At 73.6% G+C, this 57,671-nt stretch carries 50 protein-coding genes, 1 tRNA gene and 1 pseudogene (2 of these 52 running past the window's edge); 24 read left to right on the top strand and 28 right to left on the bottom strand.

Annotated features, from left to right (window positions below; translation table 11 throughout):
* A protein-coding gene (locus ELR47_RS12340; RefSeq protein WP_130650172.1) for an SWIM zinc finger family protein crosses the window boundary here: on the top strand, positions 1–355 show its end. 617 nt of this gene lie to the left of the window's left edge; only the last 355 of its 972 coding nucleotides appear in the window; its start codon lies beyond the left edge, outside the window; its stop codon occupies positions 353–355.
* On the opposite strand, the gene ELR47_RS12335 is transcribed toward ELR47_RS12340, so the two are convergent.
* Positions 337–2,154: an acyclic terpene utilization AtuA family protein gene (locus ELR47_RS12335; RefSeq protein WP_130650171.1), complete on the bottom strand. Its 1,818-nt coding sequence runs from the start codon at positions 2,152–2,154 to the stop codon at positions 337–339. The genes ELR47_RS12340 and ELR47_RS12335 overlap by 19 nt on opposite strands.
* 493 nt (positions 2,155–2,647) lie before the next feature.
* Positions 2,648–3,901, bottom strand: coding sequence for a S1C family serine protease (locus ELR47_RS12330; protein WP_130650170.1), 1,254 nt, complete (start codon positions 3,899–3,901; stop codon positions 2,648–2,650).
* A 228-nt stretch (positions 3,902–4,129) separates the two neighbouring features.
* Here ELR47_RS12330 and ELR47_RS12325 point away from each other — a divergent pair, with 228 nt between their 5' ends.
* The 3 genes from ELR47_RS12325 to ELR47_RS12315 all read left to right on the top strand — a co-directional run bounded on the left by ELR47_RS12325 (position 4,130) and on the right by ELR47_RS12315 (position 7,767).
* Positions 4,130–4,891, top strand: a complete 762-nt coding sequence (locus ELR47_RS12325) for a response regulator transcription factor (protein ID WP_130650169.1) — start codon at positions 4,130–4,132, stop codon at positions 4,889–4,891.
* Entirely contained in the window at positions 4,888–6,279 is a 1,392-nt protein-coding gene (locus ELR47_RS12320) for a sensor histidine kinase (RefSeq protein ID WP_130650168.1), read from the top strand. The genes ELR47_RS12325 and ELR47_RS12320 overlap by 4 nt, the downstream gene beginning before the upstream one ends.
* Positions 6,280–6,396: 117 nt before the next feature.
* Positions 6,397–7,767: a murein hydrolase activator EnvC family protein gene (locus tag ELR47_RS12315; RefSeq protein WP_130650167.1), complete on the top strand. Its 1,371-nt coding sequence runs from the start codon at positions 6,397–6,399 to the stop codon at positions 7,765–7,767.
* Between the two features lie 143 nt (positions 7,768–7,910).
* Here the strand turns inward: ELR47_RS12315 and yczE are convergent, their stop codons facing one another.
* From yczE to ELR47_RS12300, 3 genes are read right to left on the bottom strand one after another with little or no spacing between them, the layout of a single operon-like run.
* Positions 7,911–8,549, bottom strand: coding sequence for a membrane protein YczE (gene yczE / locus ELR47_RS12310; protein ID WP_130650166.1), 639 nt, complete (start codon positions 8,547–8,549; stop codon positions 7,911–7,913).
* 9 nt (positions 8,550–8,558) lie between these two features.
* On the bottom strand, positions 8,559–9,383 hold the full coding sequence (locus tag ELR47_RS12305; protein ID WP_165404042.1) for a GNAT family N-acetyltransferase: 825 nt from the start codon (positions 9,381–9,383) through the stop codon (positions 8,559–8,561).
* Positions 9,384–9,408: 25 nt separating this feature from the next.
* Positions 9,409–10,284 (bottom strand): dihydrodipicolinate synthase family protein, encoded by an 876-nt coding sequence (locus ELR47_RS12300; protein WP_130650164.1) that lies wholly within the window; start codon positions 10,282–10,284, stop codon positions 9,409–9,411.
* A 111-nt stretch (positions 10,285–10,395) separates the two neighbouring features.
* On the opposite strand from ELR47_RS12300, the gene ELR47_RS12295 reads away from it, so the two are divergent.
* Positions 10,396–11,661: an extracellular solute-binding protein gene (locus tag ELR47_RS12295; protein ID WP_130650163.1), complete on the top strand. Its 1,266-nt coding sequence runs from the start codon at positions 10,396–10,398 to the stop codon at positions 11,659–11,661.
* 53 nt (positions 11,662–11,714) lie between these two features.
* Positions 11,715–13,343 (top strand): annotated as a pseudogene (locus ELR47_RS19250) (sensor histidine kinase); the annotation flags it as partial.
* Between the two features lie 15 nt (positions 13,344–13,358).
* Here the strand turns inward: ELR47_RS19250 and ELR47_RS12285 are convergent.
* The 3 genes from ELR47_RS12285 to ELR47_RS12275 all read right to left on the bottom strand — a co-directional run bounded on the left by ELR47_RS12285 (position 13,359) and on the right by ELR47_RS12275 (position 16,420).
* Positions 13,359–14,042 (bottom strand): response regulator, encoded by a 684-nt coding sequence (locus tag ELR47_RS12285; RefSeq protein WP_130650161.1) that lies wholly within the window; start codon positions 14,040–14,042, stop codon positions 13,359–13,361.
* A gap of 297 nt (positions 14,043–14,339) precedes the next feature.
* A complete protein-coding gene (locus ELR47_RS12280) occupies positions 14,340–15,146 on the bottom strand; it encodes an SURF1 family protein (RefSeq protein WP_130650160.1) in 807 nt (268 codons plus the stop codon).
* Positions 15,147–15,202: 56 nt separating this feature from the next.
* Positions 15,203–16,420, bottom strand: coding sequence for an IS110 family RNA-guided transposase (locus ELR47_RS12275; RefSeq protein WP_130650159.1), 1,218 nt, complete (start codon positions 16,418–16,420; stop codon positions 15,203–15,205).
* Between the two features lie 252 nt (positions 16,421–16,672).
* On the opposite strand from ELR47_RS12275, the gene ELR47_RS12270 reads away from it, so the two are divergent.
* Entirely contained in the window at positions 16,673–17,587 is a 915-nt protein-coding gene (locus ELR47_RS12270) for an acetamidase/formamidase family protein (RefSeq protein ID WP_130650158.1), read from the top strand.
* A gap of 84 nt (positions 17,588–17,671) precedes the next feature.
* On the opposite strand, the gene ELR47_RS12265 is transcribed toward ELR47_RS12270, so the two are convergent.
* Positions 17,672–19,372 carry a glycerol-3-phosphate dehydrogenase/oxidase gene (locus ELR47_RS12265; protein ID WP_130650157.1) on the bottom strand — a complete coding sequence of 567 codons (1,701 nt, stop codon included), beginning with the start codon at positions 19,370–19,372 and terminating at the stop codon, positions 17,672–17,674.
* 142 nt (positions 19,373–19,514) lie between these two features.
* Here ELR47_RS12265 and ELR47_RS12260 point away from each other — a divergent pair, with 142 nt between their 5' ends.
* Positions 19,515–20,321 carry an alpha/beta hydrolase family protein gene (locus ELR47_RS12260; RefSeq protein WP_130650156.1) on the top strand — a complete coding sequence of 269 codons (807 nt, stop codon included), beginning with the start codon at positions 19,515–19,517 and terminating at the stop codon, positions 20,319–20,321.
* Positions 20,322–20,339: 18 nt separating this feature from the next.
* Here the strand turns inward: ELR47_RS12260 and ELR47_RS12255 are convergent, their stop codons facing one another.
* Entirely contained in the window at positions 20,340–21,182 is an 843-nt protein-coding gene (locus ELR47_RS12255; protein ID WP_130650155.1) for a PhzF family phenazine biosynthesis protein, read from the bottom strand.
* Positions 21,183–21,440: 258 nt separating this feature from the next.
* Between ELR47_RS12255 and ELR47_RS12250 the strand changes: the two genes are divergently transcribed.
* The 3 genes from ELR47_RS12250 to ELR47_RS12240 are packed head-to-tail and all read left to right on the top strand — an operon-like array spanning position 21,441 to position 25,822.
* Complete coding sequence (locus tag ELR47_RS12250) at positions 21,441–23,261, top strand: N-acetylglutaminylglutamine amidotransferase (protein ID WP_130650154.1); 1,821 nt, start codon at positions 21,441–21,443, stop codon at positions 23,259–23,261.
* 22 nt (positions 23,262–23,283) lie between these two features.
* The gene (gene ngg / locus ELR47_RS12245; RefSeq protein ID WP_130650153.1) at positions 23,284–25,146 is read left to right on the top strand and encodes an N-acetylglutaminylglutamine synthetase; all 1,863 of its coding nucleotides are present in this window, start codon (positions 23,284–23,286) and stop codon (positions 25,144–25,146) included.
* A gap of 40 nt (positions 25,147–25,186) precedes the next feature.
* Positions 25,187–25,822: a hypothetical protein gene (locus ELR47_RS12240; RefSeq protein WP_130650152.1), complete on the top strand. Its 636-nt coding sequence runs from the start codon at positions 25,187–25,189 to the stop codon at positions 25,820–25,822.
* A gap of 73 nt (positions 25,823–25,895) precedes the next feature.
* On the opposite strand, the gene ELR47_RS12235 is transcribed toward ELR47_RS12240, so the two are convergent.
* The 12 genes from ELR47_RS12235 to ELR47_RS12180 form a co-directional block, all read right to left on the bottom strand.
* A complete protein-coding gene (locus ELR47_RS12235) occupies positions 25,896–26,090 on the bottom strand; it encodes a hypothetical protein (protein ID WP_130650151.1) in 195 nt (64 codons plus the stop codon).
* 144 nt (positions 26,091–26,234) lie between these two features.
* A complete protein-coding gene (locus ELR47_RS12230; protein ID WP_130650150.1) occupies positions 26,235–27,083 on the bottom strand; it encodes a rhomboid family intramembrane serine protease in 849 nt (282 codons plus the stop codon).
* Positions 27,084–27,165: 82 nt separating this feature from the next.
* Positions 27,166–28,206 (bottom strand): SIS domain-containing protein, encoded by a 1,041-nt coding sequence (locus tag ELR47_RS12225; protein ID WP_130650149.1) that lies wholly within the window; start codon positions 28,204–28,206, stop codon positions 27,166–27,168.
* Positions 28,203–29,315: an N-acetylglucosamine-6-phosphate deacetylase gene (nagA, locus tag ELR47_RS12220; RefSeq protein WP_130650148.1), complete on the bottom strand. Its 1,113-nt coding sequence runs from the start codon at positions 29,313–29,315 to the stop codon at positions 28,203–28,205. Before nagA ends, ELR47_RS12225 begins: the two co-directional genes overlap by 4 nt.
* Positions 29,316–29,334: 19 nt before the next feature.
* Positions 29,335–30,546 carry an anhydro-N-acetylmuramic acid kinase gene (locus tag ELR47_RS12215; RefSeq protein ID WP_130650147.1) on the bottom strand — a complete coding sequence of 404 codons (1,212 nt, stop codon included), beginning with the start codon at positions 30,544–30,546 and terminating at the stop codon, positions 29,335–29,337.
* A complete protein-coding gene (gene murQ, locus ELR47_RS12210) occupies positions 30,546–31,451 on the bottom strand; it encodes an N-acetylmuramic acid 6-phosphate etherase (protein WP_130650146.1) in 906 nt (301 codons plus the stop codon). Before murQ ends, ELR47_RS12215 begins: the two co-directional genes overlap by 1 nt.
* A complete protein-coding gene (locus ELR47_RS12205) occupies positions 31,444–32,391 on the bottom strand; it encodes a hypothetical protein (RefSeq protein ID WP_130650145.1) in 948 nt (315 codons plus the stop codon). Before ELR47_RS12205 ends, murQ begins: the two co-directional genes overlap by 8 nt.
* 131 nt (positions 32,392–32,522) lie before the next feature.
* The gene (locus tag ELR47_RS12200; protein WP_130650144.1) at positions 32,523–33,410 is read right to left on the bottom strand and encodes a carbohydrate ABC transporter permease; all 888 of its coding nucleotides are present in this window, start codon (positions 33,408–33,410) and stop codon (positions 32,523–32,525) included.
* Complete coding sequence (locus ELR47_RS12195) at positions 33,410–34,453, bottom strand: carbohydrate ABC transporter permease (RefSeq protein ID WP_130650143.1); 1,044 nt, start codon at positions 34,451–34,453, stop codon at positions 33,410–33,412. The genes ELR47_RS12200 and ELR47_RS12195 overlap by 1 nt, the downstream gene beginning before the upstream one ends.
* On the bottom strand, positions 34,453–35,745 hold the full coding sequence (locus ELR47_RS12190; protein WP_130650142.1) for a sugar ABC transporter substrate-binding protein: 1,293 nt from the start codon (positions 35,743–35,745) through the stop codon (positions 34,453–34,455). Before ELR47_RS12190 ends, ELR47_RS12195 begins: the two co-directional genes overlap by 1 nt.
* Positions 35,742–36,770: an N-acetylglucosamine kinase gene (locus tag ELR47_RS12185; protein ID WP_165404041.1), complete on the bottom strand. Its 1,029-nt coding sequence runs from the start codon at positions 36,768–36,770 to the stop codon at positions 35,742–35,744. The genes ELR47_RS12190 and ELR47_RS12185 overlap by 4 nt, the downstream gene beginning before the upstream one ends.
* A complete protein-coding gene (locus tag ELR47_RS12180) occupies positions 36,767–37,528 on the bottom strand; it encodes a GntR family transcriptional regulator (protein ID WP_130650140.1) in 762 nt (253 codons plus the stop codon). Before ELR47_RS12180 ends, ELR47_RS12185 begins: the two co-directional genes overlap by 4 nt.
* 298 nt (positions 37,529–37,826) lie before the next feature.
* On the opposite strand from ELR47_RS12180, the gene ELR47_RS12175 reads away from it, so the two are divergent.
* From ELR47_RS12175 to ELR47_RS12130, 10 genes are all read left to right on the top strand, one after another.
* Positions 37,827–38,033, top strand: a complete 207-nt coding sequence (locus ELR47_RS12175; RefSeq protein ID WP_130650139.1) for a carboxypeptidase-like regulatory domain-containing protein — start codon at positions 37,827–37,829, stop codon at positions 38,031–38,033.
* Between the two features lie 127 nt (positions 38,034–38,160).
* A complete protein-coding gene (locus ELR47_RS12170) occupies positions 38,161–39,036 on the top strand; it encodes an NAD-dependent protein deacetylase (RefSeq protein WP_130650138.1) in 876 nt (291 codons plus the stop codon).
* A gap of 75 nt (positions 39,037–39,111) precedes the next feature.
* Entirely contained in the window at positions 39,112–40,323 is a 1,212-nt protein-coding gene (locus ELR47_RS12165) for an osmoprotectant NAGGN system M42 family peptidase (RefSeq protein ID WP_130650137.1), read from the top strand.
* A gap of 107 nt (positions 40,324–40,430) precedes the next feature.
* A complete protein-coding gene (locus ELR47_RS12160) occupies positions 40,431–41,678 on the top strand; it encodes a DNA recombination protein RmuC (protein ID WP_130650136.1) in 1,248 nt (415 codons plus the stop codon).
* Positions 41,653–42,423, top strand: a complete 771-nt coding sequence (locus ELR47_RS12155; RefSeq protein WP_130650135.1) for a 5-formyltetrahydrofolate cyclo-ligase — start codon at positions 41,653–41,655, stop codon at positions 42,421–42,423. The genes ELR47_RS12160 and ELR47_RS12155 overlap by 26 nt, the downstream gene beginning before the upstream one ends.
* Before the next feature lie 102 nt (positions 42,424–42,525).
* Positions 42,526–43,866 carry a sensor histidine kinase gene (locus ELR47_RS12150; RefSeq protein ID WP_205745232.1) on the top strand — a complete coding sequence of 447 codons (1,341 nt, stop codon included), beginning with the start codon at positions 42,526–42,528 and terminating at the stop codon, positions 43,864–43,866.
* Positions 43,863–44,537, top strand: coding sequence for a response regulator (locus ELR47_RS12145; RefSeq protein ID WP_130650134.1), 675 nt, complete (start codon positions 43,863–43,865; stop codon positions 44,535–44,537). Before ELR47_RS12150 ends, ELR47_RS12145 begins: the two co-directional genes overlap by 4 nt.
* A 179-nt stretch (positions 44,538–44,716) precedes the next feature.
* A complete protein-coding gene (locus ELR47_RS12140; protein WP_130650133.1) occupies positions 44,717–45,532 on the top strand; it encodes an ABC transporter ATP-binding protein in 816 nt (271 codons plus the stop codon).
* Positions 45,532–48,111: an ABC transporter permease gene (locus ELR47_RS12135; RefSeq protein WP_130650132.1), complete on the top strand. Its 2,580-nt coding sequence runs from the start codon at positions 45,532–45,534 to the stop codon at positions 48,109–48,111. Before ELR47_RS12140 ends, ELR47_RS12135 begins: the two co-directional genes overlap by 1 nt.
* 91 nt (positions 48,112–48,202) lie before the next feature.
* A complete protein-coding gene (locus ELR47_RS12130) occupies positions 48,203–48,682 on the top strand; it encodes a peroxiredoxin (RefSeq protein ID WP_130650131.1) in 480 nt (159 codons plus the stop codon).
* A 72-nt stretch (positions 48,683–48,754) separates the two neighbouring features.
* Here ELR47_RS12130 and ELR47_RS12125 read toward each other — a convergent pair whose 3' ends face one another.
* The gene (locus tag ELR47_RS12125; protein ID WP_165404039.1) at positions 48,755–50,896 is read right to left on the bottom strand and encodes a discoidin domain-containing protein; all 2,142 of its coding nucleotides are present in this window, start codon (positions 50,894–50,896) and stop codon (positions 48,755–48,757) included.
* 254 nt (positions 50,897–51,150) lie between these two features.
* On the opposite strand from ELR47_RS12125, the gene guaB reads away from it, so the two are divergent.
* A complete protein-coding gene (gene guaB, locus ELR47_RS12120) occupies positions 51,151–52,668 on the top strand; it encodes an IMP dehydrogenase (protein ID WP_130650129.1) in 1,518 nt (505 codons plus the stop codon).
* A gap of 36 nt (positions 52,669–52,704) precedes the next feature.
* Here the strand turns inward: guaB and ELR47_RS12115 are convergent, their stop codons facing one another.
* From ELR47_RS12115 to ELR47_RS12105, 3 genes are read right to left on the bottom strand one after another with little or no spacing between them, the layout of a single operon-like run.
* Complete coding sequence (locus ELR47_RS12115; RefSeq protein ID WP_205745231.1) at positions 52,705–52,974, bottom strand: C1orf53 family protein; 270 nt, start codon at positions 52,972–52,974, stop codon at positions 52,705–52,707.
* A complete protein-coding gene (locus ELR47_RS12110) occupies positions 52,971–53,864 on the bottom strand; it encodes an HAD-IIB family hydrolase (RefSeq protein WP_130650128.1) in 894 nt (297 codons plus the stop codon). The genes ELR47_RS12115 and ELR47_RS12110 overlap by 4 nt, the downstream gene beginning before the upstream one ends.
* A gap of 1 nt (position 53,865) precedes the next feature.
* On the bottom strand, positions 53,866–54,162 hold the full coding sequence (locus ELR47_RS12105) for a DUF3467 domain-containing protein (protein ID WP_165404038.1): 297 nt from the start codon (positions 54,160–54,162) through the stop codon (positions 53,866–53,868).
* A gap of 125 nt (positions 54,163–54,287) precedes the next feature.
* On the opposite strand from ELR47_RS12105, the gene ELR47_RS12100 reads away from it, so the two are divergent.
* Entirely contained in the window at positions 54,288–55,817 is a 1,530-nt protein-coding gene (locus ELR47_RS12100) for a glucose-6-phosphate isomerase (RefSeq protein WP_130650126.1), read from the top strand.
* 34 nt (positions 55,818–55,851) lie between these two features.
* On the opposite strand, the gene ELR47_RS12095 is transcribed toward ELR47_RS12100, so the two are convergent.
* Together ELR47_RS12095 and ELR47_RS12090 are read right to left on the bottom strand one after the other, a co-directional pair.
* Positions 55,852–56,490 carry a hypothetical protein gene (locus ELR47_RS12095; RefSeq protein WP_130650125.1) on the bottom strand — a complete coding sequence of 213 codons (639 nt, stop codon included), beginning with the start codon at positions 56,488–56,490 and terminating at the stop codon, positions 55,852–55,854.
* Positions 56,491–56,550: 60 nt separating this feature from the next.
* Positions 56,551–56,624, bottom strand: a tRNA-Val gene (locus ELR47_RS12090).
* A gap of 119 nt (positions 56,625–56,743) precedes the next feature.
* Between ELR47_RS12090 and ELR47_RS12085 the strand changes: the two genes are divergently transcribed.
* Positions 56,744–57,671, top strand: partial view of a Nif3-like dinuclear metal center hexameric protein gene (locus ELR47_RS12085; RefSeq protein ID WP_130650124.1) — the 5' portion only. Its footprint extends 194 nt past the window's final position; 928 of the gene's 1,122 nt are visible here — the first part of the coding sequence; its start codon is at positions 56,744–56,746; its stop codon lies beyond the right edge, outside the window.

Genomic DNA, 57,671 nt, shown 5'->3' with positions numbered 1-57,671 from the left:
GGGTGACCTCGACGCGATCCCCTTGCAGCCGACGCCGGTCGAGGACCCCTCGGCACTGTTCCAGCGGCTCGGGCCCCCGCCGGGTGTCGAGGACATCGAGCCCTACCTGCGGGCGATCGAGCGGGCGGCCGAGGGAGCGTGGCGGCTCGCCGCCGGCGAGGGCAGCGACGCGGCCGACGAGGAACTGCTGCTGAGCGAGCTGCGGGCGCAGCGCATCGGCAGCGCGCCGTCGCTGGCGGCCGCCCTCGGTCGTGACGTGGAAGCCATCCGGGACCAGCTCGACCGGCTCTTCGACGCCGGCACGGTGCTGCGGACCGGCACCGGTGACCGGGCCCGCTACCGCGCGACGTCCTGACGGGACCCCCGGCTCGCGTCCGTGGCGGTCCCGGCCGGTGCCGGGACGAGCTGCGCCCGCAGGTGCTCGCCCAGCCCCTTGGCCTGCGGGTCGGGTCGCGTCGAGGAGGCGACGCCGTCGCCGAGCAGTCCGTGGACGACCACGTTGATCGCCGCCAGGTTCGGGAGCGCATGCACCTCGACCCGGTGGTTGGCCGCCTCGGGCAGCAGCCGTCGGACCGCCTCCGGGTCACCGGCGACCGCCCGCAGCCAGGGCAGGTGCGCGGGGTCGCGCACCCACAGTCCCACGTTGGCGTGGCCGCCCTTGTCGCCCGAGCGGGCGCCCGCGAACCGGCCGAGCGGCACGCGGCGGCGGACGTCGACGGCGGGCGTCCCGTCGGCGTCGGTCCGGTCGGGTGGCGACGCGTGCAGGCAGTCGGCGAGCGGCCGGCCGTGGTCCGCACCGGTCTGGCGCACCTCGACCCGCTCGCCGTCGGGGAGTACCGCCACCTCGGGGACCTGCGCGGCCGCGACGCTGGTCGGCCAGTAGCGCCCGAACGCCTCGGCGTCCCCGGGCGGCGCGGTCAGGGTGAAGCCGGGGTAGGAGGCCAGGCCGAGTTCGACGCAGGCGGCGGCGAGGGCGCGGCCGATCGGTGCTGCCTCGCCGTGGTGGACGGTGAGGGTGAGCCGCGCGAGGTCGGCGGGGTCACGGGTGGGGGCCGGCCGCTCGGCGCCGGTCAGTCGCCACTCGACGAGATCGGGTCCGATCGCGTCGAGGGCGGGCGTGAGCTGACGACGGACCAGCGCGGCCTTGGCGTCGAGGTCGAGACCGGCCAGCAGGAACGTGACGCGGTTGCGGTAGCCACCCAGGGCGGTGACGGCGACCTTGGTGGTGTCGGGCGGCGGGCCTCCGCGCACGTGATCGATGCGCACCCGGTCCCGACCGTCCGGGACCAGCCGGATCGTGTCGAAACGAACGGTGACGTCGGGGTTGGGGTAGGCCGGACCGGCGATCTCGTACAGCAGCTGCGCGGTGACGGTGTCGGTGTCGACCGAACCGCCGGTGCCCGGGTGCTTGGTGATGACGCTGCTGCCGTCGGCGTGCAGTTCCGCGAGGGGGAACCCGACGTGCTCGAGGCCGGGGACCTCGAGGAAGAACGGGTGGTTGCCGCCCGTGGCCTGGGCGCCGCACTCCAGCACGTGACCGGCGACGACCGCTCCGGCGAGACGGTCCCAGTCGTCGCGGGCCCACCCGAAGTGGGAAGCGGCGGGACCGACGACCAGGCTCGCGTCCGACACCCGGCCGGTCACCACGATCTGCGCACCGGCGTCCAGCGCGGCGGCGATGCCCCAGGCGCCGAGGTAGGCGTTGGCGGTGAGGGGCGGGACCCCGAGGTCCGCCAGGGGCCGGCCGGTGTCCAGGTGCGCCAGCGTCTCACCCGCGTCGCGCAGCGCGTCGAGTCGCGGACGCAGGTCGTCGCCCTCGACGTGGCCGATCGGCAGGTCGACGTCGAGTTCTGCGGCCAGCTCGCGCAGGGCCGCGGCGAGTCCGGCCGGGTCGAGTCCGCCCGCGTTGACCACCACGCGGACGCCCCGCTCCCGGCAGGGAACGAGGATCTCGCGCATCTGGCGGAGGAACGTGCGCGCGTAGCCGACGCCGTCGGGCCGGCGTCGTGCGCGCGCCAGGATGAGCAGGGTGAGCTCGGCCAGGTAGTCGCCGGTCAGGACGTCGAGCGGTCCACCCTCGAGCTGTTCGCGGGCGGCCGCGAACCGGTCGCCGTAGAAGCCCGAACAGTTGCCGATGCGCAGCGGTGCGTCCACACGTGCCTCCCACCCGCGTCCCGACGCCGGGCCGCCCGACGCTAGCGAACTCGATGGCGAGCTTCTGGGCCCGATGGAGGGTGGAATGGAGGAGTGTCTTCCCTGGCAGGGAGGACAGAGGGCCTCTGGGCCCGATGGAGGGTGGAATGGAGGAGTGTCTTCCCTGGCAGGGAGGACAGAGGGCCTCTGGGCCCGATGGAGGGTGGAATGGAGGAGTGTCTTCCCTGGCAGGGAGGACAGAGGGCTTCTGGGCCCGATGGAGGGTGGAATGGAGGAGTGTCTTCCCTGGCAGGGAGGACAGAGGGCCTCTGGGCCCGATGGAGGGTGGAGCGAGAATGGTGTGGGAGAGAGAGAAGGGACCCCGACCGCTGGGGGGAGCGGTCGGGGTCCGGGCCGACGCGTGGGGATGCCGGGTGGAGAGCGGGCCCGGCGGCGGGATGTGGGGTGCGTCGGCCGCGTCCGGCGGCGTGGGAGGCGCCGCGGACGGGTCTGGTCAGCCGGCCCGGTCGGGCCGTTCGGTGAGCGTGACGGTGGTGGTGGCCTCCTCGCCGGCGCGCAGGTAGGTCACCTCGAGTTCGTCGCCGGGGCGGTACTGCTGGAGGCGTCCGGCGAGGTCGGCCATGGTGGCGACGTCGTGCTCGTCGAGTCGGACGACGATGTCACCGGGCTGCAGGCCGGCGTCGGCGGCGGGGCCGTCGGGGACCTCGGCGAGGACGGCGCCACGGTCGACCGGCAGGCCGTAGAGGCGGGCGATGTCGGGGTCGACGGTCTGGCCGACGACGCCGAGGAAGGCGTGTTGCACGGCGCCGTCGGTGAGGATCTGGTCGGCGACGCTGCGCACGGTGGTCGCCGGGATGGCGAAGCCGATGCCCTCGTTGCCGCCGCCGCTGCTGGCGATGGCGGTGTTGACGCCGATCACGCGGGCCTCGCCGTCGACGAGCGCCCCGCCGGAGTTGCCGGGGTTGATGGCGGCGTCGGTCTGGAGCAGGTCGACGAGGCTGGCCCCGCTGGTGGCGACGGTGCGTCCGAGGGCGCTGACGATGCCGGCGGTGACCGAGCCGTCGAGGCCGAACGGGGAGCCGATGGCGACGGCGGTGTCCCCGACGCCGGGGAGGTGGTCGGCGTCGGCCCAGACGGGCACGGGCAGGTCGGTCGCCTCGACGCGCAGGACGGCGAGGTCGGAGCTGGGGTCGCTGCCGACGACCTCGGCGGTGTGGCGTTCGCCGTCGGGCAGGGTGACGCCGACCTGGGCGGCGTTGGCGACGACGTGGTGGTTGGTGACCAGCACGCCGTCGGCGCGGTAGACCACGGCGGAGCCGGCGCTGGTGCCCATCGGGCCGGTGGCGTCGACGCGTGCGACCGACGGGGAGACCTGCTGGGCGATGCCGCCGACGAGGCTGCTCGAGTTCAGGGCGGGCGCGCTCGACGCGGCGGCGGTCGCGGCGCCGACCGTCGAGGCCGAGGTGTCGTCGAGCAGTTGTGCGGGGACGACGACGGCACCGGCGCCGACCGCGCCGGCGAGGGCGACGGCGAGAAGCTGGCGTCCCCGCAGGCGGGGGGTGGGCGCGGCGGCGGGCGCGACGGTGGGCGGCGTCGGGGGCAGGCCCCCGGTGTGGCCGGAGCCGGTGTCGCCGGAGCCGGTGTCCCCGGAGCCGAGGTCCCCGGAGGGCGGGACGGGGGCCGGCGAGGTCGGGGGAGGTGGGGCGTCGGCGCGGCCGCCGGTGCGGGTGGTGGTGTCGAGGTCCACGGGGGGAGCTCCTGGGCGGGTGGGCGGGCCGAGGCCGGTGGTCGGGTGCCGACGGGCGGGCGGTCGACGTGGGAGCAACGGTAGGAAGGGCCGGGTGAAGACGGCCCCGGCGCCGGGTAAGGATTCGGCAAGGGCCGGTGAGCACCGCCCGAGCGGTGGCGTGCGCGACGGTCCCCCCGTGGGTGCAGCCGTAGGCTGGCGGCCACGACACCCGGGAGGGGAGGGGCGTTGCACGACATTCCGGCACGGGTCCTGTTGGTCGAGGACGACGACGGCATCGCACGGCCGCTGGTCGCGGCGCTGTCCGCGTCCGGACACGAGGTCGTGCGGGTCGCCACCGGACGTGAGGCGCTGACGGCGGCACGCGCGGCGGACGCGGTCGTGCTCGACCTGGGACTGCCGGACATCGACGGCGTCGAGGTGTGTCGACGGCTGCGACGCGATCTCGGGGCGGACCTCCCCATCCTGGTGCTGACCGCCCGGACCACGGAGACGGAGGTCGTCGTCGGGCTCGACGCCGGCGCGGACGACTACGTCACCAAGCCGTTCCGTCTGGCGGAGCTGCAGGCGCGTCTGCGTGCCCTGTTGCGCCGGGCGGCCGCGGCCCGCCCGCGCCTGGCCGAGGAGCTGGTCGTCCGCGACGTGCGGGTGGACGTCGCCGGTCGACGGGCCTGGCGGGGCGGGCGGGAGCTCGACCTCTCGCCCAAGGAGTTCGACCTGTTGGCGTTGCTGGTCGCCCGTGCCGGCAGCGTGGTGACCCGCGAGGAGCTGGCCCGGGAGGTGTGGGACACCCGCTGGATGGGTGCGTCCAAGACCATCGACGTCCACGTCTCGTCGTTGCGGCGCAAGCTGGGCGACGATCCGGCCGACCCCCGCTACGTCACCACGGTCCGGGGGGTGGGTCTGCGTTTCGAGCTGGCCTCGGAGGAGACGGGCCTGGCCGGCGGCCCGGCGGCGGGGTCTGGGCCGAGCTCGGACGCGGACGCATGAGACATCGTCTCGTCGTCTCGGCGGCCGCCCTGGTGCTGACGGCGCTGCTCGCCTTCGCCCTGCCGTTGGCGTTGGCGGTGCGGGGACTGGTCGAGCAGCGGGCGCTGGACGGGCTGCAGGGGACCGTCGAACCGATCGCCCTCGTGCTGGACGCCTCGTCGCGCACGTGCGCGGAGCTGCAGTTGCGCGTGGCGCAGCTCGCGGACCTGCCGCTCGCCTTCACCGTGGTGACCACGGACGGGCAGCTGGTGGTCACGACCGCGGCCGGCGGCTCGCCGGCGCTGGGCGGTGAGCTGGTCGACGCGGCCGCCGGTCGGCCGGGGCGGGTGGTGGACCCGCAGCGGGTGGCGGTGGCCATGCGGCTGTCCACCCAGGTGTGTGGGCAGGGCCTGCTGCTGCACGCGGCGGGGGACGCTGCACCGGTGCGCACCCAGGTCCGGGGAGCCTGGCTGCTGATCGCCGGCGTGGCCGGCGGTGTCGCGGCCCTGGCCGGGGCGATCGCCTGGGTGCTCGGGCGCCGCTTGGCGCAGCCGTTCGAACGGCTGGCGACCTCCGCCGCCCGCCTCGGTGAGGGGGACTTCACGGCGCGGGCCCCGCGCAGCGGGCTCGAGGAGGCGGACCGCATCGCCGACGCGCTCGACGACACGGCCGGCCGACTGGGACGATCGGTGGATCGGGCCAACGCCTTCGCTGCGGACGCCTCCCACCAGCTCCGTACGCCGCTGACGGCCCTGCGGCTGCATCTGGAGTCGCTCGCGGTCGGAGCTCCCGGCCCCTCGGTCGACGCGGCACTCGAGGAGGCCGATCGGCTGGAGGCCACCATCGAGGAGCTGGTGGCGCTGACCCGGCCAGATGCCGCTGCGGGGGATCTCGACCTGACGGAGCTCGTCCGGGAGCGCCTACCGGCCTGGGAGGACCTGGCCGCCCAGCAGGGGCGCGAGGTGGTCTTCGAGGCGTTGCCGGTCCCGTTGGTGCGGGCGCGCCCGGGCGCGGTCGGCCAGGCGCTGCAGGTGCTGCTGGACAACGCGTTGCGGCACGCTCGGGGCCGGGTGACGGTGCGGCTCGCCCCGGCGCTGCCGAGCGAGCCACGCGGAACGGTCCGCCTGTGTGTGCTCGACGAGGGGCTCCGGACACCGGGGCCGGGCGGCGGCGCCCCGGCGACCCGCGGCACGACGACGTCCGAGGAGGTGCGGCGAGGCGGACGGTCCGGCTCCGCAGGAGCGCGTCCGGGGACACGGGAGGCGGAGCGGGGCCTCGGGGCGGGGGGTCGGGGCCTGCCGTTGGCGCGTGCGCTGGTCGCCGCGGAGGGGGGCGAGCTGTCGCTGCACCTCGATCCCGTCGGTTCGGCCGCCTGTCTGCTGTTGCCCGCGGCCCGCGAACGTACTTGAGTGGCGCACGCCAATGGCCGACGTGTCGGGGGGCGGGCGGTACCGTGCCGGTCCACGGTCGTCGCCCACCGTGCCGTGACCGCCGCACGCGTCGACTCGAGCAAGCGAAGGACGCCCGTGTCCCTCCGTCGTCATCCGTCCCGGCGGCGTCTGCGTGCCGTCGCCGCGGTCGCGGCGGTACTCGTCGTGGTGCCCACGACGGCTGCGGCGCAACCGCGTGACGACGGCCGCAGCGGCGACTCGCGCACCAGTGACGAGGTCGCGCGCGAGCTGGGTGAGGCCGACGAGGAGGCGGGGGACCTGAGCTCGGAACTCGGCCGGGTCCACGAGGACCTGCTGGCCGCCGAGGAGGAGCTCGCGCAGCTCGCACTCCAGCTCGACGACGCACGGGGGCGGCTCCGCGCCGCCGAGGGACAGGTCGCGCTGGCCGAGGTGGCACGCGAGGAGGCCGAGCGGGCGCAGCGCACCGCGGAGGCCGAGCACCGGCGTCGTGAACGTGCGCTCGAGCGCACCCGCCAGCGACTGTTGGACGAGGAGCAGCTGTTGACCCAGCAGCTCGTCGAGACGTTCAAGTACGGCACGGCGGGTGCCACGCGCGGCGCCATGGTCATCGAGGTGCTGCGTCGCGCCGAGGATCCCAACAGCTTCGCCGTCGGCCTCAAGCAGCTCAAGGTGGTCGTGGACACCCAGGAGTCCACCGTCCAGCAGGTGTTCGCCCTGCGCGAGCGTCGTACGACCCAGGAACGTGACGCGGCCCGGGCACGCAGCCGGGCGACGCAGGCCGCGACCGAGGCGGCCGACACCCTCGCGTGGGTCGAGGACCTGCAGGCGCAGGAGGCCGCGCTCACCGCCGAGATCGAGCAGGCGGAGCTGCGGCAGCGTGAGGTCCTCGCCGGGCTCCAGGCCGACGCCGAGCAGACCACCGACCTGCTGGCGCGGGTCGATGTGCGCCGCGCCGAGCTGCAGGTCGAACTCGTCGAGCGACGCCTGGCCGAGGACGCCGAGCGTCGGGAGCGGGAGATGGCGGCGGCCGTCCTCGGCCGGAGCCTCGGCGGCCCGTCGGTCGCCGGTGGCTTCTGTCCGGTGGAGGGTGCGGTGGCCAACCGCGACTTCAGCAACGACTGGGGCTACCCCCGCTCGGGTGGCCGGACGCACGAGGGCACCGACATGTTCGCCGACCGTGGCGTGGCCGTGGTGGCCATCGCCGAGGGCACGGTCGTGCGGGTGAACCCGGCCGACTCGCCGACGAGCCTGGGCGGCGTCACCGTCACGTACCGGACCGCCGACGGCAGCGAGTGGTACAACGCCCACCTCGACACGATCGCCGAGGACCTGACGGTGGGCACCACGGTGGCGGCGGGCGAGCAGATCGGGACCGTGGGCAACACGGGCAACGCCCGTACCACGCCACCGCACCTCCACCTGGGACGTCGGATCGACGGGGCGTGGGTCAACCCGTACCCGACGATCGCCGGGCTCTGCCGCTGAGCGTCAGCGCGGCCGGCTCGGATTCTGAGCGTCAGCGCGGCCGGCTCGGATTCTGAGCGTCAGCGCGGCCGGCTCGGATTCTGAGCGTCAGCGCGGCCGGCTCGGATTCTGAGCGCCAGCGCGGCCGGCCCGAATTCTGCGCGTCAGCGCGCGGAGCGGGTGCCCTCTGGTGGCGCCGGATCGACGTCGGGCAGGGCGAGCCGCGGCAGGGCGAGGTGCACCAGCGGACCGATGCCGAGCGCGAAGACCAGTGTGCCGGCGCCGACGGTGCCGCCGAGCAGCCAGCCCAGGGCGAGCACGCTCAGCTCCAGGCCGGCCCGCACCAGCCCGACCGGCAGGCCGCGTCGTGCCAGGCCGGTCATGATGCCGTCGCGTGGCCCCGAGCCGAGACCGGCGCCGATGTAGTAGCCCGAGCCGATCCCGAACAGGACCGGTCCGGCGAGCATCAGCACCCACCGCTGCCACAGTGCGGCGGGGGTCGTCAGCACCAGCAGGGTGACGTCGATCACCACGCCGATGACCAGCACGTTGAGCACGGTGCCCAGGCCCGGACGCTCCCGCAACGGCAGCCAGGCGACGAGCACCAGCAGGCCCACGAGGATCCCGACGGTCCCGATCGGGATGCCGCTCAGGCGGGACAGCCCCTGGTGGAGCACGTCCCAGGGGCCGAGCCCGAGGTCGGCCGCCACCATGACGGCGATGCCGAGCCCGCACAGCACGAGGCCGAGCAGCAGGCGTGGCAGCCGGCGGCGCAGCTCGGGACGGAGGACGAGGGCGGGCACGCGCGGACGTTAGCCGTCGGGATCGAGCCACGGGTCCACGTCGTCGCGCACGGCCTCGAGCTCACGGCGATCGTCCTCCCGGTCGCGTCGACGGCCCTTGATGCGGCTCCAGATCGGCGGGAACAGGCTCACGAGGTGTCGATGTCCGCGCGCCGCCGCGGCGAAGGCCCGACCGGGAGCCGAGTCGGCGAGTTCGTCGAGGTCCTCGGGCAGCGGCAGGTCCACGCGCCACAGTTGCTCGTTCTCGCGTTCGCGTCGGGCGCCGAGGTGGTCGAACACCTCCAGCATGGCGTGGTTGCCCGCCAGCACGTAGTTGCGGAACACCCGCACGCCATTGGCGCGGGCGCGGGCGGCCAGTGCTCCCAACAGCAGGGTGCCGGCCCCCTGGCCGTGGTAGGCGTCGGCGACCGTGATGGCGGCTTCGGCGGTCTCACGTTCGTAGGGCTCGCGCACGTAGCGGGCGACGCCGACCCCGGCCCGTTCCGGGCGGTCGAGGTCGACGGCGACGAGGGCCTCGTGGTCGACGTGGTCGACCTCGGTCAGGTAGGTCAGCTGCTCCTCGGACAGCTCGTCGACGGCGCTGTGGAAGCGCAGGTAGCGCGATGCGGGGGAGAGCTCCGCGAAGCCGGCCGCCAGCCGGTCGCGGTCCTCGGGGCGGATCTGGCGGATGAGTACCGCGGTGCCGTCGCGCAACTCGACCCGGCGGTGCCAGGCGTCCGGAGCGACCGCGTCGTGGTCGAGCGGCGGCTCGACCGCTTCGGCGTCGGAGGCGCCGGTCCCGGGCGGGCTCGGTAGGACCGCGTCGGGATCGACCGGGTCGGACTCGGGGGTCACGGTGCCTCCTGTGGGCGGCGTGGGCTCACGCGCCGGGGTAGGGCGCACGCACCTCGACACCCACCTGTCGCAGGCGTCGCGTCACCGCGATCTTGGTGGCGGTGCCCAGCGGCGTCCCCTCGCGTACCCGGGCGGAGCCGAGCACGCCACGCTGTCGCCAGGCTTCCTTGCGCACCCGCAGGCCGGGGCTGCCGACCTCCAGCCGCAGCCATGGCAGCAGCTCCAGGTAGGCGTCCCAGGCGGCCGCGGGGTCCTCCGCGCGGTAGCGGGAGGCGAGCGCACCCAGACGCTCCGGGACGGCCGAGCCGGCGGTGGTGCCGAGTGCGCCGGCCTCGACCTCCTCGGGCAGGAACAGACCGGCCAGTCCGCCGAGCGTCGCGGGACGGCCCTCGCCGGCGATCCCGGCCACGAGGTCACCGGGCGGTGCGGCCTCCACGACCACCGCACCCGCCCCGAGGTCCTCGGCGAGGGCGAGCAGGGCCGGTGCGTCGAGTCGGGCGCCGGTGACCGCGGGGACGTGGTGCAACCACAGCGGCACGCCGAGCTCCGCCACGGCGGTCAGCGCCTCGCCCCGGTCCGCGCCCGCCGGGACGGCCGCGACGAGCAGGTCGGCGCCGGCCGAGGCGGCCGCACGGGCCATGGGCAGTGCCCCCGGGCCGGTCGACGCCAGTCCGACCGCGACCGGCAGTCCCGCCGCGCCGCGTCGGGTGGCCGCGACCACGTCGGCGACCTCCTCGAGGCGCAGCGCACCGGGCTCCCCGCTCCCCGTCCCGAGCACGGCGACCCCGTCGACGCCGGCGGCCGCCGTGGTCGCGGCGAGGGCGGACTGCCCGTCGAGGTCGAGGGTCGCGTCGTCGTGGAAGGCGGTCGGGAGGAAGGGCTGGGTGCGGAAGATGGCCATGACCTCACGCTACCGCCGACCGTGCCCGGTGACCGCACTGTCCCAGTGGACGATGGCCGTGCACTGTGTCAACCTACGCGCGCGTGTGGTCATCGGGAGGGGCGGGACGAGGTGCGGATCCTCTCGAGCCTCCTGCTGTCCGCCCTGGCGCTGGCAGCATCGGTCACGGCCGGCTGTGCCGCGAGCGCCGTCCCGTCGGAGCCGACCCTGGTGCGGGTCATCATGGCCGACGACTGGGCCAGCGCACCGGCGGTGCGCGAGGTGATCGACGAGTTCGAGCGTGAACACGACCGGGTGCGGGTCCAGGTGCAGGCGGTGCCGTTCTCGCAGATCCCGGACCTGGTCGCCTCCGCGCAGCGCCTCGAGCAGCCCTACGACCTGGCGCACTGGCACGCGTTCGCCGCTGCGGCGGCCGGGCTGGCCACGCCGCTGGACGAGCGATGGGAGGAGGCGGGGCTCCGAGCCGGCGACTTCCTTCCCGGTGCGGTCGAGGACGTGACGTGGCTCGGTGCACGCTACGGCGTGCCGCTGGACACCAACGCCCTGGTCCTGCTCGCCGACGAGCACATGCTCGAGGCCGCCCGGCTCAAGCCCGAGGACCTCGCCACCCCACAGGGATTCCGTGCCGCCGCGGAGGCGGTGACGGCGTCGGGTGCGGCGTCGTGGATGATGCCGGTCTCCACGAGCAGCTGGCAGGCCTACGGTTGGATCCGCGCGCTGGGTGGGGAGGTCGTCGAGGTCGACTCCCGCACGGGTCGGCCCACGTTCACCTTCGACGACCCGGCCACCGTCACGGCGCTGGAGTACCTGGTCGAGCTCGCCACCTCGGAGTTCACGCCGCCGCCGTACGGACCCGACTTCGCCGCCGATGCGGTCCAGGCGTTCGTCAACGGCGACACCGCCGTGCATGCCACCGGGTCGTGGGACCTGCGTGTCGTCGCCCGCAACGCCACGCGGGACCTGGACCTGCGGGTGCTGCCCCTGCCCCAGCAGGACCCGGAGCGGCCGGTGACGGTGCTCGGTGGCTCGAGCCTGTTCCTGCCCCAGGGGGCGGGGCAGCCGGAGCTCGCGTTCGCGCTGGCGCTGCGGCTGACCGACGACGAGGTGGCCGTGCGCCTGGCCACCGAGGAGGGGCGGCTGCCGGCCCGGGTGCGGGTGTTCCGTGATCCGGTGTTCACCGACGACCCGCTGCTGTCGGACTTCGTCCCCCGGCTGTCCGACGCCCGGGTGATGCCGCTGATCGCCTATCCGGACATCGCGCAGGCGTTCTCCGAGGCGCTCAACGCGGTGATCACCGGACGCCAGGAGGCGGCCGAGGCGATGGCGGGCCTGCAGGACCACGCCGAGGCGTGGCTGGCGACCCGGCCGGCCGGGTGAGCACCCTGCGGGCGGTGTTCGACCGCGAGGCCTCGCTGCTGCCCAAGATCCTGATGGCCTTCCTGGTCGTGCTGATCCTCGCGAGCGGGGTGACGCTGGTGCTCGAGACGCGGCTGACGCGGCAGGCGCTGCGGGAGCAGGCCCGGCTGCTCACGGTCGAGCAGGGCAATGCCCTGGACTTCGAGGTGCAACGCGACGGGCTGCGGACCAACCTGCTGCTCAACACGCTCGCCCAGCAGCTGCTGAGCGACTCGGCGACCCCAGCGGCCTACCAGCGGGGCCTGGCCGACCTGCTCTCGACGGTGGGGACCAGCGAACCGAACCTGGAGCTGGGCGGGGTCGTGGACGTCCGTGGGGGCGAACTGGTGCAGCGGTTGCCGGCACGCACGACCGTCGCGCCCCTCGACCCCGACGAGCTCGACGGCGTCTCCTTCAGCGAGCTGGCCGGCCAGCGGATCGTGCCGCTCGAGAACGGCTCCTGGGGGCTGGTGTACGTCGCGCCCGTACAGCAGCTCGGGGAGCCGTTGCTGGTCGTCGTCGGTTTCGAGCTCTCCGACGCCCGTGCCCGGGAGGTCGGCCGCCTCACCGGCGTGGACCGGGTCGAGATCGTGGTGGACGGCACGGTGGTCGCCTCCTCGGACGGGCACGCGGTCGGTGACCCGGCGCTGGGTGACCCGTCGCTGCAGCGCGAGACCCAACAGGTCGACGACCGCCGACTCGTGCGCTACGTCGCCATCGGGGCCGAGCGCAGCTGGGGACGTCCGGGCGCGATCGGCCTGGTGACCGCGGACCCGCTGGCCGCGCTCGACGCCCGCCTGACCCGCACGCGGGTGCTGATGGTCACGCTGCTCATCGCGTTGGGGGGCTCGCTGGCGTTCGCGTTGGCACGCGTCATGATCCGACCGATCGTGTCCCTGACGGACACGGCGACGGCGATCGCCGGGGGTGACCTCGACCGCAGCTTCACGGTGGAACGGCGCGACGAGATCGGTGCGCTGGCCGGGGCGCTCGAGCGCATGCGCCGGGCCCTGCGGGCGCAGCTGCTGGTCATCCGCCAGCAGGCGGAGGCGCTGCAGGAGGCGGCCCGTCGGATCGTCGGCGTCCAGGACGAGGAGCGGCGCCGGGTGGCCCAGGACCTCCACGACGGCATCCAACAGCAGTTGGTGGTGCTGCGCATGCAGGTGGGCGCCGCTCGGCACCGGTTGCGCGACGACCCGGGGGAGGTCGACGCGGTGACCGACCAGATGGCCAGCTCGATCGACGGGATCCTCGACGAACTGCGCGCCACCGGACAGGCGTTGTTCCCGTCGATCCTGCGGGACCGCGGGCTCGGTGGCGCCCTGCACAGCCTCGCGAGCCGGTCGGCCACGCCGGTGGACGTGGTGCTCGATCCCGATCCACTGCCCCGCAGCGACGAGGCGGTCGAGACCAACGCCTACTTCCTGATCTCGGAGGCGGTGGCCAATGCCCTCAAGCACGCCCGGGCCACCCGGATCGCGATCGAGGTCCGTCACGAGGGCGAGATGCTGCGGGTCAGCGTGGTCGACGACGGGGTCGGCTTCCGCCCCGATCGCACGGTCCACTCGGGGGGCGTCGTCCATCTGCGCGACCGGGTGAACGCGTTGGGCGGCTCGCTGCAGCTGCTCTCCAACCCCGGTGAGGGCACGTCGATGACGGCGCTGCTGCCGCAGCGCCGGTCAGTCGGTCGAGCGCTGGAGGTAGAACAGCACGGCGGCGACCCGGCGGTTGAGCTCGAGCTCCTCGGACAGGCCGAGCTTGCGGAAGATGGAATTGGTGTGCTTCTCGACCGACCGGTCGGTGATGGACAGCTCCCGGCCGATCGCGACGTTCCCCCGACCTGACGCCATGAGCGCCAGGACCTCGAGCTCCCGTGGCGTCAGACCGGCCAGTTTCGAGGCCGTGCGTCGCCGCTGCGCGTCGAGCAGACCCTCGACGATGCGGGGGTCCAGGATCGAGCCCCCGGCGCGGACCTCCTCGATCGCCTGCACCAGGCGGTCGGCGTCGCCGAGCCGTTCCTTGAGCAGGTAGGCCACCCCGTCGGAGCCGTCCTTGAGCAGCTCGAGCGCGTACTCGGGGTCGGCGTGCTGGGAGAGCACCACGATGCCGGTGCCCCGGCGCAGGCCACGGATGCGGTGGGCGAGGTCGATGCCCTCGGTGGTGAACGTGGGAGGCATCCGGATGTCGAGCATCACGACGTCGGGGTCGCACTCCTCGAGCAGCTCGAGGACACCTTCGGCGTCCGACGCGGCACCGAGCACCTGCAGACGCGGGTGTGCCGCGAGCACCGATCGTGCCCCCTCCCGCACCAGGTAGTCGTCCTCCGCGATGAGGAGCGTGGTCCGTGTCGCACCGGCCTGCACACCTCGCCTCCTGGTCGATCCAGAGACTAGGCGGTCTCCGGCGGGTCGGACGACCAGGGGTGAGGTGGTGCTAGCACCACCTCGCAAGTGTCGTAGGGGCACGGTTCCGTCCGCTCACCGACCGTGCGACCATGCGCCTGCGCTCGGCACGGCTCCGCTCGCCCGATCTCGGGTGAGCGGCGGAGGTGGAGGAGACGCGGACGGTCGGGGACTGCGGTATCGGTGGCCGCGCGGGGGGCGGCCACGGACCGTAGGGCCGTCCGCGTCACCTCGACCCGAGTCCTGGTGGCCGGCCGCTCAGCCGCGATGGCCGGCGGTCGTGGTCGTTCCCGGCGACGTCGGCGCCTCGGCGTCCGGACGTCCACCCTGCCGCTGCCGGCGTTGCGTGACCAGCCAGGCGACGTAGGTCACCACGGCCAGCACCGCGAACGAGTGCCACTGCATGGCGTACGAGAAGTGGTTCGCCTCGTCGAGCACCGGTGGGGCGGGGGGGACGGGCATCGCGTCGTAGGCGACCGGCTCGTCGGTCTGCAGGCGCAGGACCATGGGGTAGAGCGTGCCGTCCACCTGCTGGTCGAGGCGCGCCGTGTCGGCGTGGAACACCCGCTCCATGTGGCCCTCGGCCGGATCCTGGGGCCCGCGCGGCGGATTGGGCACCGGGCGCTCGAGGATGCCGTGCAGCTCGACCTCGCCCGTGGGCGGTGCGGCCTCGGCGACCGGTGGGGTGTCCAACGCGGCGGGCACGAACCCCCGTCGGACGAGCACCACGCCGCCGTCGGTCAGGTCGAACGGGGTGAGGATCGAGAACCCCTGCTGGTTCTGATGCTGTGCACCGCGCTGGAGCAGCTCCTGCGCCGGCCGGAACGTGCCGCGCGCCGTGACCGGCCGGTACTCCAGTTCCGCCTCGTCGACCGTCGGGGCTCCCACGAGCTCGCCCAACGCGACCGGGTCGTTCTGCAATCGTTGCTCCAGCAGGGCGTTGTTCTCGCGCACCTGGGCGAGGCGGTCGAACTGCCATTGCCCGAGCACGACGCAGGTCGCCGCGACGAACAGGACCAGCGCGTGGCTGAGAAGGGCGCGAGGGCGCAGGAGATCGGTGAGCATCGGTGTGCAGGGTACCCCCGTGCCGGCGCCGGCTAGCTATCCCACGGTCGTAGGTGTCAAGCAGCCAGGGTGAGCCGGTGTGCCCAGGCGATGTGTTCGTCGTAGATGGTGTGGTGGCGTAGGCAGCCGTGGAGGATGCCCACGAGCCGGTTGCCGAGGGCGCGCAGGGCGCGGTGGTGGGTGTCGCCCGCGGCGCGGCGTTGGTCGTAGAAGGCGCGTGCGCCGGGGCTGGCGGTGATGGCGGAGAAGGCCCACTGGTAGCAGGCGTCAGCCAGGCGTTTGTTGCGGGCGTAGCGGGCGAGCACGACGTGGTGTTTGCCGGAGGCTTTGGTGATCGGTGACGTGCCGGCGTAGTTCTTGCGAGACTTCGCGGTGTCGTAGCGGTTCGGGTCATCGCCGAACTCTGCGAGCACCCGGGCGCCGAGGATCATCCCCAGTCCTGGCAGGGAACGGATGATCTTGGCGTCCGGGTGCGCCTCAAAACGTTCGTTCAACTGCTGTTCGAGCTGGCTGATCTGGGTCTGGATCGTGGCGATGACCGCGACCAGCGAGGACACCACCTCGCCCATCGTGTCGGCGACGATGGCGGGGGCGTGGAGATGCTCGGCGCGCAGGGCGGTCTGGATCTCGATGGTGCGCCGGTCGATGTTGCGTTGCCGGCCCCCACGCCGGAGTGCCGCGGCGATCTTGGATCGTGACAGCCGCCGGCCCTGCTCAGGCGTCGACGCAACCGCCAAGAGCGCCAGCGCGTCACCCGACGCCAGATCGTCGAACGCTTCGAGTGCAGCGGGGTAGAACTCCCGCAACGTCGAGCGCAGCTGGTTGGCCTGCCGCTGACGGGTCCACACCAGCCCCTGATGGGCCCGTGCGAGCACCTTGACCGCGACGGCGAGCTCGCTGTCGCCGGCCACGGGCCGGTGGTTGCGCACATCGGTGCGGGCCAGGTCGGCTAGCACCTTGGCGTCCCCGGGGTCGGACTTCGCACCCGAGGTCGAGTGCCGTGTCCGGTAGGCGGCGGTCGAGACCGGGTTCACCGCGAACACCCGGTAGCCGGCAGCCACCAGCGCGGCGACGAACAGGCCCCGGTCGGTCTCTGTCGCGATCACCACGCTGGCCGGGTCCTGGGCGTGCTCGGCGATCAGGGCATGGAACCTGGCGATCCCTTCGACCCCGTCAGCTAGTCGCACCTGCGCGAGCTGCCGACCCTCGCGGTCCTGCAGGTGAACGTCGTGATGATCCTCTGCCCAATCGTGTCCTACGAACAACGCATCCATCGTCCTCCCGATCGTCGTGTGAGCCGAGGCGACCAGCAGCGCCCTAATGGTTCAGTGCTCGAAGCACGTCATCCCACCAGCCATCAAGGTCGACCTCACCGACCAGCCGGCGCACGATCTAGCCGTAGAACTCGAGGTCCTGCGTCATACAGTGCTGACCGACCGGCGGCTCTCGACCATCCTGCAGTAACACCGGACGGTCGACACCCATTAGCGTCGTGACGCTCGTCGGCGTCACCCTCAGGAGCGCACATGCACCGCCTGCACCACCGTGACGGCCACACCGGCTGGGACCGTAGGCGTGCGCCGCGTCGGCACGTCGATCCGGGCGACACGGTCGAGCTCGTCCTGGCCGACTGCTTCGGGGGTCAGCTCGGGCCCGACGCCACCGCGGACGCGATCGCCGCGCTGGACCTCGCCCGGGCCAACCCGCTGACCGGGCCCGTGGCCGTGCCGTCGGCCGCTCCCGGCGACACCCTGACGGTGGAGGTCCTGGCGATCGAGACGGGTCCGGTCGGGTGGACCGCGCTGATCCCCGGCTTCGGCCTGCTCGCCGACGAGTTCCCCGACCCGCACGTGGTCGTGTCCTCGCTCACCGACGGCACGGTCGACTTCGGCGGCTTCGCCCGCCTGCCGGCCCGTCCGTTCCTCGGCACGGTCGGGCTGGCCCCGGCCGCTACGGGGGAGCACTCGGTGATCCCGCCGCGCCGGGTCGGCGGCAACCTCGACTGCCGCGACGTGCGGGTGGGCGCCACCTTGTTGCTGCCCGTCGAGGTCCCGCACGCGCTGCTGTCGGTCGGCGACCCCCACGCCGCCCAGGGCGACGGCGAGGTCTGCGGCACGGCGGTGGAGACCTCCGCGACCGCGACGGTGCGGATCGGGCTGCGCCGCGGTGGAGACCTCCCGGCGCCGCAGCTCGAGCTGCCGGCCGGCGCCTCGTCACCGCACGGGCCACGCCTGGTGACCACCGGGGTCGGCCCCGACCTGTACGCCGCCGCGCGCGACGCCACCCGCGCGATGGTCGACCGGCTGGGCACCGACCACGGCCTGGCGCCGGTCGACGCCTACGCGCTGTGCTCGGTCGCGGCGGACCTGCGCATCGTCGAGGTCGTCGACGCGCCCAACTGGGTCGTCGCCCTCGATCTCGATCTCACCGTGCTTCGCTGACGCCCGCCCATGCGGCGGGCCGGGCGGGTGCCGCCGCTGCGGTTCGCGCCCGCACACCGGGCAGCAGAACCGGCCGCAGACCGATCAGCCCGCGCCGCCGACGCGCACGTCGCGGGCGCCCATGCGGGCGGCGTCCGCGGTGCGGTCGTCGGGCATCTGCTGCGACTCCATCTCGGCGGCGACCCGGGCCTCGTAGTGCTCGATCTCCCGGGCGATGTCGTCGTCGTCCCAGTCCAGCACCTCGCCCATCAGCGGGGCGACGTCCCGGGCGGCGGCCAGGCCGCGGTCGAAGGTCTCGATCGAGATGCGGGTGCGTCGGGTCAGCAGGTCGTCGAGGTGCAGCGCGCCCTCGTGGCTGGCGGCGTAGACCGCCTCGACCTGGAGGTAGTCCTCGGCACCGGCGATCCGCGCCCCGAGTTCGGGCCGGTCGGCGAGCAGGTCCAGCAGCTGGGTCACCATGCTGCCGTAGCGGCGCAGCAGGTGCTCGATGCGGCTGGGGTGCAGGCCGACCTCCGCGGCGAGCCGCTCCCGGCGGTTCCACAGGGCATGCCACCCGTGGGCCCCCAGCAACGGGGTCCGGTCGGTCACACAGGCCGGCACCCGCTGGTTGAGGCTGCGGGCGGCGGCGTCCACGGCGTCCTTCGCCATCACGCGGTAGGTGGTGTACTTGCCCCCGGCGATGGTGATCATGCCGGCCACCGTCTGTGCGACGGCGTGCTCGCGCGAGAGCTGACTGGTGGCCTCCGACTCGCCCGACAACAGGGGGCGCAGGCCCGCCTGCACGCCTTCGACGTCGGCGTGGGTCAGCGGGGTGCGCAACACCCCGTTGACCCGGTCGAGCAGGTACTGGATGTCGCTGGCGGACGCGGCCGGATGTGCCAGGTCGAGGTTCCAGTCCGTGTCGGTGGTGCCCAGCAACCAGTGCCGTCCCCAGGGGATCACGAACAGCACGCTCGTCTCGGTGCGCAGGATCATGCCGGTGTCGGCGTGGATCCGGTCGCGGGGGACCACCAGGTGGATGCCCTTCGACGCCCGGACACGGATGCGTCCGCGGCCGGCCATCTCCTGGATGCCGTCGGCCCAGACGCCGGTCGCGTTGACGACCTGCCGTCCACGGACGTGCAGGTCCGTGCCGCCCTCCTGGTCACGCGCGACGACCCCGACGACCCGCTCGCCCTCGCGCAGCAGGTCGGTGACACGGGTGGAGGTCAGCACCGAGGCGCCGTACGAGGCGGCGGTACGGGCCAGCTCCATGGTGTGGCGGGCGTCGTCGACCTGCGCGTCCCAGTAACGGATGGCGCCGGTCAGCGCGTCCGACCGGAGCGACGGGACCAGGCGCATCGCGGCGCGGCGCGACAGCTGCTGGTGACGCGGCAACTGGCGGGCGCCGCCGAGGGTGTCGTAGAGGGTCACCCCGGCGGTGACGTAGGCGCGTTCCCACACGCGGTGGCGCAGCGGGTACAGGAAGGACACCGGTCGCACCAGGTGGGGGGCCAGGTCGTTGAGCAGCAGCCCTCGTTCGCGCAGGGCCTCCTGCACGAGCGAGAAGTTGAACTGCTCGAGGTAGCGCAGGCCGCCGTGGATCAGCTTCGACGACCGACTCGAGGTCCCGGCGGCGAGGTCGCGCTGCTCGAGCAGTGCGACGGTCAACCCACGGGTGGCGGCGTCGAGCGCGATGCCGGCTCCGGTCACGCCACCACCGACGACGACGAGATCGAAGACCTCCTCGCGCACCCGCGTCAGGTCGCGGCGACGACGGTCGGGGGAGAGGGCGGTGTCGTCCACGAGGAGGACCTTCGAACGCACGGCGACGGGCGGACGACGAGCGTAGGGCAGCCGTCTACGGTTGCCGCCCGCCACCCGGCCGTCGCGCCTGCCACCCGGCCGTCCCGGCCGCCGCCCGGTCCGCCCCGCCAGGAGACCTCACGTGTCTATCCACGCCTACGGGAACCGTCCGGACCAGGTCGCCGAGCTGTCGTTGCCCGACGGGGACGTGCCCGAGAACGGTTGGCCGGTCGTGGTGCTCCTGCACGGTGGGTTCTGGCGGCACCAGTACGTGCGGGAGCTGACGGCGCCGCTGGCACGCGACGTCGCCGCCCGCGGGATGGCGGCGTGGAACCTCGAGTACCGGCGGGTCCCGCCGCCCGACCAGGTGGTCGCGCCGGCCGACCGGGGCGGCTGGCCGGCGACGTTCGCCGACGTGGCGGCCGGGATCGACCGGCTGGCGGACCTCGACGCGCCGGTGGACCTGACGCGGGTCGCCGTCGTCGGTCACTCCGCCGGCGGGCACCTCGCGCTGTGGGCGACCGGACGGACGCGGTTGCCGGCGGGCGTGGTGGGAGCCGGCCCGCGGGTGACGCCCGCGGCGACGGTGGGGCTCGCGCCGGTCGCCGACCTCGTCGCGGGTCAGCACGCCGGCATGGGCAACGGCGCGATGGTCGACCTGCTCGGCGGTGCTCCGGACGTCGTCCCGGAGCGGTGGGCGCTGGCCGACCCCGTCGGTCTGGTCGGTCACGGTGTCCCCGTCCTGTTGGTGCACGGTGAGCAGGACGAGAGCGTGCCGACGAGCCAGAGCGAGACCTACGCGGCGGCGGTGCGGGCTGTCGGCGGCGAGGTCGAGCTCGCGACGGGTCCGGCCGACCACATGGCACTCATCGATCCGACGGAGCCGCTGTGGCAGCGTGCCGCTGCCTGGCTGGCCGCCCGGCTCGGCTCGAGGAGCGCGGAGGACTGACGCCCACGCCCGGGCCCGTCAGTCGGCGAGCGCGCCGCTGATCACCGTGACGGCGGCACCACCGACGTGCACCCGGTCGTCCACGACCCGGACGCGCAGGTGTCCGCCGCGCCGGGACAGCTGCCGGGCCGTGAGCGTGTCGCGGCCGAGCTCCTGTGCCCACCAGGGTCCCAGGGTCGCGTGGGCGGAGCCGGTGACCGGGTCCTCGGGAACCCCGAGCGCCGGCGCGAAGTAGCGGGAGACGAAGTCGTCGTCGCCGTCCGACGGCGCGGTCACGATCAGCCCACCCGAGCCGAGCCGGGCGACCTCGGCGAGGTCGGGGGCGAGTTCGTGCACGGCGCGTTCGTGGTCGAGGACGACCACGTCGTTGGCCTGGGCCTGGTCGTCCTGCGACGCGCCGGACGGGTCCACGTTGCCGGCGCTGCGACCGACGTAGCGGCCAGCGGCCGCGCCCAGTGCCGACGCCAGACGGGACGGTTCGGGGTGCGTCCGGACCGGCCACGCCGGCAGGTCCAGCCAGATCACGCGGTCCTCGGCGGTGGCGGTCAGCACACCGGACCGGGTGGCGAACCGCAGCGTCGCGTCGGCGGGCGCGCGGGCGTCCTGCCACAGCACGTGCGCGGCGGCGAGCGTCGCGTGGCCGCACAGGTCGACCTCGGTGGTCGGGGTGAACCAGCGCAGCCGCCAGGTGTCGCCGTCGGGTTCCGAGCGCACGAGGAAGGCCGTCTCGGAGGCGTTGACCTCGGTTGCGACCGCCTGCATCCACGCGACCGGCTGCGGCCGCTCGAGGAGTACGACGCCGGCCGGGTTCCCGGCGAACGCCTGCTCGGCGAACGCGTCGACGAGTCGGAACGGCGGCATGGAGAACCTCGCGTCGGGGGCCGACACGGTAGTCGTTCGCCTGTCCGGGCGGCCCGACACTGCCGGCAACTTCCCGAACGGCCAGTGTTCGACGGTTGAGGGTGGGCCGGGGGGTCGTCAGGCTCTCTGCGGCACGGCGAATCCCCGGGCCGGCCCCGCTGACGCAACGGCACTCGCTGCCGACGTCCCGGGGCCGGCGCTCCACCTCGACCCGATTGCGCGAACGCCCGCCACGACGCAGAGAAGGGACTTGCTCGCATGTGCGGTTTCAGCGGTGAACTCCGTTTCGACGGCGCCACCCCGGACGTCGGGGCGGTCTACCGGATGACGGGCCGCATGATCGCCCGTGGACCGGATGCCGAGGGCGTGTGGTCCGCCGGCCCGATGGCGATGGGCCACCGTCGCCTGTCGGTCATCGATCTGTCCTCGTGCGGTGACCAGCCGATGCACGACGCCGGTCTCGGTCTCACCCTCGTCTTCAACGGCTGCATCTACAACTACCAGCCGCTGCGCGAGGAGTTGCAGGCCGAGGGCTACGAGTTCTTCTCCACGTCGGACACCGAGGTGGTGCTCAAGGCCTACCACGCCTGGGGCGACGGCTTCGTCGAGAAGCTGCAGGGCATGTTCGCGTTCGTGATCTACGAGCGGGGGACGGGCCGCACCTTCCTCGGGCGCGACCGGTTCGGCATCAAGCCGCTGTACGTGGTCGACGAGCCCTCGCGGCTGCGCTTCGCCTCGAGCCTGCCGGCACTGGTCGCCGGCGGCGACATCGACACCTCCATCGACCCGGTCTCGCTGCACCACTACCTGACCTTCCACTCGGTCGTGCCCGCACCGCGGACCATCCTCAACGGGGTGCGCAAGGTCCCGCCGGCGACGACGATCGCGATCGAGGCGGACGGTTCGCGCACGACGACCGAGTTCTGGCGTCCCGACTTCACCCGTGACCCGGACCGCGCCGACTGGTCGGCGCGGGACTGGGAGGACGCCACGCTCGAGGCGCTGCGCAAGGCCGTGCAGTGGCGGCTGGTCGCCGACGTCCCGGTCGGTGTGCTGCTCTCGGGCGGGCTGGACTCGTCGCTGGTGGTCGGTCTGCTCGCCGAGGCGGGACAGCGCGACCTCAACACGTTCTCGATCGGTTTCGAGTCCTTCGGTGGCGAGGAAGGCGACGAGTTCAAGTACTCGGACGTCATCGCCGAGCGCTACGGCACCAACCACCACCGCCTGCGCATCGACACCGAGCGCATGCTCCCGGCCCTGGGGCAGGCCGTGCACGCCATGAGCGAGCCCATGGTGAGCCACGACGCGGTGGCGTTCTACCTGCTCAGCCAGGAGGTCAGCCAGCACGTCAAGGTGGTGCAGTCCGGTCAGGGCGCCGACGAGGTGTTCGCCGGCTACCACTGGTACCCGCCGATGCAGGCGCTCACCGACGAAGTCGGCGAGGCCGACCGTGAGCGGCTGGTCGCCGCAGCCGTCGACCGTTACGCGCAGGCCTTCTTCGACCGTCCGCACGCCGAGATGCAGCGGTTGGTCGGCAGGGACTACTGCCTCGAGGACGACGTCTCCCGCGCCCTGGTCGCCCAGCACTTCGCCATGCCCGGCGCGCAGAGCGCCACCGACATGGCCCTGCGTCTGGACTCGCAGATCATGCTCGTCGACGACCCGGTCAAGCGGGTCGACAACATGACCATGGCCTGGGGCCTGGAGGCACGGGTGCCGTTCCTCGACCACGAGGTGCTCGAGATCGCGGCCCGGATCCCGCCGGAGCTCAAGCTGGCCCAGGAGGGCAAGGGCGTGCTCAAGGAGGCGGCCCGCCGGGTCATCCCCAACGAGGTCATCGACCGTCCGAAGGGGTACTTCCCGGTCCCGGCGCTGAAGTACCTGCAAGGCCCGTACCTCGACCTCGTGCGCGATGCCCTGCACGCACCCGAGGCGCGCGAACGCGGCCTGTTCCAGCCGGACGCGGTCCAGCACCTTCTGGACGACCCCAACGGGCAGCTCACCCCCCTGCGAGGCAACAAGCTGTGGCAGTTGGCACTGCTGGAGCTGTGGCTGCAGACCCACGACGTGCGTCCGTGAGTCCGACGTCCGCGACGCGCGGATGCCGGGACCTGAAGGAGCGAGGGTGAACCCGACCCACGAGCGGGGGGTACGGGCCGCACGCGGCCACGTGCGTGATGCCTCCAAGCCCAACCACGGCGCCGGGCTCTCGACCCGGTCCTGGGACGTCCGCCCGCCGCACCTGACCGCCGATCTCGAGGCGGAGGTGACCCTCGAGTGCGGGTGGGGACGGCTGATCTTCGGGCAGACGTTCGCGTCCCACGAGGCCCTGGTCCGCACGGTGGCCGACGAGGAGCCCGGTCGGCGCGACATCTGCCTGTACGTGCGCGAACCCCACGTGCTGGTCGCGCACGCACCGCAGGAACTGTTCATCGACCCCAGCCACACCTACCGCAAGTGGCTGCACCAGCACCGGGCCGCCCGCGACCCGGTGCGCGGGGTGGTCGTGCGTGACCTGCGTTCGGAGCGCGACGCGGACGCGGTCAACCGCATCTACACCGCGGCCGGCATGGTGGTCGCGCCGGCCGAGGTGTTGTGGGCCAACCAGCGAACCTCGACGTTCACCTACCTCGTGGCCGAGGACGCCGACACGGGCGAGATCATCGGCACCGTCACCGGCGTCGACCACCGGGTCGCCTTCAACGATCCCGAGGACGGCACCAGTCTGTGGTGCCTGGCCGTGGACCCCCAGTCGCCGCGTCCGGGCGTCGGCCGTGCCCTGGTGAGCACCCTGCTCGACCGTTTCAAGGCGCGCGGTCGGGCCTATCTGGATTTGTCGGTGGTCCACGACAACGAGCCGGCGATCGGGTTGTACGAGAAGCTCGGCTTCGTCCGCGTCCCGGTGTTCTGCGTCAAGCGCAAGAACCCGATCAACGAGCGGCTGTTCTCGGCCGCGCCCGCCGAGCGGCTCGACGACCTCAATCCCTACGCCCGGCTGCTGGCCGACGAGGCCCTGCGGCGGGGCATCTCCGTGGAGGTGCTCGACGCGGAGAGCGGACTGATGCAGCTCACCCACGGTGGCCGCAGCGTGCAGACGCGCGAGTCGCTGTCGGAATTGACCAGCGCCGTCGCGATGAGCAAGTGCGACGACAAGCGGTTGACGAACCGGCTGTTCGTCGAAGCCGGCCTGCGGGTCCCGCGCGGAGCGGTGGCCACCGACGGGCCACAGGACGAGGTGCTGCTCGAGGAGCTCGGCCAGCTGGTGGTCAAGCCCGCGCGCGGGGAGCAGGGGCAGGGCATCACCGTCGGGGTGCACACCGTCGAGGAGCTGCGCGAGGCCATCCGTCTCGCGAGGACCTACTGCCCCAACGTGCTGCTCGAGGAGTGCGTGACGGGACGGGACCTGCGCATCGTGGTCATCGGCCACCAGGTCGTCGCGGCCGCGATCCGTCGGCCCGCCACCGTGGTGGGCACGGGCAGGCACACGGTGCGGGAGCTGATCGAGTCGACCTCGCGCCGCCGTGCGGCGGCGACCAGTGGCGAGTCCGAGATCCCGCTCGACGCGGTGACCGAGAAGGCGTGTGCCGACAACGGGTTCGCCTTCGACGACGTGCTGCCCAAGGGCGAGGAGCTCGAGGTGCGGCGGACGGCGAACCTGCACACGGGCGGGACCATCCACGACGTGACCGAGAAGCTGCACCCGACGCTTGCCGACGCCGCCGTGCGGGCGAGTCGCAAGCTCGACATCCCCGTCGTCGGCCTCGACATGCTGGTCCCGGACGTCTCGGGCGAGCAGTACGTGTTCATCGAGGCCAACGAGCGACCCGGCCTCGCCAACCACGAGCCGCAGCCGACGGCGCAGAAGTTCATCGACCTGCTGTTCCCCGCCACCCGCCCGCTGCCGCGTGGCTGGGAGCCGGCGGGTCCGTCGACCGACCACCGGGCGGCCGACGAGGAGGAGTGAGGGCCTGCGGGGGCAGCGGGGGCAGTACGGTGCCGCCCCGATGAGCACCGACGCCCGCAGCCCCGCCCACGCCGACCGTGCCGACCGCCTCGCCGGCCGACTGGCCGTGCCCGTACTGGTCGCGGCCCTGGCGTCGATCCCGGCCACCTTCCTGACGCTGTTCGACGACCCGTACGCCACCGCCGGCTCCGTGGTGAACCTGCTCTCCGGCGCGGTCCTGGTGGCCGAGACCGTGGTGCTCTTCGCCGTCGCCGAGGACCGTCGTGACTGGTTGCGTCGCCACCGGTGGCTGGTCGCCTTCACGGCCGTGCTCGTGCCGGCCGTGGTGTTCGCGGTCGGGCCCGTGCAGTTGCTGCGGCTGGTTCGCCTCGCCGGCGCGCTGCGCATCCTGCGGGTGCGGCGCATCGTGAAGGCCGGCCGGATCCTCCAGGACCGCCACGAGCTCACCGGGCGAGGTGCGCGCGTGCTCACGGGCGCGCTGATCCTGGCGGGGGCGCTGTTCGTCGGCCTGGTGCTGACCGACCCGACGGCGGTCGGGGAGTCCCAGCAGTTCCTCGACGCGGTCACCGACCGCGTCGGTGCCTTCGGGATCCTGCTGGCGGGGGTGCTGCTGGGTGCGGCGACCTACGTCGTCCGCGAGCGGCGGGCACGTGACGGCGAGGAGGAGCCCGACTGACCGGGGGCCGGTGCGCGATTCCGCACCGGCCGCGTACCGCACCGACAGCGTTCCGGCGCGTGTCGTCACCGGATCAGGGGTCCGCGCTGCCGCCGGCGTCGTCGACCGGGTCGTCCGGGGTGGTGGGGGTCCCGAGGTCGTCGGTCGCGTCGTCGGGGGCCGGGCTGGTCTCGGTGGTGTCGGTGTCGGTCCCGTCGTCGCCACAGCCGGCCACCGCCAGGGCGAGAGCCGCAGCGGTGGCGAGTGCTGGCAGTCGTCTGCGGTGCACGTCTCTCCTCCAACAGGTCAAGGGTCGGACGCACGATGCCGGCGCGCCCCGACCACCGCCGTCACGCAAGACGGTCGGAGGGTCGGGTTGCGAGCCGCCAGAGGCCGACGCCCGGACCACCGGCGGTGGCCGGGACGGTGCGGCTCAGAACAGCAGCATCGTCGCCAGCAGCACCACGACCGCGAGCCCGGCGGTGCGCACGGCGGCGGACCGGGCCCGTGACGCCTCGACGAACAGCAGCTTGCCGGCGACGAACCCGCCGAGCAGGCCACCGAGGTGCCCACCGACCGAGATGCCGGGCAGCAGGAACGTGATCACCAGGTTGAGCAGCACCAGGCTGCCCACGTCGGTCCGCCACGGATCGACGCCGCGGGCACGCATGCCGGCCATGGCCGCACCCATCAGGCCGAACACGGCGCCGGACGCGCCGATGGTGACGCCGAACGGGCTGGTGGCGAACACCCACCCGAGCAGCGGGATCTCGGCCAACGGCGTGGAGGCGGTCAACCAGGCCAGGCCGACCACGCCGAGGCTGCCGCCGGCGAGCCCGGCCAGGTACAGCGCGCCGAAGCGCAGGTGTCCGAGCACGGGTTCGAGCATCTCGCCCAGCCGCCAGAGCAGCAGGCCGTTGAACGCGACGTGCATCAGGTTGGCGTGCAGGAAGGCACTGGTCACCAGCCGCCACGGCTCGACGCCGGCCGCCGCGGGAACGAGCCCGAAGGTCCCCAGCACGGTGCTTCGGTCGGCCTGGGTGAGCAGGAACAGCACGGCGATGACGCCGACGAGCGTCTGGCTGACGAGCGGCCGCACGAACAGGTCGCCGAGGCGGCGCACGCGCTGGCCGCCGGAGGCGCACTGCCGGCACTGGTAGCCGACGGGAGCCTCGATCGCGTCGTCACCGCAGATCGGACGTTCGCACCGCGAGCACCGCAGCAGCGCCGGGCGGTCCGGATGCAGGTAACACGTGTCGGTGCTGGTGTCGTGCTCGCTCACGGCAGGCGTGCCTCGTCGTCGTCGAGACACCCAAGGTACGGCGTCGCGCACCCGGGGACCGCCTTCGGGCACGCGGCCGCGCTCACCTGGTGCGGGTGACCTTCGTCAGGCCCTCGGGCGCGTCGAGGTCACGGCCGCGGTCGGCCGCCAGCGCGGAGGCGAGACGCTGCGCGGGCACGATGGTGGTCACGGGCGTGAGCCAGTCGGCAGGTTCGCGTGGCAGCCGCAACGGCACGTCCGCGACCGCCAGCAGCGAGGCGTCCGCGCTGAGCACCGCCAGCCGCGCGCCGCGCTCGCGCAGCGGCGCGGCGAGCGCGGCGACCCCGGCCAGGCTCGGCTCGCTGGGGGCGATGAGCAGCGCGGCCGCCCCCGACGACACCGCGCCGATCGGTCCGTGCAGCAGGTCGGGCGGGGAGAAGGCCTCGGCGACCACGCCACTGAGCTCGCGGATCTTGAGCGCGGCCTCGAACGCGGTCGCGTAGTTGAGCCCCCGACCGGCCACCAGCAGGTGCTCGACCTCGCTCAGTCCGGCGGCCGCCGCCCCGGTGTCGAGGCCGAGCACCGTCTCCAGCACGTCGGGGAGCAGCCCGAGATCGGCGAGTCGTTCCCGGCGGCGTCCGGTGTCGAGGCCGGCGACCGCGACGAGCGCGAGTGCCGTCAGCGAGGTGGTGTAGGTCTTGGTGGCCGCCACCGACCGTTCGGGTCCGGCACCGAGCTCGAGCACGCAGGTGGCCGCGTCGGCGAGCGGACTGTCGGGATCGTTGGTGATGGCCAGCGCCGGCCGGCCCTGGCGGCGGGCCGCGTCGAGGACGCCGACGACGTCGGGGGACTGACCCGACTGCGACACGGCCACCACGAGCGCCTGCCGGAAGTCCGGCTCGACGCCGTAGATCGAGCCGAGCGACGGCGTGGCCAGGGCGACCGGCAGCCGATGCTCGATCCCGAACAGGTACTGGGCATAGCGGGCGGCGTTGTCCGAGGAGCCGCGGGCGACCAGCACGATGCTGGACACGTCGTCGCGCCAGAGCTCCCGGCGCAACGTCGACAGGTTCGGCACGACCCGCTCCAGCAGGCGGGCGACGGCGGCGGGCTGCTCGGCGGTCTCGGCGTGCAGTCGGCTCATGCGGCGCTCGGTTCCTGCCCGGCAGCCAGCGTGCGGTGCAGGCGACCGGCGTCGTCGAGCACCACGAGATCGGCCGGTGCGCCCGGCCGCAGCGCCGCCAACTCGGGACGCCCGACCAGCGTGGCCGGGACGACGGTGGCGGCCGCGACCGCCTCGGGCAGCGGGACGCCGAGCGCGACCGTGTTGGCGACGGCCTCCGGCATGGTCAGCGCGCTGCCGGCCAGCGTGCCGTCGGCGCGACGGACGGCGTCGTCGGCGACGGTCACCTCGACGTCGCCGAGGCGGTAGGTCCCGTCACCGCGGCCGGCGGCGGCGATCGCGTCGGTCACCAGCGCGACCCGGCCACGTGCCGCCAGGAACGCGAGCCGCACGGTCTCGGGGGCGAGATGATGACCGTCGACGATCACCTGCACGACGACGTCGTCGCGCGAGAGTGCGGCCCCGGCCAGGCCGGGGCGCCGCGGGGTGAACGGCGTCATCGCGTTGAACAGGTGCGTCACCGTCCGGGCGCCGGCGTCGAAGCCCGCATGGGCGGCGGCGGCGTCGGCGGCGCTGTGGCCGAGCGAGACGACGATGCCGCGTGCCACCAGCATCCGGACCAGGTCCAGCGCGCCGGGCAGCTCCGGGGCCAGCGTCACGTAGGTCACCGGTCCGGCCGCGAGCAGGCGGTCGAGCCGGGCGGGATCCGGGTCCCGCCGGTGTTCGGCCGGGTGGGTGCCGAGCTTCTCGGAGGACAGGAAGGGTCCCTCGAGGTGGACCCCGAGGATGCCACCGCCACGGCCGGCGGTGCCGCCCTCGGCGGCCACCGCGGTCAGGGTCCGCAGCGCCCGGCGCGTGTCGGTCTCGTCGGCGGTGATGAGCGTGGGCTGCCAGGCCTGCACCCCGGTGGCGGCCTGCGCCCGCGCCGCGGCGCGCACCGCGTCCTCATCGGCGGCGAGCAGGTCGACGCCGGCGAAGCCGTTGACCTGGAGGTCGACGTAACCGCGCGCGGCGATCAGGCCCGTGCCGGCCGGTGACAGACCGACCGCGACCACCCGGTCGTCGACCACCTCGACGTCACCGGGCCGACGGACACCACCGTCGACGACCGCGTCCACACCGAGTCGCATGGCTGGGACCTCCGGGTCTTCACTTCGGGGACGCCACGGGCCCGAGGACCGTGGCGGAGCGGGGGGCGGCCGCCGGTGACGCCGGCAGCCGCAGCGGATCGGCGCCGGGGGTGAGTGAACCCAGGACCCGCGGGCCCGCGGCACCGGTGCAGGACGCGACCGTGCCCGGCAGTCCGTGCCAGCTGAGCCAGCCCAGCAGCGCGAAGGCGATCGCCTCCTTGCCGTCGACCGGCAGGCCGAGCGTGTCGGAGGTGTCCCAGGTGGCACCCATGGCGGCCAGGCGGCGTCGGAGCGCGGCGACCAGCCCGGCGTTGTGGACCCCGCCGCCGCTGCCGACGACGCGCCGGACGGCGTGGCGGGCGGCGTGGTCGGCCACCGCCACGGCCACGGCTTCCGCCAGGGTGGCCAGGCGGTCCTCGAGCCGGTCGACGGGCGCGGCCGCCAGGGCCCGGTCGAGGTAGCCGGCGTGGTAGCGCTCCTTGCCGGTCGACTTCGGGGCCGGCGCGGCCAGGAACGGGTCGTCGAGCAGCACCGCGAGCAGCGCCTCGTCGACCCGGCCCACGGCGGTGCGTCGGCCACCCGGGTCGTGGTGCTCGCGGCCGTCGGTCGCGGTCCGTACCGCGGCGTCGAGCAGGGCGTTGGCGGGACCGGCGTCGAACGCGACGGTCGGACGGTCCGGTGCGACCACCGTCAGGTTGGCGATGCCACCGAGGTTCAGGGCGGCGACCGGCGCCGTGGTGTCGGCCAGCACGAGCTGGTCGAGCAGGCTCACCAGCGGCGCCCCCTGACCACCGGCTGCGACGTCGCGGGTGCGCAGGTCGCTGACGACCGGCAGTCCGGTCGCCTCGGCGATCTCCGCCGGCTGGCCGAGTTGCAGGGTGGCGAGCACCCGGCCGTCGACCACCTCGTGGTGGACGCTCTGTCCGTGACTGACGAGCAGGTCGGCGGCGCCGTCGGCCAACTCGGTCACCGCCTGGCGGGCCGCGGCAGCCAACGCGCGGCCGAGGTCGGCATCGAGCCGGCACAGCTCACCGACGTCCGGGCGGTGTGCCGCCGTGCTCCCCGGAAGGACGTCGAGCACCCGCTGTCGCAGGGCCGGGTCGAACGGCACGGTCGCCTCGGCCACGCGTCGCAGCACCAGGCGCTCGCCGCCGTCGACCGCGTCGACGTCCACCACGGCGACGTCCACGCCATCGACCGACGTGCCCGACATCATCCCCACGACCCGCATCACGACCCCGCGGCGGCGCGCACGTGCCCGTCGGCCGCGGCGAGCCGGCGGGCGGCCTCGTCGGCGTCCACCCCGGCGAGCAGGGCCACGATGGCGACCTTGGCCCGCCCGTCGGCGGCAACGAGCGCGGACTCGGCGGTGTCGTCGTCGACGCCGGTCGCGGCGACGACGATGCCGCGGGCACGTGCCACCAGCTTGGCGTTGGTGGCCTGCACGTCGACCATCAGGTCACCGTACGTGCGCCCGAGCTGGACCATGGTGAGCGTCGAGAGCGTGTTGAGGACCAGCTTCTGGGCCGTGCCGGCCTTGAGTCGGGTCGAGCCGGCCACGATCTCCGGACCGGTATCGGCGACGACCGCCACGTCGGCCGCCTCCGCGATCACCGAGCCGGGGTTGTTCACGACCGCGACGGTGGCGGCCCCGGCCGCCCGGGCAGCGGCGAGGGCGGCGAGCACGTACGGCGTGCGCCCGGACGCGGAGATGCCCACCACGACGTCGTCCGGTCCCGGCGCGACGGCGCCGAGGTCACGCCGAGCGGCCTCGGCGTCGTCCTCGCCACGCTCGGCCGCGCGCGACATCGCGTCGTCGCCGCCGGCCATCACCGCGACGACACGCCCGTCGGGCAGGCCGAACGTCGGCCGGCACTCGGCGGCATCGGTGACCGCGAGCCGCCCGGGGGTGCCCGCACCGACGTAGACGAGCCGTCCGCCACGGCGCATGCGCGCCACCGCGAGGTCGACCGCGGCGGCGATCGCGTTCCCGGCGGCCGCCACGGCGGCGACGGCGCGTGCGTCCTGGGCGGCGAACAACGCCACCTGCTCGGCCGTGGTCCGCAGGTCGAGGTCGCGAGCGGCGGGCAGCCGCCCCTCGGTGGCGAGGTGGTCGAGGGTGAGGCGGTCAGCCACGACCGCCTCCCGTGAGCGCCTCGGTCAGGATCTCCCACACCCGCTCGGGTTCACGCGTGTCGAGGTGGGTCATGTGGCCGCAGGCCTCGTAACCCCAGGTCCACAGGTCCTCGACGCCGGCGTCGCGGGCGGCCTGCACGGCCGCGTGGATGTCGGCCTCGTCGTCGGGTCCGAGCTTGAAGCCCTGGATCCAGATCTGCGGGGTGAGCTGGTGCGCCTGCGCCAGCTCGGCCGTGCGGCGCGCCTGGCCACCGACGAACTCCTGCACGTCCAGGCCGAAGAAGCTCCAGTACGGGTCGGTCGCGAGCGTGTCGAGCCCGGGGGCGCTCGCGACCGGCTCCCAGCTGTCCACCGCGTGCAGCCCGTCGACCGAGGGCAGCAGGCACACCGTCGAGCGGCCGCCGATCGCGTCGACGTGGGCGACCAGCTCGCGTACGAAGTCGGTCAGCACGTCCTCACGGAAGGACCGGACCTCCTCGGTCAGCTCGTGCGGCATCTCGGCGCCGAAGCGGTCGCGGAACGCGGTCGTGCACGCCTCGCAGACACACGTCCAGGCGTCGGCGGAGTCGGGCTGCGGGTGGAAGCGCACCGGGTGGGCCCAGTGCGGCTCGTCCCAGAACACCCGGTCGGCGCCGAGGTCGACCGCGGCCTGGGCCCACTGCTTGACGAACGCGCGGAACTCGGGCTGGCTCGGGCAGCCGGCACCGATGCGTCGACCGTCGGCGAACTGCTGGCCGAGGTGGGGGTGCTGGGTCATGAACAGCGACTCGGCCTCCCCGCCGAAGGCGTGGGCGAGCCCCCACGGGCCGACCTGGACCTCGAGGCCGAGCTCGTGCGAGACCGCCACGATGCGCTCCATCTGGCGGCGGTACCAGTTGTAGTCGTTCTCGCTGAAGGTGTGCAGCACCCCGGTGAAGCCGCGCGCGACGAGGTCCTCCATGTCGGCGCGGACGTGGCGCAGGATGCGGTTGCCGAAGTACGAGACCCCGATGGCGATGGGACTGCCTTTCTCGAGCGCGGGCGGCGGAGGTCCGTCCGTTCGCGGTGGATGGTGGGCGGCGGCGCCGGACCTCAGCCCTTGATGGCGCCGTTGGCCATGCCCTCGGTGAGCCGCCGGTGGACGAACAGGAAGAAGACGACGACCGGCAGCGTGAACAGCGTGCTGGCCGCCATGATGGCGCCGTGGTCGGTGGCGTCGCGGCCGATGAAGGCCTGCAGCGCGACCGGCAGCGTGCGCATCGCGTCGGAGCTGGTGAAGGTCAGCGCGAACAGGAACTCGTTCCACGCCGCGATGAACACGTAGATCGCGCACGCGGCGATGCCCGGTCCGGCGAGCGGGAGCACGATGCGCCACATCGCGCCGAAGCGGGTGCAGCCGTCGACGAGCGCCGCGTCCTCGAGCTCGTCGGGGATGCCGCGGAAGAAGCCGCGCAGGATCCAGATCGCGAGCGGGATCGAGAAGCTCATGTAGGTGACGATCAGGCCGGTGTAGCTGTCGAGCAGGTCGAGTCGGCGCATCACGGCGAAGAAGGGGATGAGCAGCACGACGACCGGGAACATCTGGGTGGCCAGCACCACCAGCAACAGGTAGCGCTTGAGCGGCAGGTCGAAGCGCGCCAGCGCGTAGCCGGCCAGCGCTGCCACCAGCACCCCGATGAGGGTCACCGTGACGGCGATGAACAGCGAGTTGGCGAGGTAGGTCGTGAAGCCCCGCGCGAGCACGTCGCCGTAGCGATCCCACGCGAACGAGCTGGGCCAGAACACCGGGTCCCGCGTGACGATCTCCGTCCGCGGCTTGACGGAGGTCAGCAGCATCCAGAACAGCGGGAAGACGCTGAACAGTCCGATCAGCACGGCGACGAGGTAGGTCCCGAACCGTCCCGCGCGGCGCCTGGCGCGCGAGCGACGCAGGTTCACGGGCTGCCGGGTGGCGGGTGTCGCGCTCGACGTGGCGGTCATCAGCGCAGCTCCTCGTCGTCGCGGATCGCGCGGACGTAGACGACGGTCACGAGGGTCAGGATCAGGAACATCGCGATCGCCAACGCCGACGCGAGCCCGAAGTCCAGGCGCGTGAACGCCTCCCGCCAGGTCGCGATCGACAGCACCTCGGTGGACCGGGCCGGACCACCCTCGGTCATGATGAAGACCTGGTCGAAGACCTTGAAGTTCCAGATCGTCGAGATGATGACCATGACCACCAGCACGGGCTTGATCATCGGCAGGGTGATGTGGCGCAGGCGTTGGGTCGCGGTCGCGCCGTCGAGTCGCGCGGCCTCGACCACGTCGGTCGGGATCGACTGCAGCGCGGCGAGGATCGACAGCGCCACGAACGGGAACGACTGCCACACGACGACCACGCCGATGGCGACGAAGGCGCGCAGGGGCGAGATGAACCAGGCGAAGCCCTCGAACTGCGTCATCCCGAGCGTCGTCAGCAGCCAGTTCACCACCCCGTACTGGTCGTGGAACATCCACTGCCAGATCGTGGCGGCCGCCACCCGCGGCATCGCCCAGGGCAGCAGGACCAGCACGCCGAGCAGGATGCGCCCGCGGAACGGGCGGTTGAGCAGCAGCGCGACGCCGACACCGAGCACCATCGTGCCGATCACGCAGGCGAGACCGAACACGGCCGTGACCAGGAACACCCGGCGGTAGTGGGCGTCGGTCACGATGGTGACGTAGTTGTCGATCCCGACGAACGCCATCTCGCCGCTGACCATCGCGGCCAGCCCGGCGTCGTGGAACGACAGCCAGAAGGTGCGCAGCACCGGGTAGCCGACCAGCCCGAAGATGATCAGCAGGGCCGGTGCCAGCAGCAGCGGCGGGAGCAGCCTGCGGTCGAAGGTCCGCTGCAGGCGGGCCAGCCGCGGGCCACGGGGCCGCCGACGACGCGTCGGCGGCCCGGTGAGCGCGCCGCCACCGGACCCGGTGCGCGCCGCGCCGGACGGCGCCGCGGCGGAGTCGCCGCGACGCTGCCCGACGGTGTCCGGCGAGGTGGACATCAGCGGTTGAGCGTGTCGTCGAGCTGCTGGTCGGCCTGCTCGACGGCCTCGTCGACGGTCAGGTCACCGGTCATGACCTGCTGCATGGCGTTGACGAAGATCGCGTCCCCCTCGACCGTGCCCCAGTTCGGGCTGGCGGGGTAGCTGCGCGAGTGCTCGACCAGCTGGGTGGTGAAGGCCTCGTAGAGCGGGTCCTGCGCCGCCTCCGACGCCGCCACACCCGACTCCGTGCCGGGCAGGAACCCGACCGCCTCGGCGAAGGTCGAGACCTGCTCGTCCTGCAACATGAACTCGATGAACTCGACCGCGAGCTGCTGGTTCTCCGCCTCCTCGAAGACGACCAGGTGGCTGCCGCCGGCGAAGGTGTCACGCGAGCCGCCGGGGCCCTCGGGCAGCAGCGCCGTGCCGACGCGGCCCTCGAGGTCCGGGTTGTCGCCGAGGATGCCCGACAGGTCCCAGCCGCCGCCGACCATCATGGCCGACTCCTCGTTTGCGAAGGCGGTGCGTACGTCGACGGAGTTCCAGCTGACACCGCCCTCAGGCGTCCAGCCGCGTTCCCACAGGTCGGCGTAGAACCCGAACGCCTCGCGGCCCTCGGGGCTGTCGAGGGTGGCGTCCCAGCCCTCGCCCTCCTCGGTGGCGATCTCGCCGCCGGCCTGCCACACCATCGGCAACAGCATGTGGTTGTAGTTGCCGGCCACGTGGATCGGCGCCAGGTCGGTCTCGGCCTCGATGGTCCCGCCGACCTCGAGCAGCTCGTCCCAGGTCTCGGGCACCTCGAGCCCGAGGTCCTCGAACACGTCGGTCCGGTAGATCAGGCCACGGGCGCCGGCGTACCACGGGTAGCCGTAGCTGGTGCCTTCGACGGTCCCCGCTTCGACGAGGCTGTCGATGTAGTCCGCGTCGGCGTCGGTCTCGACCGGTGCGAGCCCGAGCTGGGCGAACTCGGCGGTCCAGGTGGTTCCCATCTCGGCGACGTCGGGCACCTGCCCACCACCGATGGCGGTGACGAACTGGTCGTGGGCGCTGGCCCACGGGACGAATTCGAGCTCGACGGTCACCCCGTCGTTCTCGCCCTCGAACGCCTCCGCCGCGTCGCGCACGATGCGTTCGACCTCGTCGTTGCCGGGTTCCATGATCCACACGCGCAGGGACTGCGGGCTTCCGTCGGCGGCCGCCCCCTCCGCGGTCTCGTCCCCACCGGTGGCGCCGTCGCCGTCGCCGTCACCGCCGCAGGCGGTCACGAGCAGGGCCATGGCGGCCGTGCCGGCCAGCCAGGTACGGGTCCTCATCCAAGCCTCCTCGAGCTGGTGTTCCCTCTCCTGGTCCCCGCCACGGCCACGTGTGCGGGGACGTCCCTCCGCGGGGAGCGGAGGAGCAGACCGTCCGCCCGGAGGCGGTCCGGATCGAGTCCCGGGAGGGGACCGGCCAGATGCCGGGCCCCGTCGAGCGCGTCCCCCCGGGCGCGCTCGAGGCGTGCCCGGGGGCACGCCGCCGTGACGAGCGCCACCAGCGGCGCGGTCACGAGGTCGTCGAGTCGCAGCAGACTGCCCGCCAGGCCGACCGGCACGGTGCGGGTCCCGCTCGGGTCCAGCGCGTGACAGGCGGCGACGGTGGTGTCGGCGAGCGCGGTGACCGCGTCCGCCCAGATCCTGCCCGCGACGACGTCCCCCGCCCGCGCGGCGTCGGCCACGGGCACGCTGAAGCCGGCGACGAGGCGGACGGCGTCCGGGTCGGACTGCACGCGCCCGGGCAGCTGCGCCAGCGGGCCGAAGCGTTCGGTCGCGGCCACGGCCAGCACCTGCGACCCACCGGGGCGTCCGTCGGCGGAGCGCAACGCGGCCGCCAGGCCGGCGCGGCCGACCGCGAACCCGGAGCCGGCGTCGCCGAGCAGGTAGCCGTGCCCGTCCACGAGGCGCGCGTCGGTGTCGGCGTCGACGGCCAGCGCGACCGCGCCCGTCCCGGCGATCAGGCACACCCCGCCGTGACCGGCCAGCGCGCCGAGGTGGGCGGTCAGCACGTCCGAGGCGAGCACCACCTCGGCACCCGTGTGGCGCCGGGCGAGGGCGTCGGCGAGTCGCTGCGCGGCGGTGGGGGCCTGGGCCAGGCCGGTCGTGCCGACGACGACCGTGTCGGGTCGGGGTGCCGCCGGCAGTCGTGCGGCGGCCGCCTCCAACGCCGCGGTGATGCGCTCCACGCCCTCGGGGTCGGCGAGCGAGGCGCCGCTGGGAACCTCGGTGGACACGGTGCGGCCCTCGCCCTCGAAGCGGGCGAGGCGGCAGGTCGTGCGACCGACGTCGGCGGCGAGGACGTTCACGCCGCACCGCCGGGCCCCGGCGCCGCGCCGTCGGGACGCAGTTCGGCGGTCAGCCGGTAACGGTCCCCGCGGTAGACGCTGCGCACGAACTCGACGGTGCGCCCCTGCCCGTCCCAGGAGGTGCGTTCGAACAGGAAGGCGGGGGAGTGCAGCGGCACCTCGAGCAGCGCGGACTCGCGCTCGTCGGTGACGGTCGGCTCGATCTCCTGCAGGCCGCGGGCGAGCACGATGCCGTGACGGGTCGAGAGCAGTTCGTAGAAGGAGGCGTCGACGAGGTCCTCGCCGGAGAGTCCCGGCACGAGGTCGGTCGGGACGTGCAGGGTCTCGATCGCCATCGGGGCCTCGTCGGCGAGGCGGAGGCGTTCGACCCGCAGCACGCGGGCGCCGGGGGAGACGTCGAGCCGGCGACCGAGCTGCGGCCCGGCGAACATCTCCTCGAAGGCGACGGTCCGACTGTGGGGGACGTGGCCGCGCCGGCGCATGTCCTCCGAGAAGGAGCTCACGTGCAGTGACGCGGCGATCTTGGGGGCGGCGACGAAGGTGCCGGCGCCCTGGCGGCGCACCAGGCGACCCTCACGGACCAGTTCGTCGACGGCACGCCGCAACGTCATCCGCGACACGCCGAGGTCGGCGGCGAGCGTGCGCTCGGCCGGCAGTGCGTCGCCGACACCGAGTTGCTCGAGTCGCTCGAGCAGCTCGGCGTGCGCCGAGCGGTACTTGGTCGTCGTACCACTGCCGGGCGTCGCCGTGCCGGTCACTGCTGCCTCGCTTCGGGTCTCCGCGGCTCCCTCGCGGACCGATCACGCGCGGATGGCGCGCTCGACGCAGCATAGAAGGTCTATACCAATTGTCGCAAGGCGATTTCCCTGGTTCGCGGAGGCCGGCCCGTACGGCACATCACGCGGCCGTTCCGGCCGACGAGTGGCGTGTGGGCCAGTTCGGTGGTCTGCACGGCCGTGATCCAACCGCGCTAGGCTGGGATCACTGGTCCGTACCAATTTCGGGCCATCGTGCACACCGTGACCGTCACCGGCACGCCGGCTCGACCAGGTCGAGGTGACCGTGACCCGGCGTGGCCCGGGCGGCGGCGAGGTGGCCAGCGCGACGACCGACGGTTCGGGCTGGTTCGGGCTCGTCGACCTCGAGCCCGGCCGCTACCAGGTGCGGGTCGAGGGCGAGGGCGTCACCGGCCCGCGCAACCGGGTCGTGGTCGTGAACGCCCGCGAGCTCGGCGACGTGAACTTCTCGGTCCGCACCCGCTGAGCCGCACCGGTCGAGACACGAGGAGGGACCCGCACCGTCCGGCGCGGGTCCCTCCGCACGCCGCCGCGTCCGTCGACCGTGACACCGGTGTCCGGCGCGCAGCGGGAGCCGGCGTACCCTTCCCCGCATGACTCCCGCCGCGGCCCGACAGACGAGGTCCCTCGCCGCGCTGTTCGACGCCGGCCCGCTGTTGGTGGTCACCGGCGCCGGGATGTCGACCGACTCGGGGATCCCGGACTACCGCGACGCCACCGGCCGGATGCGCCACGCGTCGCCGATGACCTTCCAGCGCTTCACCGGCAGCCTCGACGAACGCCGCCGGTACTGGGCCCGCAGCCACCTCGGCTGGCAACGGATCGCGCTGGCCCGCCCGAACGCCTGCCACGCCGCGGTCGCCGAGCTGCAGGGCGCAGGTCGGCTCAGCGGCATCGTCACCCAGAACGTCGACGGGCTGCACACCGCCGCCGGCGCGTCGGACGTGATCGACCTGCACGGCCGGCTCGACACGGTGGTGTGCCTCGACTGTGGCCGTCGACGCCCGCGGCTGGAACTCGGTCTGCGGCTCGACGCCGTGAACCCGCAGTGGCGGGACCTGCTCGGCGCGGGCGTGGCCGTGCACCGACCCGACGGTGACGTCGCCATCCCCGAGCACCTCGTGGCCGACTTCCGGGTCGTGGACTGCCGACGCTGCGGCGGCACGCTCAAGCCCGACGTGGTCTTCTTCGGCGAGCACGTGCCCGCCGACCGTTTCCGCCGGGCGCTCGGGTGCCTGGAGGCGTCGGCCGGTCTGCTCGTGCTCGGCTCGTCGCTGATGGTCGGCTCCGGGTTCCGGTTCGTCACCGCGGCTGCCCGGCGTGGACTGCCGGTGGCGATCGTGACCCGTGGGGTCACCCGCGGCGACCGGCACGCCACGCTGAAGATCGACGCACCGCTGTGCGACGTGCTGCCGGCGCTCGCGGCCACGCTGACCGGCGCGGCGATGGTCGGTCCGTCCGCCGGGTAGCGTGCGGCGAACCGTGTCGTGACATCGTCGAGGTGTCGCGGCGTGCGATCCGCCACGCGCAGAGAGACGACCCGCATGACCCACGCCGAGAAGCTCGAACTCGACCTGCCCTGGATGCAGGACGTCCTGATGGAGCTGCTGCGCATCCCGAGCCCGTCGGGCCGCACCGACGTGATCATGCAGCACGTCGGTGAGCGGCTCGAGGAGATCGGGCTGCCCTTCGAGGTCACCCGGCGCGGGGTGATGGTGGGCAGCCTCGACGGCGAGGAGGGCACGCTCGACCGCGCCGTCGTGGTCCACACGGACACGATCGGTTGCATGGTCCAGGCCCTGCAGGACAACGGGCGGCTCGCGATCGTGCCGGTCGGCACCCACAGCGCCCGGTTCTCCGAGGGCACCCGGGTGCAGGTCCTGACCGACGACCCCGAGAACGTCTACTACGGGACGATCCTGCCGACCAAGGCGTCCGGGCACGCGTTCGGCGACGACATCGACACCCACCCGATCGGTTGGGAGCACGTCGAGGTCCGCGTCGACGAGAAGGTGTCGAACGCGCAGGACCTCGCCGACCTGGGGATCCAGGTCGGTGACTTCGTGGCCCAGACGGCCTTCCCGGTCATCACCCGCTCGGGGTTCGTCACCTCGCGTCACCTCGACGACAAGGGTGGGGTGGCGGCGACCCTGGCCGCGTTCAAGGCCCTGCTCGACCGCGGGGAGGAGCTCCCGGTCGGGGCCCACCTGCTGATCACCGTCGCCGAGGAGGTCGGGCACGGTGCGTCGTCCGGGCTCTACCAGGACGTCGCCGAGCTGGTGTCGGTCGACGCGGCCGTCGTGGCGCCCGGCCAGCACTCGACGGAGACCGGCGTGTCGATCGCCATGCAGGACCTGCACGGACCGTTCGACTACCACCTGTCACGCAAGCTGCACGGGCTGGCCCGCGACCACGGCATCGAGGCCCACCGCGACGTGTTCCGCTACTACCGCTCCGACGTCGCGTCGGCGCTCGAGGCGGGGGCCGAGACCCGGGCGGCGCTGCTCGGGTTCGGCGTGGACGCCACCCACGGCTGGGAACGCACGCACCTCGACGCCCTGGTCGCCGTCGGTGAGTTGCTGGCCCTGTACCTGCAGACGCCGCTGACCTTCGCGAACTGGGACGCCGAGCCGTCCGGGCCGCTGAAGAACTTCCCGTCCACGGCGGTCCAGCCGGTGCGACGCGAACCCGAGTGGGACCCCGAGGCACCCGAGCTGATCGAGGACGACCCGTTCCCCGACGACTACGAGGCCTAGGGGTGGCGGACCGGCCCGACGGGAAATCCGCGGTCGTGTCACAGGCGTTTCGTACGGTTCCCCCACGTCCTGGCGCAGGTCGTGAAGTGTCCGAAGGGGGAACCTCCGTGCTCACCACCATCGTGTCCGCCACGCTCGCCGCGGCCGTCGTCGGGCTGGCCGTGGCCTGGTGGCTGTCCAGGCAGCAGCGCGACGACTCGCAGGCGCTGGTCGCGGACCTGCGTCAGGAGTTGGTGGCCCAGCAGCAGGCGGCCGCGGACGTCGCCACGCAGCGGCACCGCGAGGAGCTGCACCACGCGGTGCAGACCCTGGTCGACGTCGCCGACCGGCAGGTCGGCGCCACGACCCGTGCGGGTGCGGTAGAGCTCGACGGCCGCAAGGCGTTGATCGACGCCGAACTGCAACGCATGGGCACGACGCTGGAACAGGTCGTCGGTCTGGTCCGCGACCTCGAGCAGGAGCGGGCCGGCCAGCTCGGTGCCGTGCGCGAGCAGTTGCAGGGCGTCACGCGCACCCATGCCGAGCTGGCGGCGACCGCCGGCGCGCTGCGCGAGGCGCTGACCTCGTCGCAGGCGCGCGGGCAGTGGGGCGAGCGCATGGCCGAGGACGTGCTGCACGCGGCCGGCTTCAAGCACGGCGTCAACTACCTCACCCAGCAGACGCTCGCGTCCGGTGGCCGGCCCGACGTGACGTTCCTGCTGCCGGGCGAGCTGTCGGTGCACATGGACGTCAAGTTCCCGCTCGCCAACTATCTCGCGATGCTCGAGTGCGCCGGTGACGCCGACCGGGAACGGTGCCGCAAGGCGTTCCTGCGCGATGTCCGCGACCGGGTCAAGGAGCTGCGCACCCGCGGCTACGTCGACCCGGAGGCCGGCACGCTCGACTTCGTGCTGTTGTTCCTGCCCAACGAGCACGTCTACGGCTACCTGCACGAGCAGGACGCCACGCTGCTCGACGACGCGCTGCGCCAGGGGGTCGTGCTGTGCTCGCCGTCGACCCTGTTCGCGGTGTTGGCCGTGGTTCGGCAGGCGTGCGACGGCGTGGCCCTGCAGCGCACCTCGGACCGCATCGTCGCGCTGCTGTCGGGGTTCACCCAGCAGTGGGAGAAGTACACCGACGAGGTCGACAAGCTCGGTCGGCAGCTCGACACGGTCCGGCGCACCTACGACGGCATCAGCGGCACGCGACGCCGGCAGCTCGAACGGCAGCTCGAGCGCATCGAGGAGGTCCGCGAGGAACGCGAGCTGGTGCCGGAGTTGGTCGACGAGCGGCCGCGGCTGCTGCGGCTGCCCGACGCGGACCTGCAGCCGGCCGACGAGGAGGACGCGCGTGACGCGCAGGCCTCGACGGCATGACGCCGACGCCGGCGGCGACCGCGACCTACTCGAGCGCAAAGCCGCGCTCCGACGGCAGATCTGGGACGCGCTGAGCGCTGCCGGCGTGACCCGGTTCCCCGGCGCCCACCACCGCATCAGCAACTTCGTCGGGGCAGAGGCCGCGGCACGACGACTGCGCGAGACCGACGAGTGGCAGGCGGCCGCGACGCTGAAGGCCAATCCGGACAGCCCGCAGTGGCCGGTGCGGCAGCGGGCGCTCGAGGACGGCAAGATCGTCTACATGGCGGTGCCGCGGCTCGCGGGCGACGACCCGTTCTTCCTGCTCGACCCGGACCACCTGGCCGACACGCCACGCAAGGCGTCATCGATCAGGGGGGCGGAGGCGAGCGCGCGGACGGTGGCGGTCGAGGACCTCGAACCGGTGGACCTGGTCGTGACCGGCTGCGTCGCGGTGGGGGAGGACGGCACCCGGCTGGGCAAGGGCGGCGGGTTCAGCGACCTCGAGTTCGCGCTCGCCTGCGAGGCCGGCATGATCGGCCCCCAGACGCTGGTCGCCACCACCGTCCACGAGCTGCAGGTGCTGCCGGCCGGGGCGATCCCACGGACGGCCCACGACGTCCGCGTCGACCTGGTCGTCACCCCCGACCGGGTGCTGCGCGTTCCCCGGGACGGTGACTGGACCGCGGGGCGCATCGACTGGGACGAACTCACCGACGACAAGATCGCCGCCATCCCCCTGCTGTCGCGACTCGACTCCCGCTGAGCAGCCCGGTGTCACGCGGCGGCCGACCGGGGTCCGTCCGGGGTCCGTCCGAGACCAGGACGGTCCGCGGCGGTCTCCACCCGTAGGGGGAGGTCGGCCGACGTGTTGGTGCCTACCCTCCGCTCGATGCGCGCCTTCGAGCACCTCCGTCGCCGGGTCGAGGCCCACCCGTTCGTGGTGGACCTCGTGTCGAGCGTGCTCCTCGCCGTCGTGCTCGCGGTGGTCTCGGTCGACGTCAGTTCGTTCACCCAGGCACCGGCGCCCGCATGGGCGTTGGCGCTGACCCTGCCGCTGGCCTGGCGGCGGGTCCGGCCGGTCCCCTCGGCGGTGGCGGTGTTCGGGGTCGGGTTGGTGCAGGTCCTCGTCGGCCCGTTCCTGGTGCTGCCCGCCGACCTGGTCGTACTCGTGGCCCTGTACTCGGTGACGCGGTACGGCCCGCGCTGGGCGGGTCGGGTCGCGATGGGCTCCGTCGTCGCGGGCGCCGGTCTGCTCGGTGTGCGGGCGATCTTCGAGTTCGGGCTGGGTGAGGGGGTCAGCGCCGGCACACCGGCCGGGTTCTTCATCGTCGTCAGCGGGCTCGCGACCTGGAGCTTCGCCCTGCTGCGGCGCTCGCGCGAGGAGACCCTGGTCGCCCTGCGCGACCGTGCCGACCGCCTGGAGCGCGAACGCGACCAGCAGCGCCAGCTCGCCGCCGCCGACGAGCGGGCCCGCATCGCTCGCGAGATGCACGACGTGGTCGCCCACTCGCTCTCGATCGTCATCGCGCAGGCCGACGGGGGCCGCTACGCCGCCCAGCACGACGCCGACGCCGCCGTGCGTGCGCTCGGCACCATCAGCGACACGGGCCGGGCGGCTCTGGCCGACATGCGGCGCATCCTGGGCGTACTGCGCGCCGGCCCCGAGGGCCACGGCGCGCGCTCGGCCGAGGTCCCCGGCGTCCTCGCCGGCGGTAGGTCGGCCGACGGCGCACGGCCCGAGCTGGCCCCGCAACCGGCCGCCGGTGAGCTCGAACCGCTCGTCGAGCAGGTCCGCGCCACCGGTGTCGACGTCTCTCTGGTTCGCGTCGGTGACGCCCGGCCGTTGCCGCCCGGTATGGGGCTGACCGTCTACCGGATCTGTCAGGAAGCGCTCACCAACGTGCTCAAGCACGCCGGTCCCGACCCCGACGTCACGGTGGTCCAGCAGTGGCGGCCGGACGCGCTGGTGCTCGAGGTGACCGACGACGGCCGTGGCGCCGCCTCCGCCGTCGACGACGACGGTGCCGGGCAGGGGCTGCTGGGCATGCGCGAACGCGCGGCGCTGTTCGGCGGCACGCTGGCGGCAGGCCCACGCCCGGGCGGTGGCTTCCGGGTGCGCGCCGAACTGCCGTTGCCGACCGCCGAGCGCTCGGAGGCGGGACCGCCGCTGCCGGCCACCTCCCCGACCACGCAGGAGCTGACGTGACGACACCGATCCGGGTCGCACTGGTCGACGACCAGCACCTCGTCCGCGCCGGCTTCCGGATGGTCATCGAGTCGCAGCCCGACCTCACCGTCGTGGCCGAGGCCGGTGACGGCGCCATGGCGTTGCAGGTGCTGCCCGCCGCTGCGGCCGACGTGGTGCTGATGGACGTCCGCATGCCCCTGATGGACGGGCTGACGGCGACCCAGACGCTCACGGCCGCCGGGCCCCGACCGCGGGTCATCGTGCTCACCACCTTCGACCTCGACGAGTACGTGCTGCGCGCCATCCGGGCCGGCGCGTCCGGGTTCCTGCTCAAGGACACCCCGCCCGAGGACATGCTCGAGGCGATCCGCACGGTGCACGCCGGCGACGCCGTGATCGCCCCGTCGAGCACGCGCCGACTCCTCGAGCACCTGGTCACCGTGCTCCCCGAGGACGCCCGCGACGACGGCGCCCGGAGCGCACTCGGCCAGCTCACCGAACGCGAACGCGAAGTGTTGGTGCTGATGGCGCGCGGCCGCTCGAACGGCGAGATCGCCGGCGACCTCTACGTGGCCGAGGCGACCGTCAAGACCCACGTCGGCAACATCCTCGCCAAGCTCGGTGCCCGTGACCGTGTGCAGGCCGTGGTCGCTGCCTACGAGGCCGGCCTGGTCCGTCCCGGCCGCTGACCCCGCCGCGCCCCGGGCGCGCGGGCCTGGCCGGTCGTCGGGCGCCGGGTTCCTCCACCCGCCGGCGCACGGATCTCCCCCCACGGGAGGAGCCCGGTTCCATCCCGTGGCCCGATGTGCCCGGATGCCGCCGTTCGTAGCGTTCGCAGCGACTCCTCTCCCGACTCCCGGAGCTGTCCGTGAACCCGAGCGCCACCCGACCCGACCGTCCCGCCGACGGTCCCGCCGACCGTCCCACCGCCCGCCCTGCCGTCCGCGCCCGTGGCCTGACCAAGGTCTACGGCAGCGGGGACGCCGCGGTCGTCGCCCTCGACGACGTCGACCTCGACCTCGCCCGCGGCGCCTTCACGGCCATCATGGGCCCGTCCGGCTCCGGCAAGTCGACGCTGATGCATCTGCTCGCCGGTCTCGACACCGCCACGGCGGGGCAGGCCCTGCTCGGTGATCTCGACCTGACCACCCTCGACGACGAGGCGCTGACACGCCTGCGACGCGACCGGGTCGGCTTCGTCTTCCAGTCGTTCAACCTGCTGCCGATGTTCACCGCCGAGCAGAACATCGTGTTGCCGCTGCAGCTCGCCGGCACCCGTCCCGACCCGCAGTGGCTGGCCACGCTGGTCGGCACGCTCGGCCTCGGTGACCGCCTCGCGCACCGCCCCGGTGAGCTCTCCGGAGGGCAGCGGCAGCGCGTCGCCATCGCCCGGGCGCTCGTCACGAAGCCCGACGTCGTGTTCGCCGACGAGCCGACGGGCAACCTCGACTCGCGCGCCGGCGCCGAGGTGCTGTCGTTCCTGCGGCGCTCGGTCCGGGAACTCGGACGGACGGTGATCATGGTGACCCACGACCCGGCCGCGGCGGCCTACGCCGACCGGGTCGTGCTGTTCGCCGACGGGCGCGTGGCCGGTGACATCGCCGACCCCACGGCCGAGTCGGTGCTGGCCGGGCTCGACGCGCTGCGTGGCCTGGACACCCCGACCGCTGCGGGAGTGCGCTGATGTTGCAGCTCACCCTCGCCCAGGCCCGCCGCAGCATCGGTCGACTCGCTGCCGCCGGGCTCGCCATCGCCATCGGGACCGCGTTCGTCGCCGCGACCCTGCTGGCCTCGGACCTGATGACGCGGACGGCGCGTGACGCCATGGTCACCTCGCTCGCCCAGGCCGACCTGGTGATCACCGGGGCACCCCTGAGCGACGCGGACGTGGCCGCCGTCGGTGCGGTGCCCGACGTGGCCGTCGCCGACCCCCAGCTCGAAGGGTTCCTGCAGTTCTCGGCCGCCGGTCGCGTCGCCTACCAGCCCTACACCGCCGTCGCCGGGGATCCCCGACTCCAGCCGCTCGAGGTCGTGGAGGGCCGACTGCCCGAGGACGGCGAGGTGGCCGTGCCGCGAGCCGTCGCCGACCGGCTGGGTCTCGCCGTCGACAACACGGTCGAGGTGACCTTCTCGCGGTGGGTGCCGCTCGCCGACGGTACCGACGAGGGGGACGGCGAGATCGTCGAGCACGTCGAGGCCCTGCGCGTCGCCGGCGTGGCCGACGACCCCACCGGCGCCTTCGCGGCCACCGACGGGGCCGTGCTCGTCACGGCCGGCGACGCCCGTCGGTGGGCGCAGCTCGGTGACGAGGAGGTGCGGGTCGACCGGATGCTGCTGCTGCTCGCACCCGGCGCCGACCTCGAGGAGGTGCGCACCGCCGTCGGCGCCGCGCTGCCCGGGGAGGCGGGGCACCAGGTGCGTACCCGCGCCGAGCAGGCCGAGGTGCTCATCGCCGCGCGCTCCGGGCAACAGGACCTGCTCACGGCATTGGTGCTCGGCTTCGCCGCCGTCGCCCTGATCGTGGCCGGTCTGGTCATCGCCAACACCTTCTCCGTGCTCGTCGCCCAGCGCACCCGACAGCTCGCCCTGCTGCGGTGTGTCGGTGCCACCGCCCGGCAGCTGCGTCGGTCGGTGAGCCTCGAGGCGCTGCTGCTCGGTACCGCTGCCTCGCTCGTCGGCATCGCCGTCGGGACCCTGCTCGCGCAGGGGGCCCTGCTGGTCTTGCGCAACGCCGCCCCGCATCTCCCGCTGCCCGAGGTCGTCGCGCTGCGTCCCCTCGTCGTGGTCGTTCCGCTGCTGGCCGGCGTCCTGGTCACGTTGGTCGCCGCACGGACCCCGGCCCGGGCCGCCGCCCGTGTCTCGCCCCTGGCCGCCATGCGGCCGGCCGACGCCCCGTCCGTCCGGGCGCCGGGCAGTCGCCGTCGGCTCCGCACCGCCCTGGTCTTCACGGCCGGCGGGCTGGTGCTGCTGGTGGTGGCGGCGACCGTCGGGGGTGCGCTGTCCCCCCTGCTCGGACTGGCGCTCGGCATCCCCGGCGGGCTGTTGTCCTTCGTCGGGGTGCTGCTCGGTTCGGTGTTCTTCGTCCCGCGTCTGCTGGGCCGGGCAGGTGGCGTGCTGGCCCGCCGCGACGCCCCTGCCGCGGTGCTGGCTGCGGCCAACACGGTGCGCAACCCGCAGCGGACCGCGGTCACCAGCGCCGCGTTGATGATCGGGGTCACGCTCGTGGCGATGATGAGCACCGGCGCCGCCACGGCACGCAACGCCTTCGACCGGGAACTCGACCGCGAGTTCCCGGTGGACCTCGAGGTGGCCGCCGTCGACGAGCAGGACGTCCTGGCCGCCTCCGACCTGGCGGCGGTCGGCGAGCTCGACGGGGTCGACCGGGCCGTCGGGTTGCGCAGCGTCGTCGGCGTGATCGAGGGCGGGCACGAAGGGCTCCACACCACTGTCGCGGCGCTGGACCCCGCCGACGCCACGGCCGTGGTCCGCGGTGGGCTCGTCGACGAGCTGGGACCGGACACGGTGCTGGTGCCCGCGTCGATGGCCGAGCTGGCCGGCATCGAGGACGGCGCGTCGACGACGATCGGACTGGCCGGGGACGACGGCTCGTTGGTACCCGACGCCAGCACCTCCGTCGTCGCCCGCGTCGGTGACCTGCCGGGACACCAGCTGCTGGTGACCTCCGAGACCCTGGCACGCTTCGCACCAGACGCCGAGGTGACGAGGCTCTGGGTCCGGTTGTCAGACCATGGCGCGGCACCGGCCGTCGTCGAGGCCGTGCAGGAGCGGTTCAGCACCCAGGTGGTCGAGGTCGGTGGTCCCGCACTGGAACGCGCCATGTTCGACCGGATCATCGACGGGCTGTTGGCGGTCGTGGTCGGGTTGCTCGGGGTCGCGGTCGTCATCGCGCTCGTCGGGGTGGCCAACACCCTGTCGCTGTCGGTGATCGAGCGCCGACACGAGTCGGCGACCCTGCGCGCGATCGGCCTGACCCGTCGCCAGTTGCGGTCCACCCTGGCGATCGAGGGCGTGCTCATCGCCGGCAGCGGCGCGGTCGTCGGTGCGCTGCTCGGCACCCTGTACGGCTGGGCCGGCACCCGCGCGGTGCTCGGCGCCGTGGCCGACGGCATCCCGCTGACGGTGCCCTGGCGCGATCTCGGGCTGGTGCTGGTCGTGGCGCTGGGCGCCGGTGCGTTGGCTTCGGTGCTGCCGGGCCGTGCCGCCGCCAGGACCTCGCCGGTCGCCGCGCTCGCCACCGAGTGACGGCCCGGGACCTCGACGCCGCGGGTGGCAGTATCGTGCCGCCCGCGGCGCCGACTTCCGCCTCCCGACGTGGCGCCCGACAGGAGTTGTCGTGTCCGTGCAGGTCGGCCAGCAGGCCCCCGACTTCGAACTGAAGGACCAGACCAACCAGCCGGTGCGCTTGTCCGACTACCGCGGCAAGAAGCACGTCGTCGTGGTGTTCTACCCGCTGTCGTTCACCGGCGTGTGCGAGTCCGAGATGTGTGGCATCCGGGACTCGATCACGACCTTCCGCAACGACGAGGTCGAGACGTTGGCGATCTCGGTCGACTCGACCGCGACCCACGCGCGTTGGGCCCACGAGCAGGGGTTCGACTTCCCGCTGCTCAGCGACTTCTGGCCCCACGGCGAGGTGGCGCGCACCTACGGGGTCCTCGACGAGCGCTCGGGGCTCGCGACCCGCGGCACGTTCCTGGTCGACAAGGACGGCACGGTCGCCTACGCCGACCACCACCCGATCCCGCAGGCCCGGGACCAGGACGCCTGGAAGGCGGCCCTGCGTGACCTCGGCGCCCTCGACGCCCAGGCCTGACGCGGCGGGGTCACACGCCGGGGGCGCCACCGGAGTCCGGCGGCGCCCCCGGGCGCGTCGTCGCGGCAGAGCTCAGTCGGCGCGGCCTCCGGTCGAGAAGACGTTGCCCTCCCAACGCACCTGGGCGTTGCGGAAGCGCCGGTGGCCGTAGAGCCCGGAACCCTCGACCAGGACGTTGTCCCGGATCGTGACGTTGGTCGGGCCCGGCTGGTCGTTGGCGTTCTCCACGTAGATCGTGTAGGTCCCGCCGCTCATGAGGTTGCCCTCGACGAGGACGTTGTCGATCGGGGAGAAGATCGCCTGCAGCAGGATGCTCGAGGTCTGGCGGCGCCACACCGAGATCATCGTGTTGTTGCGGATCACGATGTTGCGGCCACCGGTGGTCTGCATGGCGTCGTTGTGCTCGTCGCCCTTGGACTTGCGCAGCCCGTGGACGAACGAGTCCTCGATGGTCGTGTCCGTGCCGATGCGGAAGCCGTCGTCACAGTTGGTCACCTCGACCCGCCGGGCGGTGAACGAGTGGTGGGCGATACCGGCGATGCAGCTCTCGCCCCGACCGACGATCTCGGTGTCGAGGACGGTGAGGTGGCGGCCACCGTTGCGGTGGTCGATGACGATGCCGTACTCGCTGCTGGCCTCCACCCGTACGTTGCGGATGGTCGCGTTCGCAGCGGTGACGTTGATGCGGCCGCGGACGAGCACGTTCTCGAGCACCTGGCCGTCCCGGTCGACGTTGACACGTCCCTCGACGACCCGCAGCTCGTCGACGTCGGCGGCCCCGGTGGTGGTGGGGCCGGGGAAACCGTGGGCCTCGGGGTCGAGGAGCACGTCGGGTACCGGGCCCTGTGCGGGGACGTCGGTGGCTGCGGGCGACCAGGCGTCGCTCGACGCCGGCGCGTCCGCGTCGCCGTCCTGCGGGCCGAGCGGCTGCGGCACGGCGCTCGCCGTACGGGCCCGGTCACGACCGCTCACGACCACGTCGGCGATCGCGGTCCAGGTGTCCAGCGCCGGGCCGTCGGCGGTGACCTGCACGTAGCGGGCCGACACCGTGTCGAAGCGGTAGGTCTCGGCGCGGGCCGGGACGACGTCGGTCGTCGTCACCACGGGTGTCCAGTCGTCGGCGTCGGTCGAGGTCGCCAGCGAGAAGGTCCCCGCGGGCGTGCCGCCCTGCCAGGTGAGGGCGACCTCGTCGACCGTCGTGACCGTGCCGAGGTCGACGGTGAATCGGTGCCCGTCCTCGTGCTGGCCCCACTGCACACCGGCGACCGGCCGCAGTGCGCGCTTCCACACGACCGGCGTGCCGTGGACCTCGAGCTCGGTGACCGCGTTCCAGGCGTTGAGGTTGTTGCCGTGACCGGTGAGACGGACGAAGCGGGCCTCGACCGGAGCGAGGGCGTGGCGCTCGAGTTGCAGCGTGGTGCCCGAGGCCCGGGTGCGTGCGAGCACGGTGTGCCAGGTGTCGCCGTCGACGGAGACCTCGAGGCTGAACACGGCCCGGCGGCGGTCGCCGCTGTGCCAGGCCAGCTCGACGGCGTCGACGGTCGCGAGCGTGCCGAGGTCGGCCGTCAGCTGTTCGCCGTCACCGAGGGCGGACCAGCGGGTGGACAGTGACCCGTCGACGGCGTTGGCGGGGACGTTGCCGTCGTGGGAGGTGGCGGTGACGCCGGCCACCGGGAGTCGTCCGGCCGTCGGTGTCGGGACCGCGGCGCCGAGGACCTCGAGCTCGGTGAGCGAGTTCCAGGCGTTGAGGTTGTTGCCGTGGCCGGTGAGCCGGACGAAGCGGGCCTCGATCGGGGCGAAGCCGAACCGTTCGAGTTCGAGCGTGGTGCCCGAGGACGAGGTGCGTGCCAGCACAGTCTGCCAGCGCTCGCCGTCGGGCGAGACGCTGACGGAGAACTCGGCGCGACGGCGGTTGCCGTCGTGCCAGGCGAGCGCCAGCCCGTCGACGAGGGCCGGCTGACCCAGGTCGGCGGTCAGGTACTGGCCGTCGCCGGCAGCCGACCACCGGGTGGTCAGCGAGCCGTCGACGGCGTTGGCGGGGACGTTGCCGTCGTGGGCGGACGCAGTGACGCCCGCGACGGGCAACGCGCCCGACGTCGTGGCGGCCGCAGCCGCCTCGGTGAGTGCCGGTACGGCCAGCGACGAGGCAGCCACTGCGGCCAGCGCGAGACCGGCCAACGGGGAACGCAGGGAGGGAGGAAGGAGCGAGGACATCCGTGTCTCGTTGGTGTGGGAGGAATGGGGCGAGCACCCGTCCCGTCGTGCCGGACGCACGTCGAGCGAGTGATTTGCAGGCATCCTTCAGAGACCGGTCCGGCAGCGCACGGCGCCCGGATCGGCGCTACAGCCCGGCGCCCGACCTGCCGAGACGGGGCGTGTCGGCGGGCCGCTCACCGCGCCGGGACGGCGTCGCGGCGGGACCTCGCGGCGGGGTACCGTGTGGCTCCCGCCACCGAAGGAGCGACGACATGCCGGTGTCCGAGATCCCCGAGGCGCTGAGCTACGACGACGTCCTGCTCGTGCCGCAGGCGTCGGCGGTGCTGCCGCGTGACGTCGACATCTCGACCCGGTTGCACGCGACGATCCAGCTCCGCCTGCCCCTGCTCTCGGCGGCCATGGACAAGGTCACCGAGGCCGAGATGGCCATTGCGCTCGCGCGGCAGGGCGGACTCGGTGTCATCCACAAGAACACCAGCGTCGAGGCGCAGGCCGCAATGGTGGAGGACGTCAAGCGCTCGGAGTCGGGCTTCATCCTCGACCCGGTCACCCTGCGGCCCGACGACACGGTCGACACCGCGTTCGAGCTGATGGCGCGCTACCGGGTGTCGGGGTTCCCGGTCGTCGACGAGGCGGGACGTCTGGTCGGCATCGTGACCAACCGGGACCTGCGGCTGGTCACGGAGTCGGGACACCCGGTCAAGGAGTACATGACCGCCGACCGGCTGATCACCGCGGTGCCCGGGACCACGCTCGACCAGGCCCGCGACCTGATGCAGGAGCATCGCGTCGAGAAGCTGCCGATCGTCGAACCCGAGCAGGACGGCCGGTCGGGTCGGCTGACCGGCATGTTCACCTTCAAGGACATCGAGAAGGTCCGTACCTACCCGAGCGCGGCCAAGGACGGCCGTGGCCGGCTGCTGTGCGCGGCTGCGGTCGGCGTGGGCCCGGAGGGCGAGGCCCGGGCCGAGGCGCTCGCCGCGGCCGGGGTGGACCTGCTGGCGATCGACTCGTCGCACGGGCACTCGGCCGGCATCCTCGAGTTCGCGGCGAAGCTCAAGGACCGCCTCCCCGACGTTCCGCTGATGGTCGGCAACGTGGCGACCGCGGACGCCGTGCGGGCCTGTGCGGACCACGGCGCCGACGTGGTGAAGGTGGGGGTCGGTCCCGGATCGATCTGCACCACGCGGGTCGTCACCGGGGTGGGCATGCCGCAGTTCACCGCCGTGATGGACTGCGCCGAGGTGGCGCTCGAGTGCGGCATCGCCTCGGTCGCGGACGGCGGTGTGCGTTTCTCCGGTGACGTGGTCAAGGCGCTGGCCGCGGGCGCGAGCGCGGTGATGGTCGGCAACCTGCTGGCCGGCACGGACGAGTCGCCCGGCGAGCAGGTCCTGGTCGGCGGCCGGCGCTACAAGGAGTACCGCGGGATGGGCTCCATCGACGCGATGCGCGCCGGGTCCGCCGACCGCTACTTCCAGGCCGAGAAGTTGGCCGGCAGCGCCAGGGAAGCGGTCGCGCAGCCGTCGAAGCTGGTGCCCGAGGGTGTCTCCGGTCTGTTGCCCTACCGCGGGGCGCTGGCCGAGGTGACCGGACAGCTCGAGGGCGGGGTGCGGGCCGGCATGGGGTTGGTCGGCGCGGCCGATCTCCCGTCGCTGGTCGACAAGGCCCGCTTCGTACGCCAGTCCGCCGCCGGGGCCCGCGAGTCGCACGTGCACGACCTCGACGTCGTCCACGAGGCACCGAACTACTCCGTGCCCGGCAAGCGCTGAGGTGTTTCGGGGCCCGTCCCGGACGGGCCGGCCCGATCAGTCCGGCAACGGCGGCGCGTGCTCGTGGGCCGCGCCGCGGGGACCGTCGTCGTAGGGACAGTGGCGGCACCCCGACCCGCAGCAGTCGCCACGGTCCCACAGTTCGGCGGCCGTGAACACGAAGAAGCCGGTCGACGGGTCGAGGTAGCCCGGGTCGCCCACGTGCACGGCCGCGTCGTGGGCCGCGAGGATCGCGGCGTAGTCGTCCCGCCCGGGGTCCAGCCGCTCGACCAACGGCAGCCGACGGACCCCGGGTGGTGACGTCACGCCGGCGTGCGCCAGGTCCGCACCGCGTCGAGCGCGACGGCGACGCCGTGCGCGTCGACCTCGGGGACGACCAGGTGCGCCAGGGCCTGGATCTCGGCCGGTGCCTGGCCCATCGCGATGGCGGTGCCGGCGACGGCCAGCATCGAGCGGTCGTTGGCGGCGTCACCGATGGCGACCGTCGAGCTCAGCTCGAGGTCGAGGTGCTCGCTCGCCCGGGCCAGGGCGCGACCCTTGTCGCTGTCGGGGGAGGTGGCGTTGACGAAGTGCAGCTCGGGGGCCCGCGGGGAGTCGGCCTGTCCCACGAGCAGGCCGAGGCGCTCGATGCCGGCGATGACCGCGGGGACGGCGGCCGTGTCGAACACCGTCATGGTGATCTTCGGGATCGCCTGGCCGGCCAGTGCCTGCGCGTCGTCGACCACCCCGAGCGGCTCGTGACCGAGGATGTCCCAGTGGGTCCGGGCCCGCTCGTCCCACGACGAGACCCAGAACCCCTCGTCGGTGTAGACCTCGAGGTAGGCGTCGTCGCGGGACCCGGTGAACGTCAGCAGCTGCGCGACCTGGTCGAGCCCGAGCGACCACGCGGCGATGGTGCGACCCTCGTGGCGGACCTCGGCGCCGTTGTGCATCACGTGGGGGCCGGTGGCGCCGAGTTGGCGGACCAGGGCCTCGACGCCCAGCGGCATGCGCCCGGTGGCGACGCCGACGCGCAACCCGGCCCCCTGGGCCCGTTGCACCGCCTCGACGACCTCGTCGGTCGCGTCGACACGGGGGCCGACGAGCGTGCCGTCGACGTCGCAGACGACGTAGGCCGGCGTGGGTCGGCGCCACTCGGCGAACCGGCCGCCGGGGCGGATGCCCGCGGGCAGGCCGGTGGAGGGGGAGGTGGTCATCTCAGCCGAGCGCCTTGACCTGTCCGAACCGCTCCTCGTAGTTCGTCAGGTTCGTGTTGAGCGCGTTGAGCACCCGGCCGACCATGGTGGGGGCGATGCGCACGCGGCTGACGACCTCGGCGTTGACGCGCCCCGCCTCGCCGGCCGGCAGCAACTGGCAGAAGTCGAGCGTGAACTCGTGCGGCGAGTGGGACACGACCAGGAAGTTGGCGTACGCGCCGTGCTTCTCGTCGTCGGGGACGACGACCTGGACCTGCGGCTGCTGGCGGGGCTGCTCGGGCGTGGGCTGGTCGGACACGTTCGGACCTCGGTCGCGTGCGGACATGGGGGTGCGTCGCCGGAGGCTATCGGCCGGGAGGGTGTGGGTGTCGAGCCGCCTAGGCTGGCCGCGTCCATCCGCCCGGTCGCGACGAAAGTGCACCCATGACCCTCGGCCCGCTCACCGACGCCGTCGCCGACGCCACCCGCCAGGCGCTGGAGGTGGTCCCGCGGATGTGGGACCGGGACCACACCGTCTGGCGGGACGACCCCACCGAGATCGAGGACCGGCTCGGGTGGCTCGACGCGCCCGAGCGGGCGGACGAGGTGCGAGGCGAGCTCGAACGGCTGGTCGCCGACGTGGTCGCCGACGGGATCACCGACGTGCTGCTGGTGGGGATGGGTGGTTCGTCGCTGTACCCGGAGGTCCTGGCCACCACGTACGGCGCCGCGGCCGGCCATCCGCGTCTGCGGGTGCTCGACTCGGTCGACCCGGCCGCCGTCATCGCCGCCGAGGAGGAGCTGCCCTGGCAGGCGACGCTGCTGGTCCCGGCGTCGAAGTCCGGCGGGACCGTGGAGATGGCCTGTCACCTGGCGCGGTTCCGCGAGCGGTTGGTGGACGTGCACACGGCGGCCGGTGCGGGGCGGCACATCCTGCCCATCACCGACCCGGGAAGTGCGCTGGAACGCGAGGCCTCCGAGCGTGGATACCGCGCGGTCGTCCACGGCCAGCCCGACGTCGGAGGCCGCTTCAGTGCCCTGACGCCGTTCGGGTTGCTCCCCGCGGCGCTGCTCGGGGTCGATCTCGACGCGCACCTCGCCCCGGCGCGTGAGCAGCTCGCGGCGGCGCGGAGCCAGGACCCGTCGGTCAACTCCCCGGCCGTGCTGGGGGCGACCATCGCCGCCGCCCACCGGGCCGGCCGCGACAAGTTGGTGCTCGTCCTACCCGACGAGGTCGCGACCTTCGGCCTGTGGGTCGAGCAGCTCGTGGCGGAGTCGACCGGCAAGCAGGGGGTCGGGGTGCTGCCCGTGCTCGACGCCGACCTCGCCGACGCCGACCGTTGGGGCGACGACCGCCTCGTGGTCGTCCTGGGTGCCTCGCCCGCGGCCGAGGCGGTCGCCCGCGCCGGTCATCCGGTGGTGCAGCTGCCGTGGTCGGGGCCCGAGCAGCTGGCCGGCGAGGTCGTGCGCTGGGAGGTGGCGACCGCGGTCGCCGGAGCACTGCTCGGCATCAACCCGTTCGACCAGCCCGACGTGCAGTCGGCGAAGACGGCGACCGACCGGGTGTTGTCCTCGGGAGAGGACCTGCCGCCGACCGGGAACGCCGACGAGGTGCTCGCCGACGTCGCGGCCGGTGACTACGTGGCACTGCTCGGCTTCGTCACCCCCGGCGGGGACGACGAGCAGGCGCTGCATGCCGCGGCCACCCGGCTGCGTTCCCGCCTCGGGGTGCCGGTGACCGTGGGCATCGGTCCGCGCTACCTGCACTCGACCGGACAGCTGCACAAGGGCGGGCCGAACACGGGCCGGTTCCTGGTGGTGGTCGGCGAGGACGCGCGTGACGCCGACGTGCCGGGACGCGACCACAGCTTCGGACGTCTCAAGCGGGCCCAGGCCGCCGGCGACCTCGCCGCACTCCGTGCCGCCGGCCGGCGCGCCGTGCATCTGCGCCCGGAGGCACTGCGCGAGCTGTGACCCCGACGCAACGGGGCACCCGCGCTCGGCGGACTCAGCCGGCCGCGGGCGCCTCGATCAGCGTGGCCAGCTGCACCAACGCCGGGCGGGTCGGGAAGTCCGACAGGCCGACGCCGAGGCCCGGTCGCAACGCGACCAGCGGACCGGCGTCGGCACCCTCGACCTTCAGACGGCCGTCGGCGAGCGGGCGGTAGTCGTCGACGCTGAACCACTCCTGCCGCCCGCCGGGGGTCACGCCGGCGAGCCGGACACCGGGTGCGCCACCGAGCAGCGGACGCGCCAGCAGCGGCGCCAGCCGGTCCTCGAAGGCGAGCCAGGTCGGCGACCGGCGAAGGACCCGCGGTCGGGCGGCGAACACCCAGGACCGCCAGTCGCGCGGCCGCGGTGCCAGGCGCAGGTACAGCGGTCCGGCCTGCACCGCGATGTCGCGACCGTTCCAGCCACCGGTCACGGGCACGATCCTGGTCTCGTCGAAGGCGTACACGCTGGTGACGAAGTCGCGGACCGCGGGGGAGGGGGCGAGCAGCACCCGGCGCCCGTCGGGATGGATCCACATCACGTCGGCGAAGGCCCCGAGCGGCGAGTCGTGCCACATCCCGACGACCGTCATGTGCCCGCTGGCGAACCCCGCCGCCGCGATGGCGCCCTCGAACCGGTCGATGCCTCGGCTCACGTGTGGTTCCTGCCTCCTCGGCGACCGCGTGCCGGCACGGCGCCGACGCGCCGCCCCAGGTGGGCGGTGAGGGGCTCGAACCCCCGACCTCCTCGGTGTAAACGAGGCGCTCTGGCCAACTGAGCTAACCGCCCGTGCAGGCGCGCAGCCTAGCGGTGTACCGCCGACCGCCGAGCCCGCCGACGCCCGAACCGCTGCCCGGGTGGGCCCACTAGGCTCGTCGGCTCCGCTCGCGACGAGGAGACCGGCGCCCATGCGCGAGACCGTCGGCGACTGGCTGGCACTGCTGCACGAGCGCTACCCACCGGCCGAGGCGATGCGCTGGGACGCCGTCGGGCTGCAGGTCGGCGACCCGGCGTGGCCGGTCGCGCGGGTGCTCGTGTCGCTCGACGTCACCGGTGCCGTGGTCGCGGAGGCCGCCAGGGAACCCGACACCCTGGTCGTCGCGCACCACCCGCTGCTGTTCCGCCCCCTGACGGCGTTGACCCCGGCCACGGCGAGTGGTCGCACGGCGCTGGCGGCCGCCCGTGTCGGCGTCGCCGTCGCGGCCGCGCACACCAACCTCGACGTCGCCCGTGACGGCGCCGGCACCTCCGACCCCGTCGTGCGTGCGCTCGGCCTGCGCGACGTGCGGCCGCTGACGACCGAACTGCGCGAGGCGGACGAGCTCAAGCTGGTCACCTTCGTCCCGCCCGAGGCGCTCGACCGGGTCCTCGACGCGGTGACGGCGGCCGGAGCGGGACGGATCGGGGACTACGAGCGGTGCAGCTTCCGGATGCGGGGGACGGGCACCTTCCGTCCGCTGCCGGGCAGCGACCCCTACAGCGGTGAGGGCGTCGGCCGGGACGCCGCCGAGGAGGAATGGCGCCTCGAGGTGGTGCTTCCACGCCGCCGGGCCGGAGCGGTCGTCGCCGCCCTGCACGCCGCGCATCCCTACGAGCAGGCCGCCTACGACCTGCACCCGTTGCTGGCCGGCGCCGAGGTCGGGCTCGGCCGCGTCGGTGTGCTCCAGGAGACGACGTCGCTCGAGGCGCTCGCCGCGATCGTCCGCGAGCGGCTGCCCGCCCCGCACCTGCGCTACGCGGGCGACCCCGACCGCCCGGTGCGGACCGTCGCCGTCGTCGGCGGCGCCGGTGACGGGCACCTCGGCGACGCGCTGCGAGCCGGCGCCGACGTGTACG

Source organism: Egicoccus halophilus, assembly GCF_004300825.1.
In the GTDB taxonomy this organism is placed as follows: domain Bacteria; phylum Actinomycetota; class Nitriliruptoria; order Nitriliruptorales; family Nitriliruptoraceae; genus Egicoccus; species Egicoccus halophilus.
The sequence above is the reverse complement of the archived record's forward strand: the minus strand, read 5'-3'. Positions and strand labels throughout refer to the sequence as shown.

Bases quoted from the DNA above. Each gene is read 5' to 3' on its own strand.
- ELR47_RS12320 (WP_130650168.1), top strand. From the start codon at position 4,888: ATGAGACATCGTCTCGTCGTCTCGGCGGCCGCCCTGGTGCTGACGGCG.
- ELR47_RS12165 (WP_130650137.1), top strand. From the start codon at position 39,112: ATGACCCACGCCGAGAAGCTCGAACTCGACCTGCCCTGGATGCAGGAC.
- ELR47_RS12275 (WP_130650159.1), bottom strand. From the start codon at position 16,420: ATGGATGCGTTGTTCGTAGGACACGATTGGGCAGAGGATCATCACGAC.
- nagA (WP_130650148.1), bottom strand. From the start codon at position 29,315: ATGCGACTCGGTGTGGACGCGGTCGTCGACGGTGGTGTCCGTCGGCCC.
- ELR47_RS12125 (WP_165404039.1), bottom strand. From the start codon at position 50,896: ATGTCCTCGCTCCTTCCTCCCTCCCTGCGTTCCCCGTTGGCCGGTCTC.
- ELR47_RS12135 (WP_130650132.1), top strand. From the start codon at position 45,532: ATGTTGCAGCTCACCCTCGCCCAGGCCCGCCGCAGCATCGGTCGACTC.
- ELR47_RS12110 (WP_130650128.1), bottom strand. From the start codon at position 53,864: ATGACCACCTCCCCCTCCACCGGCCTGCCCGCGGGCATCCGCCCCGGC.
- ELR47_RS12280 (WP_130650160.1), bottom strand. From the start codon at position 15,146: ATGCTCACCGATCTCCTGCGCCCTCGCGCCCTTCTCAGCCACGCGCTG.
- ELR47_RS12250 (WP_130650154.1), top strand. From the start codon at position 21,441: ATGTGCGGTTTCAGCGGTGAACTCCGTTTCGACGGCGCCACCCCGGAC.
- ELR47_RS12190 (WP_130650142.1), bottom strand. From the start codon at position 35,745: ATGAGGACCCGTACCTGGCTGGCCGGCACGGCCGCCATGGCCCTGCTC.
- ELR47_RS12200 (WP_130650144.1), bottom strand. From the start codon at position 33,410: ATGACCGCCACGTCGAGCGCGACACCCGCCACCCGGCAGCCCGTGAAC.
- ELR47_RS12300 (WP_130650164.1), bottom strand. From the start codon at position 10,284: ATGGCCATCTTCCGCACCCAGCCCTTCCTCCCGACCGCCTTCCACGAC.
- ELR47_RS12195 (WP_130650143.1), bottom strand. From the start codon at position 34,453: ATGTCCACCTCGCCGGACACCGTCGGGCAGCGTCGCGGCGACTCCGCC.
- guaB (WP_130650129.1), top strand. From the start codon at position 51,151: ATGCCGGTGTCCGAGATCCCCGAGGCGCTGAGCTACGACGACGTCCTG.
- ELR47_RS12215 (WP_130650147.1), bottom strand. From the start codon at position 30,546: ATGCGGGTCGTGGGGATGATGTCGGGCACGTCGGTCGATGGCGTGGAC.
- ELR47_RS12100 (WP_130650126.1), top strand. From the start codon at position 54,288: ATGACCCTCGGCCCGCTCACCGACGCCGTCGCCGACGCCACCCGCCAG.
- ELR47_RS12170 (WP_130650138.1), top strand. From the start codon at position 38,161: ATGACTCCCGCCGCGGCCCGACAGACGAGGTCCCTCGCCGCGCTGTTC.
- ELR47_RS12205 (WP_130650145.1), bottom strand. From the start codon at position 32,391: ATGGAGGACCTCGTCGCGCGCGGCTTCACCGGGGTGCTGCACACCTTC.
- ELR47_RS12255 (WP_130650155.1), bottom strand. From the start codon at position 21,182: ATGCCGCCGTTCCGACTCGTCGACGCGTTCGCCGAGCAGGCGTTCGCC.
- ELR47_RS12225 (WP_130650149.1), bottom strand. From the start codon at position 28,206: ATGAGCCGACTGCACGCCGAGACCGCCGAGCAGCCCGCCGCCGTCGCC.
- ELR47_RS12270 (WP_130650158.1), top strand. From the start codon at position 16,673: ATGCACCGCCTGCACCACCGTGACGGCCACACCGGCTGGGACCGTAGG.
- ngg (WP_130650153.1), top strand. From the start codon at position 23,284: ATGCCGGGACCTGAAGGAGCGAGGGTGAACCCGACCCACGAGCGGGGG.
- ELR47_RS12240 (WP_130650152.1), top strand. From the start codon at position 25,187: ATGAGCACCGACGCCCGCAGCCCCGCCCACGCCGACCGTGCCGACCGC.